This window comes from Paenibacillus contaminans, assembly GCF_003285015.1.
In the GTDB taxonomy this organism is placed as follows: domain Bacteria; phylum Bacillota; class Bacilli; order Paenibacillales; family NBRC-103111; genus Paenibacillus_V; species Paenibacillus_V contaminans.
In genome coordinates this window covers 57,672-103,953 of the sequence record NZ_QMFB01000034.1, presented here as the reverse complement: position 1 = coordinate 103,953, position 46,282 = coordinate 57,672, and the positions used below count along the sequence as shown (strand labels likewise).

Below are 46,282 nucleotides of genomic sequence, written 5' to 3'. Positions count from 1 at the left end.
CCCCTTAGATTCATCGGATTAACCTAGGGGGTTTTCCAATGTCTATTCTAAGGGGTGCACTTCATGACTTGCCGATGGGGCTTTTTTGCGCTTCGGCACCGCTAAGCCAATGCTAAACGGAGAACGGTGCTTGGTTCCCGGCAGATAAGCCGCTCGCTGTCTGTCACATGCATGAGGGCCGTCAGGAGAGGTAAAGCATCATGCGCGGGGCTTCGACAAGGGCCGGCTATCCGAGCGCACACGCCTTTTTACAAAGACCACAGCCGCTCCGCCTTGCAGCTTTCCGTAGAGAATGTGAGCCGGTAGACGTCGGGGTTCGTCAGGCTTTTCCATTCGTCGTATCCGAAGCCGGGTGTGAAATGATTGATGATCAAGGACATCAGCGCCCCATGCGTGACTATGACGGTATGAGCTTGATCGCGCGCGAGCGCTTCCCGTATAACCGCAACCCCTCTTGCCGCCGCCTCGCGCGAGGATTCCCCGCCTTCGAATTTCAGATCGGGGTCGGCGTACGTTTGCTTTAGCTTGTTCATCCAGTCCGGATGATCAGTTGTGCTCAGCACTCTTTCCCGCAGCCGGTCATCCCGTTCGACGGCGATATCCCGTTCACGGCTTAGAGGCTCCGCCGTTTGCAAGGCCCGCTTATAAGGGCTGGAAATAATGGCGCCGACCTCAAGCCCGGCGAAAAAAACGGCTAACTCCCGAGCCTGACCGAAACCTTCGACGGTAAGGCCGGCCTCCGGCTGCTGGCCTTCGGCTTTGCAATGTCTGACAAGATAAATCCGCTTGGATGACACTAGGCACAACCTCCGTTCGCAGCTTCGATATGATATTCATGATACTATACGAATCGCGCTTTCGGATAAGAGATTTTGAGAGCAAGGGAAAAAAGGGAATTTGCCGGAAGCTATCGAATACACTTGTAGAGGAGAAAGGCGGGTGTCGACATGGCATTGTGGGCGATTTGGCTAATTATTGCCGGCGTGTTGTTGATCGTGGAAATGATGACGTTAACGTTCTACTTGCTTTGGCTCGGTATAGGAGCGATTGTGGCGGCCGTCGTCGCATTGATTGCTCCCGACGCTTTCGTCGTGCAGATGCTGGCGGGATGCGCGGCCGCATTGGTGCTGACGGTGTTCACAAAGCCGCTCACAAGGCGGTTCCGGGCTGCGAGAGGGTTTAAGGATGCGGTAGACGACCTGGTCGGCAAACAGGGGATCGTAGTCGAGGACATCGAGCAGGGGAAACCGGGCATCGTCAAAATAGGGGGCGACATGTGGAGCGCCGTCTCGAACGAATCGCTGCAGAAGGGCGACAGCGTCATCGTAGTTAGCCGAGGCAGCGCGGTTCTGGAAGTAAACAAATGGGGAGGGATTTCGTAATGGGTATAGCAGTAACGATCATTATTGTGATTATCGTAGTCGTTTTTGTGGCGCTGACCGTCAAAATCGTGCCGCAGCAGCGCGTAGGCGTCGTAGAACGCTTAGGCAGATTCAACCGTCTGCTTACGCCGGGCATCAATATTTTAATACCTATCATCGATCAGGTTCGCACGTATCACGATTTGCGCATCCAGCAAGCGAACGTGCCGCCGCAAACGGTTATTACGAAGGACAACGTGCAGGTACAGATCGATACGATCATTTTTTATCAGGTTACCGGGCCCGAGCAAGCTACATACGGGATTACGGATTATGTGTACGGGGTTCGCAACATCAGCACGGCGACGATGCGGCAAATTATCGGGAAGATGGAGCTTGACGAAACGCTTTCCGGCCGGGAAAAAATTTCGACGGACATTCGTATAGCGTTGGACGAAGCCACGGAAAAATGGGGCGTCCGCATCGAGCGCGTCGAGGTCATCGATATTAAGCCGCCGCTGGATATCCAAGAGGCGATGGATAAGCAGATGAAAGCGGAGCGCAGCAAACGCGCGATCGTGCTTGAGGCGGAAGCGGCCAAGCAGGACATGATCCTGCGGGCGGAGGGCGACAAGCAGAGCAAGATTCTGAAGGCGGAAGGCGACAAGGAAGCGCGGATCCGCGAAGCGGAAGGTCTGCGCCAGGCGCAGGAGCTGGAAGCCCTGGGGCAAGCGAAGGCGATTCAAGCGGTAGCCGAGGCGGAGAAAACGCGCATCGAGCTCATTCGCACCGCCGGTCTTGACGACAAGGTGCTTACGTACCGTTCGTTGGAAGCGTTGACGGACATTTCGAACGGCCCTGCGAATAAAGTGTTCATTCCGACCAAAGCGCTCGAGACGCTCGGCAGCATCGGCGCGATCGGGGAAATGCTCAAGGGAGACAAGAAGGAACAAGGATAACATGCCTTCCGAATATAAGGAAAACGGCGGACCGCTGACGGTTCGCCGTTTTTTTCGTTATCGTAAAGTTTATCGCGGAGGGCGGCCCGCCGGTCATGGACGGTTAACTTAGCGAATCGTTGCCGCAGTCCGAAAAAACACATTTGCGCTAGTGGTTCAAGTGGAGATACGCTCCGTAATTTGACTTGGCCTGCTTGCAGCACGGTTTAATAAGCCAACTATGAAAAAATAGCGCCGCAAGCGGGCAAACTCGGACTCCAGCAGCGAATGTCCGGCAAAGTTTGCAAATAGCTGGGTCAAATCGGTTTGCAGCGACAGTCGGCGATCAACGGGTAAGGCAGGCCGATTGCACATCGCGCGCAGCGCCGAGTTTGAGGCCCCGAACGTTGCGGCGTCGCCTGACGGCGGCCGCCTACGGACTCAGTCCTCTTCCGGCTCGGTTACGTATGTGCAGGCAAAGCGCTCGACGCCGGGGTATTTTTCGCCGAGGCTCTCGATCATAAACCCGATGCTGCGGTAGAAATCGACGGCATCCTCATCCGTTTCGGCTACGATTTTGACGGGGTTTTGCTGCAGCAGAAGCTCCAGCACAATCCCCCGGCCATAGCCCTTCCCGCGTTCCTCCGGAATAACGGCAATATGCCTGATTTCCATGATCCGGTCTTCGTCCAGGCGGAATCCGACAATTCCGACAAGCGCCCCTTCATTCTCGTAGCCGGTGATTTGCAGGTTTTCTTCCTGCCGGTAAGCGTTGACGGCTTTCTCGATTTTATCGGGGTCCGGAAAAATAGCCGACGCAAGCAGCTCCTGTACGGCCGGCTCCTCAAGCTTTGATTTCAGATCGATGAACATGTTCATCCTCCGTTTCGATAGGTTTCGTCTCGGTAAGTGCTGTCCGCTTAGTATACATGCTTTTCGGCGTTAGCGAAACTATGCGGCGGCTCATCGATTTCTCGGCAGGAGGGGGAAAGCTTTTTGCGGTATCCGAGGTTCAATGAAGCAGGAATTAAAGCGCGGATGACGAAAACGTTTACCTTAGCGGCGGCTGTCTTTGCAGTTGGCGATAGTCGGCTGCAAAATCGGAAACGAGGCAGGCGAGGACGATGAATTATGTGGCATTGGGCGATTCGATTACCGCTTTTCGTTCAGGCGTCAAGACGTACTTTGAATGGCTGCAAGAGAACGGGGATGAGTTTGCGTTCACGGAGATGATCAACAGCGGCGTTCCAGGATGGAACACGGAGAATGTGCTGGCCGATCTGGAGAACAAATGCCTCCGCTTCAATCCGGCCGTTGTCACGATTATGCTTGGCACGAACGATCATGCGATTTATAAGGGAACAAACGCTGCGGCGGTTTCGACGGAAACCTATGAAAGCAATTTGCGGCAAATGATCGAGCGGATCCGGTCGGCGAACGGGGATGGCGTGTCCAAGCCGGTTGTCATCTTGATGACCCCGCCTTTTGCATCGACCCATGTCAATGTGGCTGGGACGGACGTTAATCAGAGCAGGTTGCTCGCTTATTGCGAGATCGTCAAACGGGTAAGCAGCGAGACGGGCACGGGTTTGGTGGACGTGAACACGATTACGGGCGAAGCAACGGGGGGGGACGACGAACGCTATAATCAATCGTTTACGGATAAGAATGACGGCGTTCACTTAAACAGCGAAGGCCAGCAAGTTATGGCACCGTACGTAAAGGCGGCGATTTTGGAGGCGCTGCGGGTTCGCAGCTAGCCGCGCGGCTTCCCGGCAGCATGCGGCTGAGCGCCGTTTCGGCAATACGCCATACGTTGGGTGCTGCGCGATGCGAAAGGAGCGGTTCCAGCTGGCTGGAACGTAATGGGCCGGTCCCCGCTATAAATAGAAAGGCTTCCAAAACCGCTGCTAAAGCGGAGTTGGAAGCTTTTCTGTTTGCTAGTTTAGCATTTTATGCGGTAGCCCCCCATTCATGAGGGTTGGCAGCGGCGACCGCGGCAAGCTGGGACCGCCGAAGGCTGCTATTCTCAGGATGCCGGCTGACTAGCCAAGGCCGCACCTTTTTCCTCTTATCTTCTTCGCCTTCAGCCCGGTAAAATCTCTAGCTTCGGCCATAGCGCTCTCCAGTTTTTGCCCTCTACTCTGGATTCGTAGTATGCGGAGTCCTTGAACAAAGGACTTCTTCTGACCCTTAGCTCGAAAATATCGTCCAGTCCGTACGGACTAAGACAGGAAAGCCGATCATCCTCCTCCAAACGAATGGCGACGGCGGTAACCGTCTCCGGCCAATGGCTGATGGCGCCTTCCACCGACCGATAGGGCGCGTCCCCATTGCGAATGTGCATTCTCGCCTGGTTTTTGACGGACCAGATGGAAGTCCCCGTTTGCCGCGCCAGCAGCTCCTCGTACTCCTTCTCCAGACATTCGTCGGTCGCGTTTGTGTCGTAGTAAATGACATCGATATCGTTCAAGGGCGTTCTCCGCTCGTAGCCGTGAAGCCGATCCCAAATGTAATTGCGCACGTAACCTGCCGCTACGTACCAGTCCGGGAGCTTTAGCTGCCGAAGCATGCGTAAATCGTTCATCATGTCCGCATTGCTTCGGATGAGTTCGAATAAGGTGTTTTCGTAATGAGTCAACGTAAGCCTCCTTGTGTACGAGTTGATCACCGCTAGCGCGGATGTTCCGCCGGCGAGAATCGCTTTGCGTTCCGAGTTTCGTTTGCTGCGGGTCGCCGGTTGCTTAGAACGGGATTCGTTTCGAATGGATGACGTATTTATGTTCGGCAGCCCATTTTTCAATACCGCTCCAAAATGTTTCACAAACGGTAACGATCTTCGCGGATTCCGTTAATTCGCCGGACATAACCAGTTTCGCTACATCGTCGAATCCGGCCGGTCGATCTGGCATTTCCAGCGCCTCCTGCATAACCATCGAGCCGGTCGAGAAAAGCTTTTGATTATGAAGCCCGACCAGCATGGCGCCATATTGGGCAAACTGCATAGCCAAGTAGGGCAAATAGGTGCGGGGGCCGTTTTGACTGATATTTCTAAGCTTTCCGATAAACTCGTACATCTCGCCGACAAGAACTTCGTTGATTGCTTGCGTAAAATCTTCCTTTGCCGGCGATTCGGCGGCTTCCTTCAATTTAGGAAAAAAGCCCTTGGGATCATACAGACTAAGCGGGGAAAAGAACGGACCGTGCGTCAACGGCCATTCTCCATCGACCGTAGAGGCGGTTCCCAGAAGTACGTTCGCACTGCAGACGTTCACTTCGGCCTTCCAGGGCCCCGCCGACCATTCATAGCTAAAATCTGCGGATTCGCCGGATTCGCCCAGTACGCAAAACATTTCAATGTCCGAGAAAGGACCGTCCATACCTCTGGAGACGGAGCCGTAAACCCCAATCGCCAGTACGTGTCGTCCATATACCTCATGCAATCTCGAAGCAATTTCGCGGCAGGTTTGAAGCCTTTCGGCTTGAGAAATTTTAACGGGTCCATTCATATGCATTAGCGCGCATCTCCCTCTAATTGATTTTGGGTTAGTCTACTGTGGCTAATGCGGATATGGAGGTCCTCGGGCTTAACGGGGGATACTCTTAGGATGCATGATATTTCTCCTCAAAAGTTTTTGTTGTGGAAATTATATCCTCCCCGACATTTCAGCGCAAGATCGATTCTTGTACTTGAAAAGACGGCGAAAGCGGCTGAGCTAAAATGATGAAGCAGGCGTTCGCCGGTTCGCAAACCAGAAACCAAGCGCCGATGCGCTGACCCCTGCTCCGAACAGACAAACGGCTTGCCAACCAAAATGGGCATATAGATAGGTGGAGGCTATCGAACCGACGGCGCTGCCGATTGAATAGAAGATCATGTACCCGCCGGTTAGGCGGCTTCGAGCTTCGGTCTTTACAGCAAAAATAATGCTCTGATTGGTGACATGCACGGCTTGAACGGCCAGATCGAGCAGAACGATTCCGACGGTCAGCGCAAGGAGAGACTGGCCGGTAAAGCTAATCGGCAGCCATGAAAGAAGCAGCAACGCTAAAGCCGCACCCGTTGTCTGCCGGCCGCGGCCTTGATCCGCTAATCTGCCTGCCTTGACCGCAGCCAGCGCCCCGGCGACCCCAAAAAGACCAAACAAACCAATTTGCGTTTTCGAAAGGGAATAGTGAGGATCGCTGAGCGGCAGAACCAGTGAAGTCCATAAGGTGCTGAACGCAGTAAAGATCAAAAGTGCGAGTATGCCTCTAACCCAAAGAATTCGCTCCTCGAAAAATAATAAGAACAAAGATTTTAACAACCGTGTGTAAGGAAGTGATTTCTGAACCGCTTCATTTCTGGGCAAAACCCGGGATAACAGACAAGCCATTTGAAGCGTTAGAGCCGTTGATGCCAAATAGACGGCTCGCCAACCGCCAAGGTCCGCTACAATTCCTGCAAAAGTTCGGGCAAGGAGAATGCCGATCACGATCCCGCCGGTAACTAGGCCGACAATGCGCCCTCTATCGGTCGGGGCGGCCAAGGTAGATGCAAATGCGACCAAGGTCTGGGTGATCACGGCAAGCAAACCCACTGCCGCCATGCCTGCAAACAGCATAATCCTGCTTGAGGAAAAACCGACGGCTGCCAGCGCCGCTGCAGAAAGCAGCATTTGAGCTATGATGAGCTTCCGCCTGTTTACCAGATCTCCTAACTGTACCAGCAATGCCAATCCAAAGGCGTAGAAGATTTGAGTAACGGTGACGACACCGCCGATCGCGGAAGCCGAAATGCTTAAATCGCTTGAAATCGCACCCAGCAGAGGTTGCGCGTAGTAAATATTGGCCACGGACATTCCGCCGGCAGCGGCAAAGATCAATGGCCAATAACGGGGAAGAAAGGTTGTGGCGGCACTAGCAGCCGGGTTGTTCATTGTTTTTGTCAACTCCCTTAGTTATTTACCGATCGGTATTTAATGATATGGGTAAATCCTAATGATGAATCAATAATTTGTCAAGGGTAATTTGACATATCAAGATAAGTGGCATAAAATTTTATGTACTAACTGGTATAAAACGTAGAGGGGCGATAAGATGGTTCGGCCGCGGGAATTTGATGAGGATCAAGCCTTGCATGCTGCATTGGATTTATTTTGGGAGAAAGGATACGAAACTTCTTCCTTAAGTGAATTGACTGCGAGAATGGGCATTCAAAAGCCAAGTATTTATGCAGCCTTCGGCGATAAGAAAGCATTGTTCGAAGCGGCGCTCCGCCAGTATACGAAGCAGCATGCCTTTCGTATTCGGGCTGTTTTACAGAAGCATACGAGTGTGAAAGAAGCATTTCGTTCTTTATTTGAGGGCCTTATCCAGGAGGAATATACGGGAGCGGGCAATAAAGGGTGCTTCTGTATCAATACCATGGTGGAGTTGGCCCCGCACGATGAAAAATTTGCAATCTTGACGAGAGAACATCAAATGTACTTGGCCGCCATTTTTGAAGAGACTTTACAGAAAGGCGTTTCTACCGGGGAATTAAACCGTGAACTTGATGCGAAAGCCATGTCTCAAACGCTCGTCGTTTCATTAATCGGATTGACCGTTATTATGAAATCCCGGCCGAATCGCTCTTTTGTAGATCAATCTGCTAATGTAATCCTTGCTATGATCCAGTGAGGAAGCTCCATAAATAGAAAGTTGTGCCAATAGGGAATCTCGTGTATAATCGTGATAAAGAAATGGGAACAAATGTTCCTGGAGGTAACTTATGAACTTTGAGAAAGCTGCGAATTTCATTTGGAGAAACGGAAGACTTTTGGAGAGAAAAATATTCGAATATTCTTTTGGCGGAGGCTCCCAAAGCGGAGTATTGGCAGCGATTAAGGCATATCAGAATGAGGACGGCGGCTTCGGACATGCGCTTGAACCGGATGTGCGAACGCCGGAGAGCCAGCCGCTTTATGTAGAATTTGGCCTTAGAACGCTGTACGATACCAAAATACGAGATTCGGAATTAGCCTATAAGGTTTGTGAGTACGTTTTACGGCATGCGGATTTGAATGAAGGGATTGCAACCATAACGGCTTCTTCAGGCAGCTTTCCGCGTGCCGCGCATTGGAATCATCCAAGCTCGGAACATGCCTCGTTTAGCAGGCTTACCGGGTTAATCGGCCTGTTAAGCTGGCAAGGCATTAAGCATCCTTGGCTGGATCAAGCCGTGGAAAGCTGTCTGCACGATATTTCTTCCAAAAGCTACGGAGACTCTCATACTATACTAAATGCATTTTGCCTTCTTGAAAGTTTGCCGCAAACGGATGAAATCAAGAAGCTTTACGCCAAATTATCCGATGAACTTTTTCGAGCGGATTTTTTCCGTCTGGAAGCTCTTTCTAAAGCATACGGGCTCACTCCGCTGGATTTTTCCCCAACCTCGGATTCGTACTGCAGAAGGATTTTCTCGGATCAGACGATTCAGGATCATCTGGCGGCGCTGGAGTCGCAGCAAGAGGAAGACGGCGGCTGGCAGATTCAGTGGGAGCCGCCGAGTGAAATGGCGAGGCTGGAATGGAGAGCCTACAAAACGCTTAATAGTTTATTAACCTTGAGATCTTATAGAGGATAGCAGCAAATCATTATATCTAATATTTCCCATGCCGCTTCGATTGGTTCTGGTATGATTAACATGATCGGTACCTGCGAAGGAGGAATAGAGGATGAATGTATTCGATGTTGCCGATACGCTTGTCAATCATTTGAAAACGAATTATCCGGATGATATCGCCGTTATAGCTTACTACGGCTCATATGCGCAAGGAACGGCTACCAAGCGTTCGGACTTGGATTTCTTTTTTATTCCGGCAACTTCCAAGGGATATCAAGCGAGTATCCAGTTTATGATCGGCGAAATAAGCTTCGATTTCTGGCCGATCAGCTGGGAGCGTGCGGAAAGAATGGCCTCGTTTCAGGAACCGCAAACGACGATTATCGCCGATTGCAAATTGCTGTATGTTCGTTCAACTGAAGACCGCGAACGATTCATGATGCTGCGGGATACGATCTCGGACTTGCAGGAGCCGGGGAACGGACAACCGTTTGTGGAAAAAGCGGAATCGGAATTACGCAATGCGTACGTTCATTTGTATAAACTAAGTCGTGCCGGCGGTGCGGATACTCTGACATTTTGCCGCATAGAAGGCCAGAGGGTGCTAACGAAGGTATTGCAAAGCTTGGCTCTGTTGAATCGTACTTTTTACACCAAAGGCTTTGGCAAGAACAAGGACCAACTATTACAGCTGCCGCTAAGACCTGCCCGTTTGGAGTCGTATATGCACACGATTATGCACGGCAATATGACGGCGGACATCTTTCAGGCTTGCGAGCAGCTGACAGCGGATACCGTTGAATTGGTTGCGGCCCAGAAAGCAAAGCTATTCGGCGAACCTTCTTACCCGGATCGAATGAAAGGTTTTTTCGAAGAGGTAATGGGCGGGTTGAATAAAATCATGACGGCTTGCGAAACGAACGATTTCGATACGGCTTTTTTCTTTGCCGTTCAGATTCAGGATGAAATCGCCCATTTTTTATATTTCGCCGAAACGGGACAGTGGCCTTGCCTTTTGACGACCAATTCCGCTTATCTGGACGTATACAAACAGGCGGGGCTCCCGGAGCTTGTCTCTCTGCTCGATTCGGATGATTTATCGAAGCTGCAGGCCGGCGTGACGCTTTTGAGTTCCCGTTTGGAAAACCATCTTCGGATGAAAGAAGTCGCAATCAATCGTTTTGAAAGCGTGGAAGAATTTAAAGTGTTTCTTATGCAGACGACGGAAGGTTAGGCGAGTTAGCGGTGAAGGAGAAGTCCGAGGCTTGACGGCCGATCCGATAATTTCAAATGTACACAAGGAAAGGCTGCCGCGTAACGGTGGCCTTTTTTCAAATTGTCAGAAAGTATATTCTCCGCTGATTGTTCCAATTCCCGGTAACGCGCTCGTCCTTTAAAGGACGGCGAAGCCGTTTATCCTTGGCTTGAGGCAGATTATTTTAGCAAAAACCGCCCAATAAATACCATGTTGCAGTAAAATTAGGGTGTTGGAAATAAGACCATTGCCTACATGGACAGGGGTTGTAACGATGAAGCTAAGAGTCGGGGCTATGGGGAGAAGCATGCGACCGGGAAAGTTTCTTGGTAATTTCATAGCGAAAGGATGTCATTGGTGGAGCTTTTAAGAGGAATCACTTGGATTGAGAGAACGGACCTCATTGACGAATTATTGGAACAGGAGCTAACCGTAAGCAAGCTGCCCTCCGGACTAGAAGCGAAAGTAATGAAGTACAGTTCATCTACAAACAGCGTCGTTCTTAAGTTATGGGACAAGGAGTCCGATCCTGATGTCCGTTTTCAGCATGTCCTGCTCTCGGCTCTTCGGCACAGAGGGATTTCCGTCTCCGGCTCTTATGGATGGGGATACACCGCTTCCAATCATAAAGTATTGTTGACCAGCTTCGACGGCAGTCCGATTTCAATATTGACGGATCAAATTGTCAAAGATCTCGCTGATTTATTATTACGCCTACATCAAGTATCACTTCATGAACTGGATTCGACCCTTCATCAAAAGTACGATTTTATACCTTATTTTTATCCGGGCCTCGAAGAACATCAAGATATTCAAGCGGAATTAGTACAGTTGGTTAACAGCTCGAATCTGCAGCAAAACACATTCATTCACGGTGATTTCAATTTAGGGAACATCCTTGACGATCAAGGGAAATACACAATAATCGACTGGACAAACGCTCAACTGGGTGACGCGAGGTACGATTTAGCGTGGGCGAGCTTTCTGATCAATCTGTACAATGGAGAAGAACTGGCTGCCGCATTCCGGAATGCCTATTTATCCAAAAGCGAATTCGATATGGAAGAAATTCAAAGGTTCGAAGCGATCGCATGCCTTAGATGGCTTTTGCTCAGTAGAATCACAGATGTTCCTAAAAATGAAAAAACGATCGAACAGATCAATGAAATAATAATCAAGAATAAACATCTAAATACAAAGCTTACATTGATGCAGCAACAGTCTTGATTTTTTGTTATCCCTCAGGGTTGGTCAGGGTAGGTTGCGGGAGCGCGATCCGGGAGACGAATGTAGTCCTGCGGGCTGTTTCCGGGGCTGTTTTTATTCGTTTCGGCGCTGTATTCAAAAAAATGGTTGTTATTATTATTCGCTGACATTTTGCTGTGGTTTTTCGGAAACTTTTTCATTGTGAAGAGAACGGATACAGCGGTGAAGCTGGTGTATTTCTTATTCGCTGCCGTAATAGTCATCGCTTCCGCTTTTATTTTTTCCAAACCGTTGTTCGGATTCAGATAGGAGGGGAGCTGCATTGGTGAAAAGGGTATTGATTATGACTGTCGGTAAAACCCATAGCGGGAAAACGACATTTGCTAAAGCTCTGGAACGGCAGCTGCACAACTCGATTGCGATCGACCAGGATAACCATGCCGAATTCATCAACACTTATTACAAACCCTTATTACCAAAACAAGGCCCGAATACGATCAAGTACGCCATTACTCAAACAATCGTAGACTATGCCGTCAATCAGACCGACTTTCATCTCATTCTTTGCAACTCCAATCGCTCCCGCAAAGGCCGTTCGGATCTGCTCGCGCACTTTAGCAGGAAAGGCTTTACCAGTATCCTTGTTCATTTTGATATGCCGGATCATGTTCTTCAAGCTCGAATCGCTAAAAGCCGGCGCAGCACAAATGTGTTTAGAAGTGCCGCAAGCTTTGAGGAAGTCCTTATGCGGCAACAGGCCGAATCTCATAAGGATGATGTGACGGCGCCGACGGAAGGCGAAGCCGACTATTTTTTTGAAGTCAAAAGAGAAGACGAAGTCCAGCCGGTTATCGAAAGAATAGTCAGTATGGCTAATCATTTACGAGTAGAGTGAGGAGCATGATAGATGAGCAGCGAATCCATAGATAGGATCATGTCCCAATTTGAAAAGTTAACGGACGAGGAGCAAAACTCAATGACAACCGGGTTATCAAGTCATTTTGATAAGCCGATACAATTTTCAGCCACGGGTTTGGCGGCGTTACATCCAGACGAATTAGGGATCATTGGCAACATACTGAATGGCCTCATCCTCACCAAGGAGTACGTTCCGGATATACGCGGAGTATACGGTCGGTTAAACGTTACAGAATTGTCTCGGAACATTTTCTTTGGCCGTATAGAGGAAAGCTGAAATCGCAAGACTCTGTGGATAAAAATTTTATGTGGGGAGCCCGTTTGCGATAGACTGCAGAATATATATGGAGGATGTAATGGAATGCTTAAAGATATTTTAACGTGCCTAAGATCCATTATTGCCGGTTATTTCTTTAGTGTACTTGGGATCATTTTAGTGTCGATTGGCCTATCATTTACACCATTAAAAGGAGAACCTTGGGTTTATATCGTTGTGAGCGCCTTGTTTATTGTACTAGGCGGTTCTATCGCATCAACCGTTTCAAGAAACTATAGAATAATCAATTCGGCGTTCGTAGGTTTCATTCATATTTTTTGGGCTTTGTACAGGGGAGGATATGCGGAACTAAATGATATTTTAGCAATACCAGTACTCGCGATCCCGCTGGCAGTTGTCGGTGGAATGATCTCTAAGAAGCTGAAGCCGACGGTACGTGAAATCGAACAAATATAATAATTTGGTGTAATTATTTTCGAATTGTTCCCGGAATCCGATTTCGCCTAATTGGAACGGCCATATCGCTCATATCTGCCTCTCCAGTCCGATATAACCCTCTTACAGAGTAGTTTTACGATCTTCCTGTTAGAATTTTTCGCTCCAAGTGGGCAAAATCGAACTCCAGTGCAACATGGCGCTGTCCTTACGCTCCAAGTGGGCAAAATCGGACTCGGTATAAAAAACCAGCGACGGTCCGAGATGGGACACTTCATTCCCGGACTTGCCGCTGGTTTTTGCCGGCCTTAGCGGTTACCATCAAGCAACCGGCCGAGGCCTGGACGCGTTCGTAAATTTCACAAATTTCGCAAACGCAATATGCTAGGCTTGCCCCAGACTATAGGCGCTATTCCACTTCGCAAAGCGTTCCCGCAATATATCTCGTGCCGTCTTCATGGTAATAGTAATACGTGATCAGCACGCGGCCGTCGGCGAGCTGCACCGCGCTCGAATAGCCGATATCGCTGCCCAGTCCGTCCTCGCGGAGAACGGATTCCTCCGCCGTGCCGATGTTCGTGCATTCGGCGTCAAGCACGAGCGCGCGGAGGCCGAACGGCTTGTAACGGTAGCCGTAATTGAGCAGCACGCGTCCGTCGGCCAGCCGGAGGACGTTGAAAGGGCTCGGCGAGTAGATCGGCCACATCGTAACCTCGCTCCAGGTGCGGCCGCCGTCCGTCGATTCGGTCGTAAACAGCGGCGATGCCGTTTGCTCTTCGCCCGGTTGTCTGTTCAGCTTCAAGCTGCGGATGAACAGCACCAGTTTGCCCGATTCCGTCTTATACAAGTTCGGCTCGTGATAATGGTACTGTCCCTCATAACCCGGAATGACGGCTAAACGCTCCCAGGTTTGTCCGCGATCCGGCGTTCTGCCGACGACCACATTGAAGGTAGGGCCTTCCTGCTCGTAAAGCGGCGACAAAATCGAGCCGTCCTCCATTTCCACGCTGTTCCCGCGGATCACTACATCGCCGAGACTGACTAGCACTGGTTTATCCCAGGTGATTCCCCCATCCGTGGAACGGATCGAGTAGGTGCCTGCCATTTGCCCGATCCAGTCATCCATGACGCGGTGCCAGGTACCGGGCTTCATATCGCTCGGCGCTTCGTCCTTCTCGTACACCTTCCAGGTGAAATAGGTGACGAATAGGGTGCCGTCCTGAAGGACGTTCAAGCACGGATCCTGCACGCCATGGAAAAAATCGTCCCATATTACCGCAGGCTTCGTATCCCAATGGACGCCGTCTGCCGATCCGATGGAGACTGCCTTCGAGGAAGCGTCCACATGTGTTATAGCCCCCTCGTATGCAACCCGGCGATCGGGCGCCTGGCGGAAGCCGAGACGGTACGTTCCGTCCTTGAGGGGAACGACGGTAGGAAAACTGTTGTACTGTTCATCCTTGTAAATGTCCAGATGCTCAAGCGCTTTTACGATAGTCATCGAAATTACCCTCCTTGAAATGGCAAGCTAATCGCATGTGGCTCGACCGCCACCGCCCTGGATGGAAATGGAGCTCATGTCCTTATTATCGTATAAATATCGTGCGGAATCATGCCGGTTTATCCTTTAAGCGATCCGATCATGACGCCTTTGGCAAAATACTTTTGCAGGAACGGATACACGACGACGATCGGCGTAATAGCGGCTATAATCGTCGCGGCTTTGATCGACTGGTTCGTCACCTCGGTCGTGACTTGAATATAAGTGCCGGTGCTGGTCGTGTCGATCTTGTCCTGTTGGAATATTTTTTGTACGAGAAGTTGCAGCACGAAGTCGTTTTTCTCTCGCAGATAGATCATCGCATCGAACCATGCGTTCCAATGCGCGACGCCGGACCATAACGTAATGACCGCAATAATCGGCATCGATAGCGGGAAAATGATACGAAACGCCACCTGTACCGGATTCGCGCCGTCGATGAGCGCCGATTCCTCCAGCTCCTTGGGGAAGCCCATCAGGAAGTTGCGCGCCAGAATAATGTACCACGCATTGGCCAGCGTCGGGAGAATGAGCGCCCACATGGAGTTGAGCAGGCCGAGACTCTTGATATTCATATACGTGGGAATCAATCCGCCGTTGAAAAAAATCGTGAACAAAATAAACAGCGTAATGATGTTGCGGTACGGCAAATCCCTCCGGGAGAGCGAATATGCTGCGCACATGGTGACAAGCACCGTGAGTCCGGCCCCGACTACGGTTCGGATAATCGTGTTGCGGTAAGCGATATAGATGATGTCGCTGCTGAACAACTGCTTGTAGGACAGCAAGTTAAAGCCGTCCGCCCATAGCCGCAGCCCGAGCTTGTCGACGTACGCAGGAGCGGTGAACGACAGCATCAGCAGATTCCAGAACGGATACAGGAACATGATCGACAAAGCGATCATCAGCCCGTAATTGAGAATATCGAACGATTTGCCGGCGAGGCTTTTGCGTCTAAACGAATTCATGAGTCACCTTCCTCACCAGATCCCGTATTCATTGAAGCGTTTGACGATATAGTTGGTGCCGATCACGAGCACGAGCGCAACGACGTTTTTGAATAAGCCGACCGCCGTCGAGAACCCGTATTTCGTATCGATCAGCCCGATGCGGTACACGTACGTATCGATAATGTCCGCCACGCTATATACGGCAGGGTTGTATAAGTTGAAAATTTGATCGAAGCCCGCGTTCATGACGCCTCCGACATTGAGGATGAACAGCACGGTCATGACCGGGATCAGCGAAGGGAGCGTAATGTACCGCATTTGCTGAAAACGGTTCGCCCCGTCGATCGTCGCCGATTCGTACTGATCCTGATTGATGCCGGCGATCGCCGCCAAATAAATGATGCTGCCCCAGCCGACGCTTTGCCATAAATGGCTTGCTACGAGGACGCCGACGAAAGTATCGGGATCGGCCAGAAAATGGATCGGCTTGCCGCCGAACAAAGTGATGATGAAGTTTATCGCGCCTCTTGACGGAGACAACAGCTCGATCATGATGCCCGACAAAATGACCCAGGACATAAAATGCGGTAAATAGGAAATCGTTTGGATGATTTTTTTGAACCTGCCGTTTATGATTTCGTTGAAAAGCAGGGCCAGCACAATCGGAGCGGGAAAGCCGAACAAAATATGCAAGCCGCTTATGATAAGCGTGTTCCGCAGGATGCGCCAGAAAAAAATGTCGTTGAACAGCTGATTGAAATTTTCCATGCCGATCCATGGACTGCCGATAATGCCGTCGATAAAGCGGTAATTTTTAAACGCGATGATGACGCCGTACATCGGAATATAGTTGAAGATAATGAAACAAACGATCGCGGGAGCCAGCATCAAATAATAAAATCCGTATTTCCGCCATCTGCCGTTCGATGCTTTAGCAGGCAGCGGAGCCGGCAAACCGGCCGTTACGTCGCTCATGCCGCTAGCCTCCTTTCCGGGGAACTCGTATAAAGTCTGCGCTTGTCGGTTGGAAATCCGGAGGAACCGGAGAAGCCGAAGCAAGAGAAGATTCGCGGCATAACCGGCGCCCGTCCGCGCCGGTTGCCGCCAAACGATTGATTATTGCCGCTGCTGTTCGCACGAGCGCGAGGATAACGCCATGCGTTTATTTTTTGGCTTCGTCATGAAGCTTCTGGTAGTTGTCCAAAATGGCCTGACCGCCGGCGTCGAGATATTTCTTCTTGAACGCATCCCATTCCTTGTCGATATCGAGCTTGCCGACGGTTGCGTTCGTTTCGAATTCGGTGACGACCGTCGAGACGGCCGTGCCGTATTTTAGCGCCGCCTCGTTCGTGGAGTTGACTGTAAAATTGACGTCATTGTATTTTTTCGGGCTGCTCATGGCGACGTCATAGGCAGGCGCATCGATTTTGAGCACGTTGTTCTTCTTGTAGAACTCCCAGTTGTCGGGACGCAGGGCAAAATATTGGCCGATGCCTTCCTGCGTAATTTTATCGATCGACAAATAGTCAGGAGCGACTTTGATGACGCCGTCGCTGTCTCTTGTGTACCCTTTGCCTTCTTCTCCGAAATAAGCACGGATGTAAAAATTATCGTCGGCCGACATGAAGTTTTTGATTGCCATGATGCGCTCCATTTTCTCGTCGCTCGTTTTATTGCCGAAGTAGAAGCCGCTCTGCATCGCGGGATAGGAGGCGCCGCCCGCACCTTTATCCCCGCTCGGTCCTGTGAACGGTTTCAAAAACTCGATTTTGGCGTTCGCGTTTTTGTCGGTCACCATCTTTGTGATGTTTCCTGCCGTCGTAGAAGCGTACCACCACGGATGGTCGGCGAGCACGCCGAATTTGCCGTCCGCCCACTTCGCGCGCTGCTGCGGACGCTGATCGGTAATGGATTCGGGGTCGATCAAGCCTTCTTTGTACCAGGCCTGAATCGTTTTTAAATATTGCTTGTAGTTGTCCGTCAGCACGCTGGAGTAAACCTTGCCGCTGCCGTCGGCGTAGAAGGCGTTGCCCGAGCCGAGTCCGAATGCTCCACGCAGGTACAACTGGAGACCGTGGCCGCCGTACGTGTCGTTTTTGCCGTTTTTGTCCGGATCGTTGAACGTGAAGCGCTTGAGCATCTCGTGGTATTCGTCGAGCGTTTCAGGCACTTTGGCGATGCCGACATTGTCCAGCCAGTCCTTGCGGACACCCATAACCCATGGCTGCAAATTCGAGTAGTTGATAAATGGCACTGCGTACAGCTTTCCTTTGAATTTCATCGAGGAAGCGACGATCTTCGGATCGACCATGCTTTCGATGCTCTTCATCCAGTCGGGCATAAGCTTGCGCAGTGTTTCCTCCGGAACTTCCCGCACCAGGCCTTGTTCCATCAGGAAGGTGGAACTGACGTTGAGCCGGATATGATCGGCGGTTTTGCCGTCCGCGAAGTACAGGTTGACCTGTTCTTTGTTGTGGACGTCCAGCGGCACCATCGTCAGTGTGACGTTGAACTTTTCTTCGATCATTTTTTTAACCGGATTGTTGACTGCGTCGTTGATTTTGCCGATCTGATTGTGGCCGACCCATGAAATATCCAGATGCTTGGCGTACGGTCCCGATGAAGCGGACGGCGCCGTACTGGCTTTCGTTCCTTCATTATTCCCGTCTCCGCCGCCGCTGCAGCCTGCGAGCACGGATGCGGCGATAGAGGTGCACGCGACCCATTTCCCCGCTTTCTTCCAAGCTTCCCCCTTGCGCTGCCTCAAACGAATCACTCCTTGTCGTTTATGTGCCTTGCTGCTTTAGCGTAAAGCGTTCACGGCCCGATTCGATATGCCCGGAATATGACTTCAATCGCCCATTTGATGACAATGTCATGAAAACGTAATTACGGGTATGCTTGTCAATAATGCTGTTTGCGGAACTCGCCCGGCGTAATGCCTGTCATGTCCTTGAAGAGCTTGATAAAATGATTGACCTTGGCATATCCGAGCCGCTCGCTTATATCCTGCACCTTCAGCTCGGTCTGCAGGAGCAGCTCTTTGCTGAGACGGACGCGGGCTTGAATGACATAATCGGTGAAGGTGACACCGGTATATTCCTTGAAAATACGGCTCAAATAGGCCGGATTCAAATTCAGTCTGTCGGCGATCGACGTAAGCGAAACCGAGCCGGCCGATTCGGTTTCGATCAGCCTTTTGGCATGCTCGACGTGCGTATTTTTCTTCTCTTGGAAGGCTTGGCCGATATACGCCGCCGTGGCGCCGATCAAGCCTTCGAACCAGGCGCTCATGCTCCGCCAGTCGTCCTTCTCCAAAAATACGGCCAACAGGTTGGCGCGCTCGCCCGGCATGATTTCCCGCATGTCCAGATGCAAATCGCGTACGGTTTCGATCAGTTTGACGAGCAGCAGCAAGAACGTTTGCTGGACCTGCGGGAAGGCGATTTTTCCCGCCTCGGCGCGCATATCCTTCTCCATTTCAGCAAAAACCGCGAGCGCCTGCTCTTTGTCGCCATTTTTAAGGCAAACGATGAGCGTCGTTTCTTTATCCTTCGGATAGGGAAGCGGGTCGTGCGCATGGAACCTGACATCCTCGATGTAGACGATGTCGCTTTCCGCGGTCATCCCGCGGTATTGCAGCGCCTCCTCGGCTTCCTCGTAGGATTGAGGCAGATCGCCGATCTCTTTGCATGAAGTGCCGATGCCGATGGCTCCGATCAGCCCGTGATTATCGAGAATTGTTTGCTGGATCGACTCCGCGACGGAGAAGATGATGGACATTTCATGCTCGCCGCAATTTACGAGCACGAGGTAAACATCGTCTTCCATCTTGAGAATCCAGTGCGGATGCGCTATATCGATTGCGGAGGCTATCGAATCGCTGACCAGCAGCTGTTCGATTTGCTCGAACTCGATGCTCCCGCCGGTACGTCCGCCATTCTCGACGGTAACCAGCATCGGCACGATGCCGCTCGGCTTCAGGTCGATTCCCAAATAGTCGAAGCGCTCCTCGACGGCTTTCATTGGCAGCGAATGCCTCTTTAAAAGCGATCGCACGAATTTCTCCTGGTGTGCGGGCAAGCTCTCGCGCAGCCGAAGCTGCAGCTTTTTCCCCGTCGCGTATGCATCGGCTAGCCCTTCGCTGATCACGCGAAATTCGCCTTTCGGCCGCCTGCCTTTGAAGCCGAAGCTTCCTCCCTGACTACCTTCCTTCACGAATTGGAGCAAATGATTGACGGGCCTGTATATGCGTTGGCTCGTTACTACTACGAGGACGGCGGTCGCAAGGGTAAGCAATATGGCAACGGTAAAAAACAGATTGCGTAAATTCGAAACATTTTTATAGAGCGTATGCATGTTCGTAACGTTAGCGATGTCCCAGCCGAGCACCTCGGAGCTTCGCCAGGAGACAAGCTTGTCCCCTACGACCTTGTGCGTTTTAAGACTGCCGTTCCCGGCTGCGTTCTGCGAAGCGATCGTCGATTGCACGAATGCGATGCTGTCCGCCTTGGACGTGTCGCTGTCGTAGAGCAGCGGCTCGCCTTCGCGCGAAAATACCATTACGGAGCTTCCGTGCTCGACGCCGAGCCTGCTGATGAGATTGGCATAGAAGGCGTCCGCATCCAGATTGATGACGATCGTATAGTTCGACTCCAGCGGCCGAAATACGACCGGTACGACGCGTCTGGACCTGCCGTCTTCCTGCATCGCGGCCCGCACGTTCATAATAATCGGGTAGCCGAGAGAGGAAGCTTCCAAGCCCTTGTTCCAGCCCGAATCGTAAAACTTATCGATTTCGTACTGCAAATGCCCGGATGTCAAGACGATCCCCCGGGACGGATTAATATAGTAGACGGAACAAATAAACTCGTTCAGCTTCAGCAAATCGTTCATGCTTCGCAGCACCTTGGCCTTACTGGTCATATAGTCCAGCAGCTGCTCCCTGTTGCTTGACGTATGCCAGCTGCCGATCTCGTCGAAATAGTTGCCAAGCGGAAACAGCTCGAATTCGGTTAACGTATTGTTCGTAACGAACGTGCGGAAGCCGTTTCCGATCTGTTTGACGACGAGCTCCATGGCGTTCACCGTCTGGTTCAAATAAAGCTCGTTGGCTTGCTCTATGCCGTGGCGCATCGAATTTTGCACATTATGATAGAAGAAAAAGCCGAGAACGCCGATCGGGACCAGACAAATCAGCAGCGTAAAGGTAACGAGCCGCATGAGAAAATGCTTACGCTTAGTAAATGACCTCATCTTATGAAGCATAAAGACCCCTCCTCGGATAAGTTGTATTGTAAGCGCTTACGTATATGTTGGACATTTTTAATAGCCTAAAGCGCATAGCTTCCGCCGATTGTTCGACTCCCCGGAAACGTGCTGCCATGGAGATGGAGAAGCCGTTAATCCTAGCATACTAATTATAGCCGTTCGGATGCGTTTAGCGAATGCTGTTTGCATGACATTTATATCCGATATGATGACTTTTGCGTAACGGCGGGCTTTTGCGCGGTTGATAAAGGCGTCGATCACGCTTGCGATGAGATAATGCGGCACTCCAGGGAGCTCGTATTGGGCTGGGGCAGAATCACATCCATAACGACTTCCCGGTTGGGCGAATAATAGTTGCAAATGCAACCGTACGCTCCTATACTGTAATTAGTAGCAAGTGCAACTAATTGTGCGGAAGGGTGGCGTTTTCCATGGCCGAGCATAAATATACGATTCCCCGGTGGATTTCGCTGCTGTACCGAACCGGTCAAACGTACATCGGAAACCGGCTGAAGCATCATGAGGTCGGGAAAGGGCAGTTCATGTTCCTGAACGCGCTGTACCGGGAGGACGGCTTAAGCCAGGACGAGATTGCCGACTACCTCAGAATCGATAAAGGCACGACGGCCAAAGCGCTGAAAAAATTGGAGGAGCAGGGTTATATAACCCGGGTTGCGCGGGAGGACGATAAGCGGTTCAACCGGGTTTTTTTGACCGCCAAGGCGCTGGATATCAAGGCGGAGGTGCGCGGGGTGCTGACCGATTGGCGCAGCCTGCTGACGGAAGGTTTTACGGAAGAAGAGAAAGATCAGATGCTTACGCTGCTCGAACGAATGGGAGACAATGCCGCCCGCTATATGAAAGAGGAGCCCCTTCAGCGGGATGAGCAGCGCGGTTCGGGCAAAGAAGGTGAGCCGTCATGAACGTCAGACTTGCAGGCCGGCGGCTGGTCGATAACCATTTTCACGCGTTGACGCACCGGAATTACCGGTACTTCTGGTTCGGGCAGTGCATCTCGCTGATCGGCACCTGGATGCAAAACATCGGGCAGGCATGGCTCGTGCTCACGTTGACGGGTTCGCCGTTTCTGCTTGGTTTGATCGGCGCGGTTCAGTTTTTGCCGGTTACGTGCCTGTCCCTATTCGCAGGAGTCGTCATCGATAAATTTCCGAAGAAAAATATTCTCATCGTCACGCAATCGGTTTCCATGTGTCTTGCGCTTACGATGGCTGCGCTGGTGTTTACCGATACGATTCGGTACGGCCATGTCGTAGTGCTCGCCTTGCTGCTCGGCTTGACCAACACGTTCGATATGCCGACGCGCCAATCGTTCAACATCGAGATCGTCGGCAAAGACGACCTGATGAACGCCATTGCGCTGAATTCCACGACCTTTAATCTGGCGCGCATTCTCGGACCGTCGATCGGCGCTGTGATGATGGCGCTGCTTGGCACCGGCTGGTGCTTTTTGTTGAACGGTCTTAGCTTTATCGCCGTTATTTACGGTTTAACGCGTATCAAGGCAATCCCTTATGTACGCGAAAAGAAGAAGGATGTCGGCATTTTCAAGGAAATCAAGGACGGCATCATGTATATCGCGGGCGACAAGCTGCTTTCCCAGACACTTCTGCTCGTCGCTGTTGTCGGGACTCTGGCGTATAATTTCGGCGTGCTTATTCCCGTATTTACGAAGGATGTCCTTCATATGGAGGAGCAGACTTACGGCATTCTGATGTCATGTCTCGGCGCCGGCTCGTTTGCGGGGGCGCTGACGATGTCCTTTCTCAGCAAAAAAGGGCCACGACGCAAGCTGATCCTGATCAGCTCCCTTGCGTTATCCGTGTTCCTCATTCTGATCGGGCTGACGCGGCTGCCCCTGTTTACGGGGTTATTCCTCGCTATCACCGGCGTCTCGACGATTCTGTTCGCGACGAACAGCAACTCGACGCTGCAAATGCATGCGAAGGACGAATACCGCGCCCGCGTCATGAGCATTTACTCGCTCGTGTTCGCAGGCTCGACGCCTGTCGGCAATCTGCTCGCAGGTTACGCGGCGGACCACTGGGGCGCAAACGGCGGCTTCATGCTGTGCGGCGGTCTAAGCCTCATTCTTTGCCTGGGCATCATTCTGGTATTCCGCAAACGACCGGAACCGGTCCCTGCCGGCGAGCCGGCGTCCAAAACGAAAACCGCCTGAGAGGGCGGTTTTTTTGGCGTTTCGGGCGGCGTGCCTAGCCGAGCTGGCACACCTGTTCACAAACTTGTACTCTTATGATCCAGCCGATATTTTGTCGGATAAATGCCTGTCGCTTTTTTGAAAATGGAATTGAAATAGCTTTGATTGACGTAGCCGACGCTCTCGGCAATCTCTTGAAGCTCAAGCGAGGTCGAACACAGCATCTCCTTTGCTTTTTCGATCCGTTTCATGTTCAAGTAGCTGGAGAACGTTTCGTTTTTCTCTTTGATAAATAGCTGGCCTAAATAAGCCGCATTGACATTGAAGGTATGCGCAATCGTTTTGAGCGAGATATTCTCGCTATACAAATCGTCGACATAAGCCGATACTCGCCGGACTAACGGATGAATGCTCTCTTCGAGGGAGACGATCATCCGGATCGTTCTTTCCGCGACGGACTTTACCCAGCCGTGCAATTCCTCGATGCTTTTCGTTCTAAGCTGGTGCAAAAACAGGTTGTCCTCCTCATCTAGTAAAGGCGCGGTATCCATATTCAGAGCATGCAGGGCGTTTAAGGAGCGGTAGACCATTTCGACGGCTGAGCTTTGCACGATCACCGGCGACATCCAATCTTGGCTCCTCCATTGCCGGAAGCTGTCATCGATAAATCGCATGGCCGATTCCAAGTCTTTTTTCACCAAGCATTCATGAAAACGGTTATGATCGATGACCGCATGCCGATGTGCGCCAAAATGCGATTTGGCGGCTTCCTCGTAGCTGACTACGATATTAGGCGGGTAAATCAGGCTATAGTCCATTAGCTGACAGGCACTGTAATAACTGCGATGCGCATCCTGAATCTGCATTTCATCGCTGCCGATTGCGGCGAAGGCGGAGCACTTCAAAATTTCCGGATGGAAAACATCGCCTCTTCCGCATATTGTTTGATTTGAGCGGAATCGATCGGATGATTGCCATGAAAGAGAGCGACAATGTGACCTTCCACATCGCAGAACGTAATGGCCCTGCAGGAAGCCAGCACTTCGCTGCAAATGTTCTCGCCTGCATATTGCATGAGTCCCCGGTAAGATTGATCATGTTTCTCATGGAACAATAGCTTGATTAAACAAACGGTATAATGCGTGCTGCTTAAATCGAGCTGGAGCAAGCCGGCCCTCTCGGCCAGATTGCTGTAGCTGATGTTGTTCGTCATGCACCTGTTCAAAATATTGTTTCTGAGAATATGGGCATCGCTGCGAATTTGTCTTTGACGTTCCGCTTCCTGGTTGATTTTTTCGACGACGGACAAAAGAGTGGAAGACAGCTCCTCGCGGTTTACCGGCTTCAGCAAGTAATTTTCGATGCCGAGCTTCGTCGCTTCTTTGACGTAATGGAAATCGTCGTAACCGCTCAACACGATCGTTTTGACCGAGTCGTCGATTTGTCCGACCCGGCGAATCAGCTCGAGCCCGTTCATTTCGGGCATATGGATGTCCGTAATCAGGATGGAAACGTTCCTCGCTTCCAGCATGTGGAGCGCTTCGGCGCCGCTGCCGGCCAGCCCCGCAATCTCGATCCCGTATTCCTCCCATTGGATCAGCTCGCCCAAGCCGCTTAAAATCCGGGGTTCATCGTCCACGATTAAAGCTTTGTGCATGCGCTATCAGCTCCTCCTTCTTAATGGCCGGTATGACGAACGTAACGGTGGAGCCCTTATCCTTGACGCTCTCAATTTCAAGGCCGTAGGCTTCGCCGAAAGCCAGCCGGATGCGCTGGTTGACATTGAGTACGCCGATATTGTCCGTATTGGCATTGGCATGACTCAGCTGCAGCCGCTTGGTAAGACGATCCAGCTGTTCCGGCTCCATCCCGCGCCCGTTATCGGATATTTCCAGGATGACGGTTTCCTTTTGCAGATAACCTCTAACCGTAACCCGATTGTCGTCCCGATCCGGTTTGATTCCGTGTACGATGGCGTTCTCTAGGATAGGCTGCAGCAGGTGCTTCAAAATGCCGAAACCGAAAATATCCGGGTCGATGCTGAACTCCACGCTTAACCGGTCGGCATACCGCATGTTGTATAGTTCCAAATAGTGCTTGCTGTAATCGAGCTCGTCCCGGATCTGAACGAACATGTCGCCTTTAATGCTGTTCCGGAACAGCTGGGCGACGATTTCAATCATGTTGCTGACCTGAATATCCCGGTTTGATAACGCTTCCATGCGAATGATCTCCAGCGTATTGTATAGAAAATGCGGATCGATCTGAGACTGCAGAGCGTAAAGCTCGGCGTCCTTTTGCTTCAGCTCGGAAACGTATACTTTGTTGATATGCTCGATGACCCAGTCGCACATTTGGTTGAAGTTTTTGGCGATGTTGCCGATTTCGTCGTTTGTACTGTCGAGGGGGATACGGTATCGAAAGTCGCCGGTCTGAACCTTGGCGATCGCCTTATTAATGATTCGGATACGCCGTGAAAAGAAGCGAATGCTTACAAAGCCGAGAATAACGGCCATGATCGTGCTCGCAGTTGCGAATGCCAGTACGGTATTACGCGACGACCTGGTTTTGGCGGCAATTTCCGAATAGGGCAGCTTGCTTACGACGTAGAAGCCGAGATCGTCGCTCCTCGTCACGCTTACCATGCTTTGTTCGTCCAGCATCATGCGTAAACCGGATTGTTTGACCTGATCGAAGTAAGGGTACTTCTGTCCGTAATAACGATCCTCCGTATCGATCATGACATCCCCGTCATCGGTGAGCACGAGTATTTCCGCCTTACCACTCGCATCAATCTGGGAGTTGATATATTCAGAGATTCTGGAGGTATCGAAATTGATGGACAGAATGGCGATGCTTTTGTCGAAATTGGTCGACAACGTTCCTCCTCTAATATTCGCGGCGATCGAAAAAATCCGTTTTTGCTTGGAAGCGGCATACGTTTGCAAATAAGAGGGACTGACGGCAAGACCGTGAAACCGGTCGTCCATCCTGCCGAAAAACCCGCGGTTATTGTCCAAATATTCATCCGTGTTCGGCGTGGAGTCGTTGGAGTGCATGTACAAGCTGCCGGTTGCTTTTTTGTAGATGACTGCATCGAGTATATCAACGTCCTGGAATGCGGACGAATTCAAATAATATTTGATCAGGTTGGCTTTATAGAGATCGTCGCTGGTATAGTCCTCCGATTGAGTCGATAGGAATTCCAGCATGTCCTGGCTTTGGACAGGGTTCAAATATAATTGCTTCACCAGCAGCTTAACGGTGTTTACCTTCTGCTCGATGTAATGATTCAACATTTGGGCGGTCTTGTTGACGCTGTTGGAGGCTTCTTGCTCGGCCGAATCCACCATATTGCGAATGATCGTAACGGTTAAGGAGACGATTGTGATCAGAATGATCAGCGTGTAGCTGAGGAGCAGGCGGTTGAAAAATTTTTGCTTGAAAGCTTTATCGTACCAAGCCGGCATCGTATTCATCCCTTTAATCCCTTATTTTAGTTCGGAAGAAACTAAAATTATTATTAATATCAATAATTTTGAGAATGGATGCGGAGAGGGGACCCATGTACAGTTAAATAAGGCGGGGGCTGAAAGGTAACTTTATATTAGACCGGAGGGATATTGTTGTCAAACAATAGCAGGAATGGCTCGGCGGTGCAGATCAATCAAGCGCGGATAAGGCGTCGGCATTTGACATCCGGTCAGAAAACGCTGCTGCTGATGGCCGCGCCATGTCTTGCGGCGTTATTGCTGTTTTCTTATTTGCCGCTGCTCGGCTGGGCGATCGCTTTTTTCGATTACAAGCCCGGGTATAAGCTGTTGGATTCGCAGTTTACGGGATTCAAGTATTTTATCCTGGCTTTCCAGGACCCTGAATTTGCAGCCGTATTGCGAAATACGCTTGCCATCAGCTTTTTGGGATTATTGGCCTCGCCGTTAGCGGTGGTGTTCGCGATGTTTCTGAACGAAATGAGACTCGGGAAGGTCAAAAAATTCATTCAGACTACGACGACGCTCCCTAATTTCATCAGCTGGGTATTGGTGTATGCTTTATGTTATATCATGTTCTCGACAGGGGACGGCATGGTGAATAAGCTGCTGCTTCATTTGAACTGGATTTCCGCCCCGCTCAATCCGTTGGCGAATCCCGATATTGTCTGGCTTTTTCAAACAGGCGTATTGATATGGAAAACGCTAGGCTTTACGGCCATCATCTACATCGCGTCGATTGCGGGGATCGATCAGGAACAATACGATGCGGCGGCTGTAGACGGAGCGGGGAGATTCGGCAAAATGCTGCATATTACCCTTCCCGGCATCATCCCGACGTTCATCACCCTGCTGCTGTTGAATATAGGTTCGCTGTTGAGCAACGGCTTCGAGCAATTTTATTTGTTCAATAACGGCTTGGTGCAAAGTAAAATTCAAGTTTTGGATTTATACGTCTACCGTATCGGGATTTCGCAAAATAATTATCCGATGTCGACCGCATTAGGGATGACGAAAACGATCGTCAGCATAACACTGCTCATGACGGCAAATTTGATATCCAAAAAATTGCGCGATCAGTCGATCTTTTAGCGCGGAGGACCCTATGGCGACCAAAAAAGACTTCCTCTTTCAATTTGCGAATACACTTGTATTTCTTCTGTTCGCTCTTGCTTGCATCTATCCGTTCTATTATATCTTTATCGTTTCGTTAAGCAGCGCGGAAGCCGTTTCGAGGGGAGACGTTATTCTGTATCCCGTCGGCTTCCATCTCGACAACTTCAAGCAAGTGTTTCGTTTGGAGGGCGTCTGGACGGCTTTCGGCATATCCGCCGCACGAACGGTAATCGGCACGTTTATTACGCTTTTTTTCTCCACGATGCTCGCTTATATTTGCACCAAACAAGAGATGCTCGGCCGCAAGTGGATTTATCGCGCTACCGTGTTTACCATGTTTCTTCAGGCGGGGCTGATTCCTTGGTTCGTCACGATGAAGCTGCTTGGCTTGCAGAACACGTTCTGGCTGTATGTATTGCCGGGGATGATTGCGCCGTTCGCGGTTGTTTTGATCAAAACCTATATCGAATCGATTCCAGCTTCTCTCGAGGAATCCGCCGTTGTGGACGGCGCGGGTTACTTCACCATTTTGATCAAAATCGTCGTACCCGTCTCCGTTCCGATCATCGCCGCCGTCGCCGTGTTTAATGCGGTCGGGCAGTGGAATTCCTGGCAGGATAATTTTTTCCTCGTCAACGATCCGAAGCTGCAAACGCTTCAGCTTGTATTGAAAAATTTCCTCGATCAAGCGGAGATGCTGGCGAATATGCTTAGGTCGGGAAATAGCAGCTTAAGCACGGTAAGTGAAATGAAGCGATTGGATCCTTTCGCCGTAAAAACGACGATTACCGTCGTAACGGTGCTGCCGATCCTATGCGTCTATCCGTTCCTGCAAAAATATTTTGTGAAAGGCATTATGCTTGGCGCCGTAAAAGGCTGACCCGGTGTATGATCCTGATCCGGACAGGATTATAACATACAAAAAAAGTAGGGGTGCACGAAAGATGAACATAACGATGAAGCGTTCCGTCATTCTTTTGCTCATAGCCAGTTTGTTCGTGTATTTGGCTGCATGCTCCAAATCTTCCGACAATCCGTCGGAGCCCGGTTCGACTGCCAGCTCGAACGAGCTTGTCACCTTGACATTCTGGAGTGCTCCGACCGGCTCCAATTTGCCGATGGGCATTCAGGACGACCCGGTCTCCAAGTACATTGAGCAGAAGCTGGGCATCAAAATCGATATGGACACGAAGGCCACGGACGAGAAGCTGGCTGCGCTGCTCGCCACCAATGATTTGAAGGACATTATGGTCGTCCACAAAAAATACGCGCAGCAAATGAAAGATATGGTTATCGACATGGGGCCGCTGCTTGAGAAACACGGACCCGATATTTTGCGCAATGTTCCCGGCGAGGTGCTGACATCGGATAAGAAAATGGCGGACGGACAATTGAAATTTCTCAGCAACAAGCTTCTAGTCGATTCGGCCAGCCCGGAGCCGCTTTGGGGCGGCGTTTATCTCCGCTGGGATTATTACAAGGAGCTGGGTTATCCCGCGATTAACAATAACGACGATTTCCTGAAGGTTGTCTCGCAAATGCTGCAGAAGCATCCTGCGAATGAAGACGGCAAGAAGTATTACGGCTTTTCCTTATGGTCCGACTGGGGCTGGCCGTTCCATACGAACAACTTCTCCATTCAAAATAAAGGTGCCTCTTTCGCCTATGGCGGACCGGCCAACGTCGTTCAAATCGACGATCAGACGTTCGAGCGGACGAATATGTATCTGAATGAGAGCTCCGGCTTCTGGGAGGACGTCGCTTTTTGGAATAAAGCGCAAAGAATGGGCTTGCTGGACCCCGACAGCTTTACGCAGAAATACGATCAAGCGCAGCAAAAGTATAATACGGGACAAGTGCTGGCAAGCGTCATTAGCTGGATGGTCGAAGGGGGAAACGCCTATTTGCATGGCAAGGGCGTTTATGACAAAGGCTGGTACGGCCCGCTGCCGATGCCTTCGGAGCAATATAAATATTTCAACAAAAAGTTCGGCTCCGATAATTGGGTATTTGCCATTTCCAAAAAGTCGAAGCATCCGGAAAGAGCCATGGAATTGATCAATTGGCTGTATTCCGTGGATGGCGCTTTAACCGTAACGAACGGCATCGAAGGCGTCGATTGGGTGAACAAGGACGGCAAATATGCCTATACGGATACGTTCCTCAATAATAGCAAGGATCCGGACGCCGTAAGCAAATTCGGATATGGTAAATTCGGCAACAACTTGGGTTTGAATGCGAACGCCTATATTCCGGGAACCAAAAATCCGATCTCGTTCAAGCTGACCAAGGATTTTCAGAAGGCCGCGTATGATAAACCGGAAGCTGCGCTGGCGCGCGAGGTTTTGCAGCATTACAAGGCTGAGCTTACGACGGATATTTTGCCTCCGGGCCAGCAGTACCAAACGTCCAGTTTATTCGAGTTGATGGGATTCGTGCCTTCGACCGAGCCTGACGACATTAAACTGATCTCGGATAAGCTGACGAACTATTTGAATCAAGCGATTCCGAAAATGATTTTAACGAAAAGCGACGAAGCGTTTGCATCGCAAAAAGCCGCCATGATTAAGGAACTTGTTGATCTGGGCCTGGAGAAGGTATACGCGTTCTGGGATACCGAGCTTCAGAAAGGGATAGCCGAGTGGAAGGCTGCTTCGGGAAAAAAATAGCGGAGGTGAGATCGCGATGACGGAACCGTCATGGAGCTCCATAGCGGGCTTGTACCCGCGGCCGAGGAGCAAACGAATCTACATTCATCGGCCTTTTGACGATACCTTGGTCGAGGTTCGCCCCGATCAGACCGTTCTTGTGAAGGATGCGCTGGGCAGAAACGGCGATATGCGCAGAGGATACGGATTTGCGTTCGCCGCATCGCAAGAAGAGGTTCCGCGGTTTATGGATGCGAGCCGGATCGAGCAGTCTTTGCTAAGTCCGCGTATTCCGATCGTCCGATCGTGGATCAGACAAGATGATTTCGAGCATCGCTTCACTTTGCTGACGACTAGCGATGAGCAAGGCGAAGGGCGTATTCACCTCTATTTGGAGGTGAAGAACGCTCATCCGTCAAAACGAAGGACGGGAACATGGTACTTTCTGAACGTGTATAAGCCGCATTCCCAATTTTATATGCACCCGAATGAGGACTATATTCCGTTTGTTTCGCAGGAAGCCCCCTGGTTAAACAGTTTGCCGGGGAAAATAGCGCCTCATGACGAGTTGTCGGGAAGCTTGCTCGACGATAGCGGCCAGGTCATGGCGCGTTATCGTGTCGACAGACGGGCGGGAATAACCGTGAAGGGCGATTGGGAAGACGTAACGGTTCAAGATCGCGACGATAGGCAGGCGGAAGTAACCGAGAAGGGCGATCAGGAAGGGGTAACGGCATATGATCGCGTCGATAGGCGGGCAACCGTAACGATGTCGGATCGTCATAGCCGGTTTAAGGAGGCGTTATGCTTTGCGATCGACTTAGGGCCGAATGAGCGCGCGACGATAAGCGTCGAGATCCCGTATTCGGCGCAAGCTGCGCCATTGTCCGAAATGCTGGATTGCGACGCGGCGATCGAGGCGTGCAGCAAACTGTGGGAGGATACGCTGTCCGGCGGCATGACGGTTCATCTGCCGGATGCTCAGGTCCAACGCATATTCGAGACCACCACGTCGAATCATTTTCAGCTTCTGGCGTCAAGTGAAGATCCGTCGGTTCTCGTTCCGGGCCAAGGGGGATTTAACGACTATTCCGTCGTGTACTCTTGGGAAGTTTCCTTCTACATCCGGGCTTTGGACCGATTGGGATACAAGCCGGCCGTTGAAAAAATATTGAATTACTTCCTGGCGACGCAGGATGGGAGCGCGGGTCCGGAAGGCGACATTGTTTCGCCCGAAGGCTCGTTCCGCCCTCATATTCACTGGATGTGCGAAACGGGGGCCGTGCTGGGGATGCTAGCGGATCATTACTGGATGACCCGCGATACGGCATGGTTCGAACGGGTTGTCGAACGCGGATTAAGGGCATGCCGCTGGATTATCCGGGAACGGAATGCCACCAAGCAGCTTGATGCAGACGGCGCGAGAGTGAAGCATTACGGGCTGCTGCCGGCTGGAAGGCCGCACGATTGGCCGATCAAAGGATACTTCTACATGTCGGACGCCTATACATGGCGGGGACTGAACGAATTCGCCAAAATATTGGTCGAGCTTCGGCATCCCTACGGCGATGAGGTGATGCGAGAAGCGGAGGATTACCGGGCTTGCATATTGGAAGCGCTGCGGCACGGGACTTACCTGCTGGGGGATCAAGAAATTCATTGGGTGTCGAATGAAGTGTATACGAAGCCGGGAGAGCGGGTCGGCGTTTATTCGATCGACGGTCTTGCCTCGCTAGTCGATGCCGGGCTGATCGCAGAAACCGATCCACTGGTTTATGATCTGGAGCAATTGCTGCGCAACGAAGGAACGTTGAACGATCTGTTCTCCTGCAAAATGGCCGCAATGGAAGACCGGCAGCTAGGCATGCTTCAGCAAGGGTTCGCGCATGGCGAGATCGACCTGTATTATGTGAACGCAAGCGAACGGATTTGGCATAAAATCTGGATGCTGCAGGGCGAACGCGAGAAGGCGCTTCGTTATTTCTGGAGTACGATGGCGTATTCGACCACGCTGGATACCGGCCATTGTCACGAGCGGTTTTGCCCGCAGCTGCCATGGCTCTCCCCCTGGCAGCCCAACGGGAGCGGAAACGGGCGATTATTCGATATTATTGCGAACAGCCTCTTCCTCTTCCATAACGGATCGCTTCAGCTGCTGCCTTGCATACCGGCCGATTGGCTGGATGCCGGTAAAGAAATTCGCGTGGAGCGGGCGCAAACGCCGTTCGGCGAAGTCAACTTTAGCATCCGGTCGATATCTTCATCCGAGATTATGGTTCAATTCCATAACGAGGCGTTTTTTCCGGTATGGATTAGTATCCCTTCGGCGCGCGGAACCGTGCAGGCTTGTGCCGTCCAAGGCGGCGAGTCGGTCGAGATCGCGATCGTAGAGGAGCGCAATCAGGTTCGGCTTTCCGATTATCGGGGTACTGTAACGGCGAGTATTATTTTGAAATGATATGACATATCCGGTAATTGGCGTATGATATGGGCAAATGACCGTCTTTCTAATGGGAAGGCGGTCATTTTTATGTCGAGCGCTTTTCTTTCGACCGAACGCACGAACGGAACTGAGCGACTCTATTCGCGATCAACCGGCATCCGTTCCTAATAAAACAGGTAAATAAGGTCCGGCATTTCCGTTAGATTTGGGAAACGCTCTCTTTAAGCAGGATAACGGCAGCAGCTTCCGTTAGAACTCCCCGCAGGCAGGAACTTGCCAACAGGCAAAACTCCCCCGGCAGGCAGCAACTCCCCGGACGCAGAGCTCCCCCCGTAAGCGGAATTCCCAGCTGAAGCCCCTATTTACTTCCCTCGAGCAGTACGTGTGTCAACTCCCGCCGGTTTCGGCCATAAAATCCTCTTTCATTCTATAGTTGCGCTCCGGACCGTGAAATTTGGAAGGTGCGTAGACGAACTGAAAAGCGTCGAAGTATCTTTCAAATACGACACCGCCTTGCAAGCTTCGACCCGATTCGTCCTTCTTGAAGGCTAAGCCCTTCGATACCGCAGCAGGTCTCCCGTCATCGTACTGTATAACCTTATATTCCACTTGCGGAATGCTCACTTTCAAAAAACACTTGTCATAATGCTTCAACATGTTCCGCTCCTTTACCGCTTGCAAAATAAGAACATATGTTCTATTATGTTACAAAATATACCACTCGATCGAACGTCTAGTCAATTCAAATGCAGAAATTTTTCTGCGGACGAATGATTTGGCTTTTTGATTCGGCATGGGCTATATCAATCTATTAAAAGTTATTACCCGATACGATTTGGGTCGAAGAATGTCGACGAAAGGCGGCGAAGCATCATGGCGGGAATCAAAAAGAAGGCGGGTATTTTCTGTTTACGGAACATGGAGAATCAGCGGAGGTACATAGGCGCATCGAGAAATATCGAATTTGCGAAAAAAAATTTGTTGGCGCGGCTTGCCGACGGCAGTCATAAAAACGCAAGGTTGCAGATGGCATGGAAGGACGGCGGCTTTTCCTTCGACGTCGTCGAGCTGCTTCCGGAGGACGCCTCCGAACGGCTATCCGAGCTGCTTGCGGCACGGAGACAATTTTGGATCCGTCATTTCCGAAGCGATCATGTCTGGCACGGATACAATCTTGAAATGCTGACGCGTTCCTGGGAGGAGCGGAGAGAGGGGCGGGAAAATGAACCGTCAAGCCGGCACATTCGGGAGCTGCTGAAACCGGTCGTATCCCGGCTCGATCCTGCGATCGATACGGCCGAAGACAGACTAAGGCACTTGCATGGTTTACTGGACAGTCCGGATGGCCGGGCGCTTTTGTCCTATTTCAGTTCGAACCGTTATATCGAATCGCAGCTTAAAGGAAAAAACGACCTGCTTTGCGAGAACGACTACGCGCTTCTCGGGCTTAGCAAAATAGCCGATTATCTGGTGTTTTCGGAACAGACGAACAACAGCCTCGAGCACGTATATGGCATACGCAAAGCTAGCTCCGTCATCAATGCGAGTTATAGCGGCAAAAAGGAGCTGCTCGCAGGCGGCGGGGCCGACATCGATGTCTTAACGAAACCTTCTGATGGAAAGATGACCGGCCGTACCGGAGCTTCCGATAAGCAAAAGCTATTTAAAGCCGAAGCAGCGCAAAAAGTCGGCAAAGCCGATATCGCAAACCATCGGTTTCTTAAAAACATCGACGATGAGCTGGTGCGTTTAAGCGAGCGGCTGGGCTTCGGGCTGTCGGCCGAACGGCGCTTGGAGCGCCAGCAGGGGATTCGCGAACATTACGGTAAGACAGGTTTATATCGGCTAAAAAGAATGTACGGCGATTTAAAAAAGGACTCGGTAATCATCAAGGATCAGCTGTGCGGAACCATTTATTTCAAGCGGATCGTAAAGAGCGCAGCCAAAATCGATTACGACGCCGATACGGGATACTTCACCGGCTACCGCAGCGGAGACTATGTGCTGGTTTCCGAAAACAAGCTCGATTTCACCAACGAAAAGCACATTTTTCACCTGCTCTTTTATTACGGGGAGCTTCACAAAGCCTTTCACAGTAAAGTAAACAGCGACATGTACCATCTTCTGCTATACATCGACGAGCTGATCGCGCGCACGGCTTTTGAGCCTTATATCGAGAAGCTTTTGGTTATGAAACGGGAGGGATACGACGGCGAAGAAATCGCCAGAACGATCCAAAAGCTGTACGGCATAAACTGGGACAAAAGCAAAATATCCAGGCTGTTCAACAGAAATATCCCGAGAATGCTTGCCGAAACCCACCGGCTTAGCCGCGAAGAATGGCTGTACACGTACAAGGCCAAAGGCATCTATAAAAAATGCTCGAAGTGCCGTCAAAACAAATTGGCGAACGAGAGCCATTTTGGAAAGAAGGCGGACTCGAAAGACGGCCTTCATACGATTTGCCGGCACTGCAGATAGAGTCGTACAAAATGGTTCAAAAAAAACGGCTCAGCTGTCTATAGGATATGTAACATCATCACTGAAAAAATTCAGTGAATGAAAAAACCATTTTTGAAAAGCGCTATACGATGAGTGAAGAGAAGACGAGCTGAACGGGAACGAAGCTGCTCGGTTAGGGGGTGGTTGACGGCAAACGAAGGATTTCAAGGCAATCGATTGATTCATTCGGTCAAAAAGTAAGGTGAACAGCATATGGACTTCAAGGATATCGATCTTCAACTGCTTGCCGGCATGCCGATCGAGCTCGAAGGAATTGGCTATCTCCATATTCCGACCCTGAAGGAAATCATTTCGATCGGGGAGAGCCGCTATAGCCGGTTTTTATCCGCCATGCTCTTGGATAAGCATAATATCGAGGGGATGAGCGATAGCAAGCTGACGAATTTCGAAATGATGTACAGCTATTGTTATCATAACGACGAATTCAGAACGATTTTATTCGACGCGTTCGGCTTTTTCTTCAAGCAAAAAACACAGATGGGTCATAGCGGCCCGCATGTGTTTTTTTATTTGGGCGACGAGTCGGAGAAGCGAGTGATCGATCAAAGCGCGATGGAGCGGATCCGGGACATCTTGCGGCGCGCTAACTTTATCAAAGCTCAAAAGGCTGCGGGGGAATACGCCCCGGCGAATTCCAAAGCGCAGCAAATGATCGATCTGATCAAAAGAAACCGGCGCAATAGGCCGCAGGCGCAAGAAACGATGAATCTGCACAGCATGATTTCCGGCTTGGCTTGGAAATCGAGCGCGCTGAACCTGTTTACCATTTTCGATTTGACCGTCTATCAACTCTATCAAGGGTTTCGGGCTGTCGAAAATATCGACAATTACAATCATACCTTAACGGGTATTTATGCGGGAACGGTCGACGGTAAAGAGATTAATTTTGCCCAGATTCACTGGGCTAAAATCATAAACAACCAATAAGGGGACGATTACGATGACAACGACGCAATGGGGTATTCGCGAAGTGGCTTTGGCCACTTTTTATGACATCGCTACAGGTAAAGCTTTGGTTCAGCTCAATAATTTGAAAACGGCCGGCTTGGAAAACAGCGCGGAAACGGTGTACGCCCGCGGCGGCCGCGGCAATGCGAAAATTATGGGCTTCTCCTCCAACCGCGAAGGCAAAGTGGTGCTGCAGGATGCGGTTTTTACGAACGAGGTCATTGCCATGATGACCGGAAACGGGCTGGTTAAGGCTTCCCAGAACATTTATCGGCGGGAAGTGCTTACCGTAGCTGGAAATGCCGCTGTTCTGAATCACACGCCGGCTGCACCCGGGGCCCTGATCAGCGTGTATAAGCTGAATCCGGACGGCTCGCACGGAACGGAATTGACTTATGCCTCGACAACGGTTTCCGCCGGCAAATATACGATTACGGACAAGGCGTTCGGCTTCAATCCGGCAGAGCTTTCGGACGGAACGAAGATTGCGGCGTATTATCTTACCGCAAGCGACGCCGATTCCGGTAAAATTACCGTCTCGTCGGACAAGTTTGCCGGATCGTTCAAGGTCGTGCTCGATTGCTTAATCCGCGATGCGGTGACGCAGAAGGACTATGCGGCGCAAATCGTTATCAACAATGCAAAAATGGATAATAACTGGAAGATTCAAACGGCAGCTACAGGAGATCCTAGCGCCTTCGATATTACGCTCGATATTCTTAAACCGGTAAACGGCACCGAAATGTGGACGATGAGCGTCTACGACGATGCTTTGTTGACCTAATCAATGAAGTTTCAGTTTCGCTAATTCAAACTAACCGATAAGGAGACGATTCATATGACAACAACACAATGGGGTATTCGCGAGGTCGCCTTGGCGACTTTCTTCGATTTAACGACAGGCAAAGCGCTTGTTCAGCTAAGCAATCTCAAAACCGCGGGTTTGGAAAATAGCGCGGAAACGGTATACGCCCGCGGCGGCCGCGGCAATGCGAAAATTATGGGCTTCTCCTCGAACCGCGAAGGCAAAGTGGTGCTGCAGGATGCCGTATTTACGAATCAGGTGCTGGCGATGCTCACCGGCAACGGATTGGTCAACGCATCCCAAAACATTTATAAGCGCGAGGTGCTTACCGTAACGGGCGGCGCCGCTTCTTTGAAGCACACGCCTGCATCGGGCGGCGCGCTGATCGGCGTTTATACGCTGAAGCCGGACGGCTCCCATGGAACGGAGCTGAGCTATACGTCGGCGGCCGTAGCTGCCGGAACCTACAAAATCACGGGCAAGGCGCTCGCTTTTCATGCGAGCGATCTGGCCGACGGCGCTCAAGCGGTTGCGTACTATCAAACGGCCAGCGCCCCCGCCTCCAGCAAAATTACCGTTTCGTCGGATAAATTCGCCGGCTCGTTCAAGGTCGTCCTCGATTGTCTGGTTCGCGACGCGGTGACGCAAAAGGATTATGCGGCTCAGGTCGTCATCGGGAACGCCAAAATGGACAACAACTGGAAAATCCAAACGGCGGCCACCGGCGATCCAAGCGCCTTCGATATTACGCTCGATATTCTTAAACCGGTTAACGGCACCGAAATGTGGACCATGACGGTCTACGACGAAACGTTGTTGGCTTAACGCGTTTTGTTACAGCGGCTTGTCGACCGCAGTCCGGCGCGGCACGCGTCCGGAGCTGCGCGAGGCGTGAAAGCTGGAAGGCGGCAGCCCGGCGGTTGCCGCCTTCATTTCATGCAATTGGAACAATGACCTTAGAGGAGAGGCTGCGCATGAGCAAACAGCTCACCATAACGAAGCTCAATAATGAATACAAGAAACAATTCGGCGGGCAGAAAAAAATAACGCTCAAAACAGGCGATTACTTGTATGTCCAAACCGTTTTCAAAAAGACGAGCATCCAGAAGCTGATTTTGGACTACCAAACCATTCTTGAGGAAGCGCGTACGAATCTTTCCGACGCCAACGTTCTGAAAGATTTGTCTTTCGCCTACTATATGCTTCTTTTGCGGCATTTTACGAATTTGGACAATATTCCGATCGAGCTGGCGCCTATGGTCGCCGTATGCGAAAAACTGATCGACTTGGATATTTTGGAGGATATTTTGGCAAGCTTCCCGGCGGAGGAATTGGTCAAAATCAATGAACAGCTCCGGCTTGTGGAGGAAAACAGCCGTTCAATCGGCGAGCAATGGGGCGAAATGATGGCGGCAGCCGCAGGGAACAAAACGAATCGCGGAAATCAGAACGAGTAAAGAGGTGCGCAAATGATCAAATATGAGCTGACAGCCTCGCATGTAAACAATCTACTGATCTTTTTGGATCGCGTCGAGTTTAAAGGAATCAAGGAATTGCAAGCGATCAATGAAATCATGAATGTGCTGACGTCTCCGGCAGGGCAAGCGAACGATCAGGGCGACGACGAATCATAAAAGTAATGCCAACTTTCGGGAAAAGGAGGTAAAGCCAAATGGCAGACAACTTGAAGCTTACCGTCACGGCGATATTGAATACTTCATCCGCCGCTGTCGAAGCGCTGAATAACCAAATTCGGCAGCTATCGGACAAAACGAGCCGGATTGCGATTAAAGTAAGCATCGATCCGCCGGATGCCGCCAAGCAGGCGACGCCGTTTCAAACGCTGGCAGCGACGATTTCCAGCACGTTTAAGGAGAAGCTGAACATCAAACAGCGAATCTCCGACTTTTTCGTCGAAGGCATCAAATACGTCAACGAATTGAACAAAACCTTGACTGAAATATCGGTCATTACAGGCAAAAGCCAGCAGGAGGTCAGCTCGCTCGGGCAAGAATACGGCAAGCTTGCTCGGGAGCTTGGCGTCACGACGAAGTATGCGGCGGACGCATCGATCGAGTTTTACCGGCAGGGCTTGAGTCAAGAGGAAGTGCTTGAGCGCGTCAAGACGAGCACGGCATTCGCCAAAGCATCGAACCTGGACTATAAGAAATCGGCCGATATGCTAACGGCGACGGTTCAATCCATGGGCGTATCCATTGAGCGGGCGGCCGACGTTTTCAGCTATCTGGGCGGAGTTACGACTGCAAAGAGCGACGAGATCGGCAAGGGGCTGCAAAAGGCCGGCGGATCGGCGAAAGCGCTAGGTATCGATTTTGAGAAAATCAGCACGTGGATCGCCCTCGTCTCCTCGCGGTCCCGCGAGAGCGCCGAATCGGTCGGGCAATCGTTCCAAACTATTTTATCCCGGATGCAAGGTTTGAAGGATAATAAAAGCTTCTCCGAATCGGATAGCGTACAGGTTGACGAGATGGCGGATGCCTTGAGCAGAGTGGGCATTCAACTGCTGGACAATGAAGGGCAGTTTCGGAACTTCGGCACGGTAATGGACGAGCTCGGCATGAAATGGTCGACGCTGGGCGCCTATAACAAGCAATACCTTAGCGCCCTTATCGGCGGAGCCTCGGAGCAAAAACGCTTTTTGCAGCTGATGGAGGGGTATAAAGATACGATTCCGCTTTATGAGCAAGCGCTGTTTTCCGCAGGTACGACTCAGCAGAAGTTTGCTCTTCACCAGGAAGGCACGGAGGCGGCTTTGAATCGATTGCGCGCATCGCTCGAAGGCTTGTGGCAGAACGCTTTTCAAACGGATACGCTGCAGTCGGCGATTAACCTGCTGACGGGTTTGGTGTCGGCCGTCGACTCTGTTGTCGAGACGCTCGGTTTTTTACCGACTATGGCCGGAACGGCGACTGCGGCGTTTTTTCTATTTAATAAAACCGCTCTAAAGGGCTTTTATGACGAGCTAGGTCTGCTGCCGACAAGAATAGGGCTGTTCAAGCTGCAGCTCCAGGAAGTAATGGCTTCCGGAAATTTGGCGGCGACGGCCATGAGAGGGTTGACTGTGGCGCTGGGAGGCTTGGTGAGAGCTATTCTTCCTTTAGCGATTGTAACCGGAATTACCTACGGGGTAACCAAGCTGTTCGAAGCCTTCTCTTCAGCCAAAGAAAGAGCCAAGGAAGCGACAACCGTAAACTACGAGCATGTCAATTCGCTCAAAGAACAGAAGAAAGCGCTTGAGGAAGCGGCCTCCGAGTATCAGGCTTTGAAGCAGACCGAGGAATCGGGCTCCGCTACCCTGGAGCAGAAGCAGAAGCTTTATCAGCTTCAAGAGCAGCTCGTTTCCCAGTATGGCGTTTCGGTTACCGGTATCAATAACGAGGGCAAAGCTTATACGGATTCAGCGGAGCTCATCAATGCGAGAGTAAAATCGCTTGAGGATCAGATCGCTAAAGAAAACGAGCTGAATCTGGTGAAGCTGAGAGCCAAGGACTCTCAAGACACCAAGGCGATCTCCAAAGCGAGCAATAAACGTGACACTGCCGAGGAGGAGCTGAAAGATTATGAAGAGCAGCTCAAGCGCTTCGAAGAAGACGTCCGAAAAGGCCGGGTAACGAACAAAGACGGCTTCTATAAAAAGCTGCCTTTTCAGCTGGATATCGATCCCGCTAAAAGTCCCGATGCGATTCGAAATTTGCGGGAAGGCTTGAATTTTAAAGTCGCCGAATTGCAAAAAGAATTCGAGGAAGCGAATAATACGCTGCAAGAGCGGCTGAAGGAGCGCATCGCAGGACTCCAGGGAGCTTCCGATCAATACATTCGCGAGCTCCAAAGCAGCGGAACGAAAATTTCGGCGCAGCAAAAAGCGTTTATCAACGAAATGATCAAGTCGGTTGCCGGTGACAAAAAAGATGTCGATGTCCAGCTTGGCGAAATCAAGCAGGCGATCGATGCCTTAAACGCTGCGGACTTCAATAAGCTGCTCGACGATTTCCAGGCCGCCAAAGCATCGGGCAACGAATCGAAAATGGAGGATATCCGGGAGCAGATCCTGAAGCTTACGGATACCGTCTCGGCAGGGATTCCAAAGGCGGAAGCGTTTAAGGCGAAAATATCCGAATGGTTCACGGTGACGAAGCAGGCGAAAGCCGAGACATTCGATTTCGACGGCAGCGTGGCCAAGCTGCATACGACGATCGGCCAAACGTCCAAGTCGATCGAGCCGCTTAACAAGCTCCTTCAAGATATGGCCGACGGCAAACAAATTAACGCCGATACGATTTCCGGACTGGTCGAGAAGGAGAAAGGGCTGATTGACGCCGTCACCATTGAGAACGGTGTAATCAGCATCAATCAAGAAGCCGTAGAAAACCTAAGAAACGCAAAGCTTCAAGCGATTGAGGATCCGCTGAAAAAGCTCGAAGGCTCGCTTGAGGCGCAGCGTGTCGCGTTGAATACGGAATTGCAAATGTACGGCCTTCAAATAGCCGGCATCGAATCCGTGGCGAAGGCGAAAAACGAGCTTCTTGCCAGAGACAACGAAATCGACGCGCAGCTGAAAAAACAGGGGAGCACCGATTTTAAGAATACGGGCTCATTGATAACGGGAGTTGCCCGACCGGATTTTACTCCCGGCAGCCTGTTGGAGCTTGAGAAAGAGCAAATCCAGAAGAAGCTGTACGAACTCGATAAGTTCAAATATATGCAAGACGATCTGAAAAGACTGCAAATCGAAGCGGCGGCTTTATCCCCGAATAAAGAGAAAAGCGCCGGCGGCGGCTCCAAGAGCGGAAGCGAAACGCGGGAACAGTTAAAAGACGCGTTGGAGCTGCAGGATACGCTTAAGGAACGCATCAATGCGATCAACAGCGAGCACGAGGCACGCAGGAAAAATATCGAGGCCATCGAGCGCCAAATCAAGCTTCATGAGAAGCAAAAGGACTATAAGCTGGCGATCGAAGAAACGAACCGGCTGTTAAACGAACAGCAAGCCGTTGTCGAAGGGCTGGTTAATGCGAATAAGGCGCTTCATCAAGAGGCGGACGACATACGCAGCAAGAATGCGAAATACGGCGACGAGGCTTTTTTCGATTCCTGGTTCGATGCCAATAATGAAGCCTCTGAAGCGTATAAGCAGTTTTTGAATTCATTTGCGGAGCAATCCCGGCTTGTGCATGACTCCTCCGCCATGACCACGGAGGCCAAAAACAAAGAAATCGACCGTTTGCAAAACGAGCAAAAAGAAGTGCAAAAGCTGTTCGACCAGCTTTCCCTGCTTAAGCATGCTTACGGAGACAATATAACCAAAATCGTGGAAATGAACGATGCGATCGACGCTTCTAATGAGAATAACGAAAAGTACCGGCAGGAAATTAAGCAAACGATTGATGAGCTAGGCAAACAAGCGACAGAAAAGCATGACAAGTGGGTCGATGAAACCGAGGCGGCTTTGAAGCAAACGGTCGAAGCATATAAAGAGGCTTTTCGGGCGATCGGGAAAGAAGAAGACAAGCGGCATGAAAAAACCATTGCAAACCTCGAAAAAGATTATAAGCAATACGAGAGGGCCATAGGCGACATTATCGGCGCTTATGATCGCTTGAACGAGAAGACGGATTATGAGGAAGAGCTGACCGCCAAGGAACAAGACATGGCGGAGCTGGTCAAGCGCCAGACGCTTCTCCTGCAAGACGATTCGCTGGAGGGTAAAGCGCTCGCGAGGGAAAATCAGCAAACGATCGACGACCTTGACCGGGAGCTTGCGAAGATGAAGCGAGACCGTTCAAGAGAGACGACCAAGCAAGGGTTGGAGGATGCGCTCGAGACCGAACGAAGAAAAACGGAGCGGCTGAAAGAGGAAGAAAACGAACGGCACCAAGCGATCAAAGCGCGCCTCGACGCGGTTATCGAAGACGAGAAAATATTTGCCCAGCTGGAGGAAGCCGTTTTTAGCGGTCATACTACGAATTTAAAGCTGATCTTCGATGGATTGGGAGACTCGCTTAAATCGATGATAGCGGATGTCGGAAAAGGACTCGACGCAGAGCTTATTCAGCCGTTGAACCAGATTGGGACCGATTTGGGCAACAAAACGTCCGCCGGTAAAACGAAGCTGGAGCAAGCGGCGAAAGATGCGCAAAGCGGCAAAACCGAAGCTATCGGCGGCTCGGTGAAGGGTGAGGAGTGGCTTGCCGCATTATCGCCAAACGACCGCGCTCAAGCTATTGCGGCGATGTCCGGCGGGAAACTCCAGGATTGGGAAGTCAAATTGCTGAGGGCTACATACGACGACGAGTACGCTAAATATCTCATCCAAGACGCCAAGGAGAAATGGCAGCAATATACGGACAATAACGATACGGCCAAAGCGGATGCGGCGCATCAATGGGCGGAGCGCGTTCGTGCCGTAAACCCGAAAATCGGTTCGGAGCTTCCCGCATACGGTGATTACCCGGCAACCGCGCAAGCGGCTTCGGCATTTTCGTACGTTCCGGATACCGGCCGCAGCGTAATGAACAGCGTCTTGAATTCGTTCGACGTATTCGGCGGTTTGAGCGCAGGGAGCATGATCGGCAGCGGAATCGTTCAGCGGTCGGAAACGAAGAACGAATCCAAAACCGTGATGATCGATACGATGTTCAACGTCGAGAAAATGGACGCCTCCATGAATCCGAATGCGTTCTTCGACAAGTTTATTAACGGAATGAAGGGCTTAGGCGTTACTTTCGCTTAAAGCGGTTAGGAGGTATACGAGTGGATTCCGTGTTTTTTACTTATGACGGAGTAAAATCCGAAGATATGGATGTCTGGCTGGTCAATATGCAGAACGGCCTGATCGGAGAGACGTTCCTGTCCGAAAGGGAAATCGTGAGCGAAACGATTTACGGCAATCCGATTCCTTATGTCTATGGCATTCAGCATAAGCCGTTTTCCTTGAAACTGACAATTGCGCTGCGGGACGGCAAGCTGTGGACGACGGAAAAAAGGCGCGAAATCGCACGCTGGCTGGACGTTCGGCGGTTCGCCGAATTTTATTCGGCCGACGATGTGGACAAACGGTACTTTTTGATGCTTGAGGGCGGCAGCGAGTTGTTTACGAACGGGGCCAAGCAGGGATATGTAGACCTGACCTTTCGCAGCATTTCGCCTTATTGTTATTCCCCTGTATACGATAAATGGTATGATTTGTCGTCCATCGGCGGACCGAAGACGGTCGTGTTCGACAATCTGGGGGATACGGATCTGTATCCGCATGAAATGTGGATCGAGAAGCGGGGGAACGGCCCTTTTCAAATCAAAAATCTTTCCGATGGCGGCAGGCTTTTTGCTTTCTCCTCGCTGCAGGACGGAGAGACGGTTTATGTGCAAAATGACGACCGGCATATCGCAACGTCCCTGGCGAATATGCACCGGTTCGATGCGTTTAACGGCAACTATTTGAAGCTCGTATACGGGAAAAATGAGCTTGAAATTTCCGGAGCGGCCAAAATAAAACTTCGATACCGTTTTATTCTCAAGGGGTGAACCGATATGATCGAGGATATTGATTTGGATAACGGCCAGGCGCCGGAGCCGGTCCGTCTTTACCTGTGCAGACCCGACCGGACGATTATCGCGGAGCTGAAGGAAGCTTACGGCATTCAATTGACGCTTCATTACGGGGGACTTTCGCAGCTGGCTTTTAAAGTGCCGTATACGATTCCCAGCGATATGAAGCATGTGAAGAACAGGCATATCAAGCTGCTGCGCGGCGATTATGCAGTCAAGTATACGCAGGGGAGCGAGACCGATTATTTCATCATTACAAAACCCCAGCATATCGCATCGCAAGGCAAAGAATATGTCGACGTAGCCTGCCAGCAGCTGCCGTATGAATGGAAGGATAAAATCATTCGCCAATACAAGGGCACGAAAAGGTTTTACGACTCTGCCGGCGGCGAAGGCTTATTAAACGAGACGCTCCTGCAAAAAACGGATTGGCAGGTCGGGTACGTGGACAGCGAAATTGCGTCTAAGGTTCGTACGTTCGAGGAATCCAGGAAGAGCTTGCTGGAATTCATCATCGAAGCGTCGGATAAATACGGCGGCGCCATACCGGTGTGGGACACGATATCCAAGCGTGTTTCTTTTTATAAGGAAGAAAACCTGGGCGTCGACGAAGGGCTCGTTATTGAGAACGGCCACTATTTGAAAAGCATCGAAAGCGAAGAAAATTTCGAGGACATCGTGACGCGTCTTTACGTTTACGGCAAGGACGATAAAAGCATACACGATCAGCATCCGTCGGGAGGGCCGTTCATCGAATCCTTCGACTTTTATATGTATCCTTTCGAACGGGATGCTGCTCGCCATGTAACCCAGCATTCCGATTATATGAGCGATTCGTTGTGCCACGCCATTTTGGATTATCAGGCAGTGCTCGCCTCCAAGACGGAGGAATTCCATTCCTTGCTGAGCCATCGGGGCGCCCTCGTCGACAGCAAAATTCCATTGAAGGTAGAGCTCGATTTGTTAAAGCAGCAGCTCGAGCTCATCCTGAAAAAAATCGATGCGGAAATTGCAGCCAATCGCTCTTTGGGCTCGTTAAATGCGGATAAAGACGCGAAGCAGGCCGAAGTAAACGTCAAAGAACAGCAGCTAAGTAATATCGATTCGCAAATCGCAACCGTCGATCATCAACTGACCGCATTGAAAAATCATCTTTCTTTGGCAAATCATTTTACGCCTGAGCAGATCATCGAGCGCAACCGGTTTATTAAAGAAAGCGTCTGGCAGGACAACAATTACACGTCATCGAGCGAGCTGTTTGAGGAAGCGAAAAGGAAGCTAGCCGCCTTAAGCCAGCCTTTGGTCCATTACAAAGTGGATTCCGTCGATTTTCTGCAAGCGCTGAATACGCCTCAAGACTGGAATCGCTTGAAAATCGGCAGCATCGTCACGATCCGGTACCCGAATTTCGGGATCGACATCAAAGCGAAAATCATTACGATCGAGCACGATCTGGATGCGAACAGCATCAGACTGACCATCGCCAATACGAAAGATATCAAAAGCGGCTTTCTTAAAATGAAAGATTTGCTGCAGCGCTCCTACCAGTCGTCGGTGACGGTCGACATGTCCAAATATAAGTGGGATAAGAGTGAGGCGAACGCAAGTGAAATCGGCCTGATCCTGAACAATGCCTGGGATGCGAATAAACGAGCCATTCAAAGCGGGGACAATGAGAGCTATTCGCTGGATCAGCGCGGACTAACGTTGAAATCGCCGGCTGACGCCAATAACTTTCTAAGGGCCGTTCATAACTGCCTGGCCTTCACCAATGACGGAGGCAATTCTTATAAAAATGCTTTGACGCCTCAAGGCCTGAATGCCGAAAC

At 50.9% G+C, this 46,282-nt stretch carries 40 protein-coding genes (1 of these 40 running past the window's edge); 25 read left to right on the top strand and 15 right to left on the bottom strand.

Annotation, left to right across the window (positions count from 1 at the left end):
• Nucleotides 1–248: 248 nt before the first annotated feature.
• Nucleotides 249–797 (bottom strand): histidine phosphatase family protein, encoded by a 549-nt coding sequence (locus DQG23_RS35355; protein ID WP_113035754.1) that lies wholly within the window; start codon nt 795–797, stop codon nt 249–251.
• Between the two features lie 150 nt (nt 798–947).
• On the opposite strand from DQG23_RS35355, the gene DQG23_RS35350 reads away from it, so the two are divergent.
• Together DQG23_RS35350 and DQG23_RS35345 are read left to right on the top strand one after the other, a co-directional pair.
• On the top strand, nt 948–1,382 hold the full coding sequence (locus DQG23_RS35350; protein ID WP_113035753.1) for an NfeD family protein: 435 nt from the start codon (nt 948–950) through the stop codon (nt 1,380–1,382).
• The gene (locus DQG23_RS35345) at nt 1,382–2,320 is read left to right on the top strand and encodes an SPFH domain-containing protein (RefSeq protein ID WP_113035752.1); all 939 of its coding nucleotides are present in this window, start codon (nt 1,382–1,384) and stop codon (nt 2,318–2,320) included. Before DQG23_RS35350 ends, DQG23_RS35345 begins: the two co-directional genes overlap by 1 nt.
• A gap of 420 nt (nt 2,321–2,740) precedes the next feature.
• Here DQG23_RS35345 and DQG23_RS35340 read toward each other — a convergent pair whose 3' ends face one another.
• On the bottom strand, nt 2,741–3,172 hold the full coding sequence (locus DQG23_RS35340) for a GNAT family N-acetyltransferase (protein ID WP_113035751.1): 432 nt from the start codon (nt 3,170–3,172) through the stop codon (nt 2,741–2,743).
• Nucleotides 3,173–3,423: 251 nt separating this feature from the next.
• Here DQG23_RS35340 and DQG23_RS35335 point away from each other — a divergent pair, with 251 nt between their 5' ends.
• Nucleotides 3,424–4,059 carry an SGNH/GDSL hydrolase family protein gene (locus DQG23_RS35335; RefSeq protein ID WP_113035750.1) on the top strand — a complete coding sequence of 212 codons (636 nt, stop codon included), beginning with the start codon at nt 3,424–3,426 and terminating at the stop codon, nt 4,057–4,059.
• 326 nt (nt 4,060–4,385) lie between these two features.
• Here DQG23_RS35335 and DQG23_RS35330 read toward each other — a convergent pair whose 3' ends face one another.
• The 3 genes from DQG23_RS35330 to DQG23_RS35320 form a co-directional block, all read right to left on the bottom strand.
• The gene (locus DQG23_RS35330; RefSeq protein ID WP_238178183.1) at nt 4,386–4,940 is read right to left on the bottom strand and encodes a nucleotidyltransferase family protein; all 555 of its coding nucleotides are present in this window, start codon (nt 4,938–4,940) and stop codon (nt 4,386–4,388) included.
• 103 nt (nt 4,941–5,043) lie between these two features.
• Complete coding sequence (locus DQG23_RS35325; protein ID WP_113035749.1) at nt 5,044–5,814, bottom strand: ANT(4')-I family aminoglycoside nucleotidyltransferase; 771 nt, start codon at nt 5,812–5,814, stop codon at nt 5,044–5,046.
• 201 nt (nt 5,815–6,015) lie between these two features.
• Nucleotides 6,016–7,218 carry an MFS transporter gene (locus DQG23_RS35320; protein ID WP_113035748.1) on the bottom strand — a complete coding sequence of 401 codons (1,203 nt, stop codon included), beginning with the start codon at nt 7,216–7,218 and terminating at the stop codon, nt 6,016–6,018.
• Nucleotides 7,219–7,378: 160 nt separating this feature from the next.
• On the opposite strand from DQG23_RS35320, the gene DQG23_RS35315 reads away from it, so the two are divergent.
• From DQG23_RS35315 to DQG23_RS35300, 4 genes are all read left to right on the top strand, one after another.
• Nucleotides 7,379–7,960, top strand: coding sequence for a TetR/AcrR family transcriptional regulator (locus tag DQG23_RS35315; protein ID WP_113035747.1), 582 nt, complete (start codon nt 7,379–7,381; stop codon nt 7,958–7,960).
• Between the two features lie 91 nt (nt 7,961–8,051).
• Nucleotides 8,052–8,906: a hypothetical protein gene (locus DQG23_RS35310; protein ID WP_113035746.1), complete on the top strand. Its 855-nt coding sequence runs from the start codon at nt 8,052–8,054 to the stop codon at nt 8,904–8,906.
• A 91-nt stretch (nt 8,907–8,997) separates the two neighbouring features.
• Complete coding sequence (locus tag DQG23_RS35305) at nt 8,998–10,119, top strand: kanamycin nucleotidyltransferase C-terminal domain-containing protein (RefSeq protein WP_113035745.1); 1,122 nt, start codon at nt 8,998–9,000, stop codon at nt 10,117–10,119.
• A gap of 378 nt (nt 10,120–10,497) precedes the next feature.
• Nucleotides 10,498–11,367, top strand: a complete 870-nt coding sequence (locus DQG23_RS35300) for a phosphotransferase enzyme family protein (protein WP_158560867.1) — start codon at nt 10,498–10,500, stop codon at nt 11,365–11,367.
• 14 nt (nt 11,368–11,381) lie between these two features.
• Here DQG23_RS35300 and DQG23_RS35295 read toward each other — a convergent pair whose 3' ends face one another.
• A complete protein-coding gene (locus DQG23_RS35295; RefSeq protein ID WP_146762446.1) occupies nt 11,382–11,609 on the bottom strand; it encodes a hypothetical protein in 228 nt (75 codons plus the stop codon).
• A 62-nt stretch (nt 11,610–11,671) separates the two neighbouring features.
• Here DQG23_RS35295 and DQG23_RS35290 point away from each other — a divergent pair, with 62 nt between their 5' ends.
• The 3 genes from DQG23_RS35290 (at nt 11,672) to DQG23_RS35280 (ending at nt 12,997) form a co-directional block, all read left to right on the top strand.
• The gene (locus DQG23_RS35290) at nt 11,672–12,241 is read left to right on the top strand and encodes an ATP-binding protein (RefSeq protein WP_113035764.1); all 570 of its coding nucleotides are present in this window, start codon (nt 11,672–11,674) and stop codon (nt 12,239–12,241) included.
• A 12-nt stretch (nt 12,242–12,253) separates the two neighbouring features.
• Nucleotides 12,254–12,541 (top strand): hypothetical protein, encoded by a 288-nt coding sequence (locus DQG23_RS35285; protein ID WP_113035742.1) that lies wholly within the window; start codon nt 12,254–12,256, stop codon nt 12,539–12,541.
• 84 nt (nt 12,542–12,625) lie between these two features.
• Nucleotides 12,626–12,997 carry a YrzE family protein gene (locus tag DQG23_RS35280; protein WP_113035741.1) on the top strand — a complete coding sequence of 124 codons (372 nt, stop codon included), beginning with the start codon at nt 12,626–12,628 and terminating at the stop codon, nt 12,995–12,997.
• Between the two features lie 388 nt (nt 12,998–13,385).
• On the opposite strand, the gene DQG23_RS35275 is transcribed toward DQG23_RS35280, so the two are convergent.
• The 5 genes from DQG23_RS35275 to DQG23_RS35255 form a co-directional block, all read right to left on the bottom strand.
• Nucleotides 13,386–14,477: an exo-alpha-sialidase gene (locus DQG23_RS35275; protein ID WP_113035740.1), complete on the bottom strand. Its 1,092-nt coding sequence runs from the start codon at nt 14,475–14,477 to the stop codon at nt 13,386–13,388.
• A gap of 119 nt (nt 14,478–14,596) precedes the next feature.
• Nucleotides 14,597–15,484 carry a carbohydrate ABC transporter permease gene (locus DQG23_RS35270; RefSeq protein WP_113035739.1) on the bottom strand — a complete coding sequence of 296 codons (888 nt, stop codon included), beginning with the start codon at nt 15,482–15,484 and terminating at the stop codon, nt 14,597–14,599.
• 12 nt (nt 15,485–15,496) lie between these two features.
• Nucleotides 15,497–16,441 carry an ABC transporter permease gene (locus tag DQG23_RS35265; RefSeq protein ID WP_113035738.1) on the bottom strand — a complete coding sequence of 315 codons (945 nt, stop codon included), beginning with the start codon at nt 16,439–16,441 and terminating at the stop codon, nt 15,497–15,499.
• Between the two features lie 187 nt (nt 16,442–16,628).
• Nucleotides 16,629–18,233, bottom strand: coding sequence for a type 2 periplasmic-binding domain-containing protein (locus DQG23_RS35260; protein WP_113035737.1), 1,605 nt, complete (start codon nt 18,231–18,233; stop codon nt 16,629–16,631).
• Nucleotides 18,234–18,370: 137 nt separating this feature from the next.
• Entirely contained in the window at nt 18,371–20,734 is a 2,364-nt protein-coding gene (locus tag DQG23_RS35255) for a helix-turn-helix domain-containing protein (RefSeq protein ID WP_113035736.1), read from the bottom strand.
• 434 nt (nt 20,735–21,168) lie between these two features.
• Here DQG23_RS35255 and DQG23_RS35250 point away from each other — a divergent pair, with 434 nt between their 5' ends.
• Together DQG23_RS35250 and DQG23_RS35245 are read left to right on the top strand one after the other, a co-directional pair.
• Entirely contained in the window at nt 21,169–21,660 is a 492-nt protein-coding gene (locus tag DQG23_RS35250; RefSeq protein WP_113035735.1) for a MarR family winged helix-turn-helix transcriptional regulator, read from the top strand.
• Nucleotides 21,657–22,934, top strand: a complete 1,278-nt coding sequence (locus DQG23_RS35245; protein WP_113035734.1) for an MFS transporter — start codon at nt 21,657–21,659, stop codon at nt 22,932–22,934. Before DQG23_RS35250 ends, DQG23_RS35245 begins: the two co-directional genes overlap by 4 nt.
• Before the next feature lie 56 nt (nt 22,935–22,990).
• Here DQG23_RS35245 and DQG23_RS35240 read toward each other — a convergent pair whose 3' ends face one another.
• Genes DQG23_RS35240 through DQG23_RS35230 form a run of 3 tightly spaced genes read right to left on the bottom strand, consistent with a single transcriptional unit; the run spans nt 22,991 to nt 26,392 of the window.
• Nucleotides 22,991–23,779, bottom strand: a complete 789-nt coding sequence (locus DQG23_RS35240; protein ID WP_146762445.1) for a helix-turn-helix transcriptional regulator — start codon at nt 23,777–23,779, stop codon at nt 22,991–22,993.
• A 35-nt stretch (nt 23,780–23,814) separates the two neighbouring features.
• Complete coding sequence (locus tag DQG23_RS35235) at nt 23,815–24,570, bottom strand: response regulator (RefSeq protein ID WP_113035732.1); 756 nt, start codon at nt 24,568–24,570, stop codon at nt 23,815–23,817.
• Complete coding sequence (locus DQG23_RS35230) at nt 24,542–26,392, bottom strand: sensor histidine kinase (protein WP_113035731.1); 1,851 nt, start codon at nt 26,390–26,392, stop codon at nt 24,542–24,544. The genes DQG23_RS35235 and DQG23_RS35230 overlap by 29 nt, the downstream gene beginning before the upstream one ends.
• A gap of 147 nt (nt 26,393–26,539) precedes the next feature.
• Between DQG23_RS35230 and DQG23_RS35225 the strand changes: the two genes are divergently transcribed.
• From DQG23_RS35225 to DQG23_RS35210, 4 genes are all read left to right on the top strand, one after another.
• Entirely contained in the window at nt 26,540–27,496 is a 957-nt protein-coding gene (locus DQG23_RS35225) for an ABC transporter permease subunit (protein ID WP_238178182.1), read from the top strand.
• Between the two features lie 13 nt (nt 27,497–27,509).
• Nucleotides 27,510–28,400 carry a carbohydrate ABC transporter permease gene (locus DQG23_RS35220; protein WP_113035730.1) on the top strand — a complete coding sequence of 297 codons (891 nt, stop codon included), beginning with the start codon at nt 27,510–27,512 and terminating at the stop codon, nt 28,398–28,400.
• Nucleotides 28,401–28,464: 64 nt separating this feature from the next.
• Complete coding sequence (locus DQG23_RS35215) at nt 28,465–30,189, top strand: extracellular solute-binding protein (protein WP_113035729.1); 1,725 nt, start codon at nt 28,465–28,467, stop codon at nt 30,187–30,189.
• Nucleotides 30,190–30,205: 16 nt separating this feature from the next.
• Nucleotides 30,206–32,626 carry a hypothetical protein gene (locus DQG23_RS35210; protein ID WP_113035728.1) on the top strand — a complete coding sequence of 807 codons (2,421 nt, stop codon included), beginning with the start codon at nt 30,206–30,208 and terminating at the stop codon, nt 32,624–32,626.
• 372 nt (nt 32,627–32,998) lie between these two features.
• On the opposite strand, the gene DQG23_RS35205 is transcribed toward DQG23_RS35210, so the two are convergent.
• Nucleotides 32,999–33,268, bottom strand: a complete 270-nt coding sequence (locus DQG23_RS35205) for a hypothetical protein (RefSeq protein WP_113035727.1) — start codon at nt 33,266–33,268, stop codon at nt 32,999–33,001.
• A gap of 216 nt (nt 33,269–33,484) precedes the next feature.
• Between DQG23_RS35205 and DQG23_RS35200 the strand changes: the two genes are divergently transcribed.
• The 9 genes from DQG23_RS35200 to DQG23_RS35165 form a co-directional block, all read left to right on the top strand.
• Nucleotides 33,485–35,092, top strand: coding sequence for a GIY-YIG nuclease family protein (locus tag DQG23_RS35200; RefSeq protein ID WP_113035726.1), 1,608 nt, complete (start codon nt 33,485–33,487; stop codon nt 35,090–35,092).
• Between the two features lie 234 nt (nt 35,093–35,326).
• A complete protein-coding gene (locus tag DQG23_RS35195) occupies nt 35,327–36,061 on the top strand; it encodes a hypothetical protein (RefSeq protein ID WP_113035725.1) in 735 nt (244 codons plus the stop codon).
• A gap of 13 nt (nt 36,062–36,074) precedes the next feature.
• On the top strand, nt 36,075–36,866 hold the full coding sequence (locus DQG23_RS35190; RefSeq protein WP_113035724.1) for a hypothetical protein: 792 nt from the start codon (nt 36,075–36,077) through the stop codon (nt 36,864–36,866).
• Between the two features lie 54 nt (nt 36,867–36,920).
• A complete protein-coding gene (locus DQG23_RS35185) occupies nt 36,921–37,712 on the top strand; it encodes a hypothetical protein (RefSeq protein WP_113035723.1) in 792 nt (263 codons plus the stop codon).
• Nucleotides 37,713–37,861: 149 nt separating this feature from the next.
• On the top strand, nt 37,862–38,344 hold the full coding sequence (locus tag DQG23_RS35180; protein ID WP_113035722.1) for a hypothetical protein: 483 nt from the start codon (nt 37,862–37,864) through the stop codon (nt 38,342–38,344).
• A 12-nt stretch (nt 38,345–38,356) separates the two neighbouring features.
• Complete coding sequence (locus tag DQG23_RS42385; RefSeq protein ID WP_158560866.1) at nt 38,357–38,521, top strand: hypothetical protein; 165 nt, start codon at nt 38,357–38,359, stop codon at nt 38,519–38,521.
• 38 nt (nt 38,522–38,559) lie between these two features.
• Nucleotides 38,560–43,638 carry a phage tail tape measure protein gene (locus tag DQG23_RS35175; RefSeq protein WP_113035721.1) on the top strand — a complete coding sequence of 1,693 codons (5,079 nt, stop codon included), beginning with the start codon at nt 38,560–38,562 and terminating at the stop codon, nt 43,636–43,638.
• A 20-nt stretch (nt 43,639–43,658) separates the two neighbouring features.
• Nucleotides 43,659–44,429 (top strand): phage tail domain-containing protein, encoded by a 771-nt coding sequence (locus DQG23_RS35170; RefSeq protein WP_113035720.1) that lies wholly within the window; start codon nt 43,659–43,661, stop codon nt 44,427–44,429.
• A 6-nt stretch (nt 44,430–44,435) separates the two neighbouring features.
• A protein-coding gene (locus DQG23_RS35165; protein ID WP_113035719.1) for a phage tail protein crosses the window boundary here: on the top strand, nt 44,436–46,282 show its 5' portion. 1,165 nt of this gene lie beyond the right edge of the window; 1,847 of the gene's 3,012 nt are visible here — the first part of the coding sequence; it begins with the start codon at nt 44,436–44,438; its stop codon lies off the right edge, out of view.

What these genes read in the sequence shown, in the direction of transcription:
- DQG23_RS35270 (WP_113035739.1), bottom strand. Translation starts at nt 15,484, where the DNA reads ATGAATTCGTTTAGACGCAAAAGCCTCGCCGGCAAATCGTTCGATATT.
- DQG23_RS35190 (WP_113035724.1), top strand. Translation starts at nt 36,075, where the DNA reads ATGACAACGACGCAATGGGGTATTCGCGAAGTGGCTTTGGCCACTTTT.
- DQG23_RS35285 (WP_113035742.1), top strand. Translation starts at nt 12,254, where the DNA reads ATGAGCAGCGAATCCATAGATAGGATCATGTCCCAATTTGAAAAGTTA.
- DQG23_RS35205 (WP_113035727.1), bottom strand. Translation starts at nt 33,268, where the DNA reads ATGTTGAAGCATTATGACAAGTGTTTTTTGAAAGTGAGCATTCCGCAA.
- DQG23_RS42385 (WP_158560866.1), top strand. Translation starts at nt 38,357, where the DNA reads ATGATCAAATATGAGCTGACAGCCTCGCATGTAAACAATCTACTGATC.
- DQG23_RS35335 (WP_113035750.1), top strand. Translation starts at nt 3,424, where the DNA reads ATGAATTATGTGGCATTGGGCGATTCGATTACCGCTTTTCGTTCAGGC.
- DQG23_RS35315 (WP_113035747.1), top strand. Translation starts at nt 7,379, where the DNA reads ATGGTTCGGCCGCGGGAATTTGATGAGGATCAAGCCTTGCATGCTGCA.
- DQG23_RS35325 (WP_113035749.1), bottom strand. Translation starts at nt 5,814, where the DNA reads ATGCATATGAATGGACCCGTTAAAATTTCTCAAGCCGAAAGGCTTCAA.
- DQG23_RS35200 (WP_113035726.1), top strand. Translation starts at nt 33,485, where the DNA reads ATGGCGGGAATCAAAAAGAAGGCGGGTATTTTCTGTTTACGGAACATG.
- DQG23_RS35295 (WP_146762446.1), bottom strand. Translation starts at nt 11,609, where the DNA reads ATGACTATTACGGCAGCGAATAAGAAATACACCAGCTTCACCGCTGTA.
- DQG23_RS35215 (WP_113035729.1), top strand. Translation starts at nt 28,465, where the DNA reads ATGAACATAACGATGAAGCGTTCCGTCATTCTTTTGCTCATAGCCAGT.
- DQG23_RS35250 (WP_113035735.1), top strand. Translation starts at nt 21,169, where the DNA reads ATGGCCGAGCATAAATATACGATTCCCCGGTGGATTTCGCTGCTGTAC.
- DQG23_RS35230 (WP_113035731.1), bottom strand. Translation starts at nt 26,392, where the DNA reads ATGAATACGATGCCGGCTTGGTACGATAAAGCTTTCAAGCAAAAATTT.
- DQG23_RS35245 (WP_113035734.1), top strand. Translation starts at nt 21,657, where the DNA reads ATGAACGTCAGACTTGCAGGCCGGCGGCTGGTCGATAACCATTTTCAC.
- DQG23_RS35275 (WP_113035740.1), bottom strand. Translation starts at nt 14,477, where the DNA reads ATGACTATCGTAAAAGCGCTTGAGCATCTGGACATTTACAAGGATGAA.
- DQG23_RS35240 (WP_146762445.1), bottom strand. Translation starts at nt 23,779, where the DNA reads ATGCAGATTCAGGATGCGCATCGCAGTTATTACAGTGCCTGTCAGCTA.
- DQG23_RS35175 (WP_113035721.1), top strand. Translation starts at nt 38,560, where the DNA reads ATGGCAGACAACTTGAAGCTTACCGTCACGGCGATATTGAATACTTCA.
- DQG23_RS35320 (WP_113035748.1), bottom strand. Translation starts at nt 7,218, where the DNA reads ATGAACAACCCGGCTGCTAGTGCCGCCACAACCTTTCTTCCCCGTTAT.
- DQG23_RS35265 (WP_113035738.1), bottom strand. Translation starts at nt 16,441, where the DNA reads ATGAGCGACGTAACGGCCGGTTTGCCGGCTCCGCTGCCTGCTAAAGCA.
- DQG23_RS35280 (WP_113035741.1), top strand. Translation starts at nt 12,626, where the DNA reads ATGCTTAAAGATATTTTAACGTGCCTAAGATCCATTATTGCCGGTTAT.
- DQG23_RS35255 (WP_113035736.1), bottom strand. Translation starts at nt 20,734, where the DNA reads ATGCTTCATAAGATGAGGTCATTTACTAAGCGTAAGCATTTTCTCATG.
- DQG23_RS35195 (WP_113035725.1), top strand. Translation starts at nt 35,327, where the DNA reads ATGGACTTCAAGGATATCGATCTTCAACTGCTTGCCGGCATGCCGATC.
- DQG23_RS35345 (WP_113035752.1), top strand. Translation starts at nt 1,382, where the DNA reads ATGGGTATAGCAGTAACGATCATTATTGTGATTATCGTAGTCGTTTTT.
- DQG23_RS35220 (WP_113035730.1), top strand. Translation starts at nt 27,510, where the DNA reads ATGGCGACCAAAAAAGACTTCCTCTTTCAATTTGCGAATACACTTGTA.
- DQG23_RS35310 (WP_113035746.1), top strand. Translation starts at nt 8,052, where the DNA reads ATGAACTTTGAGAAAGCTGCGAATTTCATTTGGAGAAACGGAAGACTT.
- DQG23_RS35340 (WP_113035751.1), bottom strand. Translation starts at nt 3,172, where the DNA reads ATGTTCATCGATCTGAAATCAAAGCTTGAGGAGCCGGCCGTACAGGAG.
- DQG23_RS35210 (WP_113035728.1), top strand. Translation starts at nt 30,206, where the DNA reads ATGACGGAACCGTCATGGAGCTCCATAGCGGGCTTGTACCCGCGGCCG.
- DQG23_RS35180 (WP_113035722.1), top strand. Translation starts at nt 37,862, where the DNA reads ATGAGCAAACAGCTCACCATAACGAAGCTCAATAATGAATACAAGAAA.
- DQG23_RS35305 (WP_113035745.1), top strand. Translation starts at nt 8,998, where the DNA reads ATGAATGTATTCGATGTTGCCGATACGCTTGTCAATCATTTGAAAACG.
- DQG23_RS35350 (WP_113035753.1), top strand. Translation starts at nt 948, where the DNA reads ATGGCATTGTGGGCGATTTGGCTAATTATTGCCGGCGTGTTGTTGATC.
- DQG23_RS35235 (WP_113035732.1), bottom strand. Translation starts at nt 24,570, where the DNA reads ATGCACAAAGCTTTAATCGTGGACGATGAACCCCGGATTTTAAGCGGC.
- DQG23_RS35185 (WP_113035723.1), top strand. Translation starts at nt 36,921, where the DNA reads ATGACAACAACACAATGGGGTATTCGCGAGGTCGCCTTGGCGACTTTC.